Origin of the sequence: Sphingoaurantiacus capsulatus, from assembly GCF_042648405.1 — a bacterium.
Taxonomy (GTDB): Bacteria; Pseudomonadota; Alphaproteobacteria; order Sphingomonadales; family Sphingomonadaceae; genus Sphingoaurantiacus; species Sphingoaurantiacus capsulatus.
Genome location: NZ_JBHRXV010000011.1, coordinates 1 through 56,624 on the forward strand (window position 1 = coordinate 1; position 56,624 = coordinate 56,624).

General features: G+C 67.5%; 50 protein-coding genes and 2 tRNA genes (1 of these 52 running past the window's edge). 24 read left to right on the forward strand and 28 right to left on the reverse strand.

Features of this window, described 5'->3' with window-relative positions; all coding sequences use genetic code 11:
• Positions 1-432 precede the first annotated feature (432 nt).
• Positions 433-1,224, reverse strand: coding sequence for an IclR family transcriptional regulator domain-containing protein (locus ACFOMD_RS12120; RefSeq protein ID WP_380861714.1), 792 nt, complete (start codon positions 1,222-1,224; stop codon positions 433-435).
• 9 nt (positions 1,225-1,233) lie between these two features.
• The gene (locus tag ACFOMD_RS12125; RefSeq protein ID WP_380863431.1) at positions 1,234-2,688 is read right to left on the reverse strand and encodes an NAD-dependent succinate-semialdehyde dehydrogenase; all 1,455 of its coding nucleotides are present in this window, start codon (positions 2,686-2,688) and stop codon (positions 1,234-1,236) included.
• A gap of 205 nt (positions 2,689-2,893) precedes the next feature.
• Here ACFOMD_RS12125 and ACFOMD_RS12130 point away from each other — a divergent pair, with 205 nt between their 5' ends.
• The gene (locus ACFOMD_RS12130) at positions 2,894-4,288 is read left to right on the forward strand and encodes an aminotransferase (protein WP_380861716.1); all 1,395 of its coding nucleotides are present in this window, start codon (positions 2,894-2,896) and stop codon (positions 4,286-4,288) included.
• A 61-nt stretch (positions 4,289-4,349) separates the two neighbouring features.
• Here ACFOMD_RS12130 and gcvPB read toward each other — a convergent pair whose 3' ends face one another.
• Positions 4,350-5,894: an aminomethyl-transferring glycine dehydrogenase subunit GcvPB gene (gene gcvPB / locus ACFOMD_RS12135; protein WP_380861718.1), complete on the reverse strand. Its 1,545-nt coding sequence runs from the start codon at positions 5,892-5,894 to the stop codon at positions 4,350-4,352.
• Positions 5,891-7,294 carry an aminomethyl-transferring glycine dehydrogenase subunit GcvPA gene (gene gcvPA / locus ACFOMD_RS12140; RefSeq protein ID WP_380861720.1) on the reverse strand — a complete coding sequence of 468 codons (1,404 nt, stop codon included), beginning with the start codon at positions 7,292-7,294 and terminating at the stop codon, positions 5,891-5,893. The genes gcvPB and gcvPA overlap by 4 nt, the downstream gene beginning before the upstream one ends.
• Positions 7,295-7,491: 197 nt before the next feature.
• On the opposite strand from gcvPA, the gene ACFOMD_RS12145 reads away from it, so the two are divergent.
• The 3 genes from ACFOMD_RS12145 to ACFOMD_RS12155 are packed head-to-tail and all read left to right on the forward strand — an operon-like array spanning position 7,492 to position 9,953.
• Complete coding sequence (locus ACFOMD_RS12145; RefSeq protein WP_380861722.1) at positions 7,492-8,562, forward strand: ATP-NAD kinase family protein; 1,071 nt, start codon at positions 7,492-7,494, stop codon at positions 8,560-8,562.
• 21 nt (positions 8,563-8,583) lie between these two features.
• Positions 8,584-9,300, forward strand: coding sequence for a CoA transferase subunit A (locus ACFOMD_RS12150; RefSeq protein WP_380861724.1), 717 nt, complete (start codon positions 8,584-8,586; stop codon positions 9,298-9,300).
• Positions 9,300-9,953 (forward strand): 3-oxoacid CoA-transferase subunit B, encoded by a 654-nt coding sequence (locus tag ACFOMD_RS12155; protein ID WP_380861726.1) that lies wholly within the window; start codon positions 9,300-9,302, stop codon positions 9,951-9,953. Before ACFOMD_RS12150 ends, ACFOMD_RS12155 begins: the two co-directional genes overlap by 1 nt.
• Positions 9,954-9,971: 18 nt before the next feature.
• Here the strand turns inward: ACFOMD_RS12155 and ACFOMD_RS12160 are convergent, their stop codons facing one another.
• Positions 9,972-11,471, reverse strand: coding sequence for a serine hydrolase domain-containing protein (locus tag ACFOMD_RS12160; RefSeq protein WP_380861728.1), 1,500 nt, complete (start codon positions 11,469-11,471; stop codon positions 9,972-9,974).
• A 29-nt stretch (positions 11,472-11,500) separates the two neighbouring features.
• Positions 11,501-11,935: a hypothetical protein gene (locus ACFOMD_RS12165; RefSeq protein WP_380861730.1), complete on the reverse strand. Its 435-nt coding sequence runs from the start codon at positions 11,933-11,935 to the stop codon at positions 11,501-11,503.
• Positions 11,936-12,116: 181 nt separating this feature from the next.
• On the opposite strand from ACFOMD_RS12165, the gene ACFOMD_RS12170 reads away from it, so the two are divergent.
• Positions 12,117-13,025 carry a hypothetical protein gene (locus ACFOMD_RS12170; protein WP_380861732.1) on the forward strand — a complete coding sequence of 303 codons (909 nt, stop codon included), beginning with the start codon at positions 12,117-12,119 and terminating at the stop codon, positions 13,023-13,025.
• Here ACFOMD_RS12170 and ACFOMD_RS12175 read toward each other — a convergent pair.
• Genes ACFOMD_RS12175 through ACFOMD_RS12185 form a run of 3 tightly spaced genes read right to left on the reverse strand, consistent with a single transcriptional unit; the run spans position 12,991 to position 14,574 of the window.
• A complete protein-coding gene (locus tag ACFOMD_RS12175) occupies positions 12,991-13,404 on the reverse strand; it encodes a DUF1761 domain-containing protein (RefSeq protein WP_380861734.1) in 414 nt (137 codons plus the stop codon). The two genes, ACFOMD_RS12170 and ACFOMD_RS12175, sit on opposite strands and share 35 nt — an antisense overlap.
• Before the next feature lies 1 nt (position 13,405).
• On the reverse strand, positions 13,406-13,984 hold the full coding sequence (locus ACFOMD_RS12180; protein ID WP_380861736.1) for an SRPBCC family protein: 579 nt from the start codon (positions 13,982-13,984) through the stop codon (positions 13,406-13,408).
• Complete coding sequence (locus ACFOMD_RS12185) at positions 13,972-14,574, reverse strand: TetR/AcrR family transcriptional regulator (RefSeq protein WP_380861738.1); 603 nt, start codon at positions 14,572-14,574, stop codon at positions 13,972-13,974. Before ACFOMD_RS12185 ends, ACFOMD_RS12180 begins: the two co-directional genes overlap by 13 nt.
• A gap of 347 nt (positions 14,575-14,921) precedes the next feature.
• Between ACFOMD_RS12185 and ACFOMD_RS12190 the strand changes: the two genes are divergently transcribed.
• Complete coding sequence (locus tag ACFOMD_RS12190; RefSeq protein WP_380861740.1) at positions 14,922-18,236, forward strand: PAS domain-containing protein; 3,315 nt, start codon at positions 14,922-14,924, stop codon at positions 18,234-18,236.
• Between the two features lie 205 nt (positions 18,237-18,441).
• Here the strand turns inward: ACFOMD_RS12190 and ACFOMD_RS12195 are convergent.
• The 5 genes from ACFOMD_RS12195 to lepA form a co-directional block, all read right to left on the reverse strand.
• A tRNA-Ser gene (locus ACFOMD_RS12195) sits at positions 18,442-18,532 on the reverse strand.
• A 53-nt stretch (positions 18,533-18,585) separates the two neighbouring features.
• Positions 18,586-18,930 (reverse strand): TFIIB-type zinc ribbon-containing protein, encoded by a 345-nt coding sequence (locus ACFOMD_RS12200; RefSeq protein WP_380861742.1) that lies wholly within the window; start codon positions 18,928-18,930, stop codon positions 18,586-18,588.
• Between the two features lie 68 nt (positions 18,931-18,998).
• Positions 18,999-19,349, reverse strand: coding sequence for a DUF4870 family protein (locus tag ACFOMD_RS12205; RefSeq protein ID WP_380861744.1), 351 nt, complete (start codon positions 19,347-19,349; stop codon positions 18,999-19,001).
• Positions 19,350-19,403: 54 nt separating this feature from the next.
• Positions 19,404-20,132: an Npun_F0296 family exosortase-dependent surface protein gene (locus ACFOMD_RS12210; RefSeq protein ID WP_380861746.1), complete on the reverse strand. Its 729-nt coding sequence runs from the start codon at positions 20,130-20,132 to the stop codon at positions 19,404-19,406.
• A gap of 278 nt (positions 20,133-20,410) precedes the next feature.
• On the reverse strand, positions 20,411-22,219 hold the full coding sequence (lepA, locus tag ACFOMD_RS12215) for a translation elongation factor 4 (protein ID WP_380861748.1): 1,809 nt from the start codon (positions 22,217-22,219) through the stop codon (positions 20,411-20,413).
• 28 nt (positions 22,220-22,247) lie between these two features.
• Here lepA and ACFOMD_RS12220 point away from each other — a divergent pair, with 28 nt between their 5' ends.
• From ACFOMD_RS12220 to ACFOMD_RS12230, 3 genes are all read left to right on the forward strand, one after another.
• Positions 22,248-22,580: a hypothetical protein gene (locus ACFOMD_RS12220; protein ID WP_380861750.1), complete on the forward strand. Its 333-nt coding sequence runs from the start codon at positions 22,248-22,250 to the stop codon at positions 22,578-22,580.
• A gap of 31 nt (positions 22,581-22,611) precedes the next feature.
• A complete protein-coding gene (locus tag ACFOMD_RS12225) occupies positions 22,612-23,919 on the forward strand; it encodes an FAD-dependent oxidoreductase (RefSeq protein WP_380861752.1) in 1,308 nt (435 codons plus the stop codon).
• A 66-nt stretch (positions 23,920-23,985) separates the two neighbouring features.
• A tRNA-Pro gene (locus ACFOMD_RS12230) sits at positions 23,986-24,062 on the forward strand.
• A 267-nt stretch (positions 24,063-24,329) separates the two neighbouring features.
• Here the strand turns inward: ACFOMD_RS12230 and ACFOMD_RS12235 are convergent.
• Genes ACFOMD_RS12235 through ACFOMD_RS12250 form a run of 4 tightly spaced genes read right to left on the reverse strand, consistent with a single transcriptional unit; the run spans position 24,330 to position 29,906 of the window.
• A complete protein-coding gene (locus ACFOMD_RS12235; RefSeq protein WP_380861754.1) occupies positions 24,330-25,613 on the reverse strand; it encodes a DUF3526 domain-containing protein in 1,284 nt (427 codons plus the stop codon).
• Positions 25,613-27,049, reverse strand: coding sequence for an ABC transporter permease (locus ACFOMD_RS12240; protein WP_380861756.1), 1,437 nt, complete (start codon positions 27,047-27,049; stop codon positions 25,613-25,615). Before ACFOMD_RS12240 ends, ACFOMD_RS12235 begins: the two co-directional genes overlap by 1 nt.
• Positions 27,046-27,783 carry an ABC transporter ATP-binding protein gene (locus tag ACFOMD_RS12245; RefSeq protein WP_380861758.1) on the reverse strand — a complete coding sequence of 246 codons (738 nt, stop codon included), beginning with the start codon at positions 27,781-27,783 and terminating at the stop codon, positions 27,046-27,048. The genes ACFOMD_RS12240 and ACFOMD_RS12245 overlap by 4 nt, the downstream gene beginning before the upstream one ends.
• Before the next feature lie 23 nt (positions 27,784-27,806).
• A complete protein-coding gene (locus ACFOMD_RS12250) occupies positions 27,807-29,906 on the reverse strand; it encodes a TonB-dependent siderophore receptor (protein ID WP_380861760.1) in 2,100 nt (699 codons plus the stop codon).
• Positions 29,907-30,187: 281 nt separating this feature from the next.
• On the opposite strand from ACFOMD_RS12250, the gene ACFOMD_RS12255 reads away from it, so the two are divergent.
• Entirely contained in the window at positions 30,188-31,120 is a 933-nt protein-coding gene (locus ACFOMD_RS12255) for a sensor domain-containing diguanylate cyclase (protein ID WP_380861762.1), read from the forward strand.
• Here the strand turns inward: ACFOMD_RS12255 and rutA are convergent.
• The 4 genes from rutA to rutB are packed head-to-tail and all read right to left on the reverse strand — an operon-like array spanning position 31,101 to position 34,103.
• Positions 31,101-32,180, reverse strand: a complete 1,080-nt coding sequence (gene rutA / locus ACFOMD_RS12260) for a pyrimidine utilization protein A (protein ID WP_380861764.1) — start codon at positions 32,178-32,180, stop codon at positions 31,101-31,103. The two genes, ACFOMD_RS12255 and rutA, sit on opposite strands and share 20 nt — an antisense overlap.
• A gap of 4 nt (positions 32,181-32,184) precedes the next feature.
• Positions 32,185-32,970: a pyrimidine utilization protein D gene (rutD, locus tag ACFOMD_RS12265; RefSeq protein WP_380861766.1), complete on the reverse strand. Its 786-nt coding sequence runs from the start codon at positions 32,968-32,970 to the stop codon at positions 32,185-32,187.
• 2 nt (positions 32,971-32,972) lie between these two features.
• The gene (gene rutC, locus ACFOMD_RS12270; RefSeq protein WP_380861768.1) at positions 32,973-33,359 is read right to left on the reverse strand and encodes a pyrimidine utilization protein C; all 387 of its coding nucleotides are present in this window, start codon (positions 33,357-33,359) and stop codon (positions 32,973-32,975) included.
• 9 nt (positions 33,360-33,368) lie between these two features.
• Positions 33,369-34,103 (reverse strand): pyrimidine utilization protein B, encoded by a 735-nt coding sequence (rutB, locus tag ACFOMD_RS12275; protein ID WP_380861770.1) that lies wholly within the window; start codon positions 34,101-34,103, stop codon positions 33,369-33,371.
• A 136-nt stretch (positions 34,104-34,239) separates the two neighbouring features.
• Here rutB and ACFOMD_RS12280 point away from each other — a divergent pair, with 136 nt between their 5' ends.
• From ACFOMD_RS12280 to ACFOMD_RS12300, 5 genes are all read left to right on the forward strand, one after another.
• Positions 34,240-35,244: an acyltransferase family protein gene (locus tag ACFOMD_RS12280; protein WP_380863433.1), complete on the forward strand. Its 1,005-nt coding sequence runs from the start codon at positions 34,240-34,242 to the stop codon at positions 35,242-35,244.
• A 117-nt stretch (positions 35,245-35,361) separates the two neighbouring features.
• On the forward strand, positions 35,362-37,425 hold the full coding sequence (locus ACFOMD_RS12285; protein WP_380861772.1) for an amidohydrolase family protein: 2,064 nt from the start codon (positions 35,362-35,364) through the stop codon (positions 37,423-37,425).
• 21 nt (positions 37,426-37,446) lie between these two features.
• On the forward strand, positions 37,447-37,899 hold the full coding sequence (locus tag ACFOMD_RS12290) for a c-type cytochrome (protein WP_380861775.1): 453 nt from the start codon (positions 37,447-37,449) through the stop codon (positions 37,897-37,899).
• 3 nt (positions 37,900-37,902) lie between these two features.
• On the forward strand, positions 37,903-38,580 hold the full coding sequence (locus tag ACFOMD_RS12295; RefSeq protein ID WP_380861777.1) for a cytochrome b/b6 domain-containing protein: 678 nt from the start codon (positions 37,903-37,905) through the stop codon (positions 38,578-38,580).
• Between the two features lie 117 nt (positions 38,581-38,697).
• A complete protein-coding gene (locus ACFOMD_RS12300; RefSeq protein WP_380861779.1) occupies positions 38,698-38,841 on the forward strand; it encodes a hypothetical protein in 144 nt (47 codons plus the stop codon).
• Here the strand turns inward: ACFOMD_RS12300 and ACFOMD_RS12305 are convergent.
• Positions 38,835-39,806: an alpha/beta fold hydrolase gene (locus ACFOMD_RS12305; RefSeq protein WP_380861781.1), complete on the reverse strand. Its 972-nt coding sequence runs from the start codon at positions 39,804-39,806 to the stop codon at positions 38,835-38,837. The genes ACFOMD_RS12300 and ACFOMD_RS12305 overlap by 7 nt on opposite strands.
• A complete protein-coding gene (locus ACFOMD_RS12310) occupies positions 39,807-41,186 on the reverse strand; it encodes a cytochrome P450 (RefSeq protein ID WP_380861783.1) in 1,380 nt (459 codons plus the stop codon). It lies immediately after the preceding gene.
• Between the two features lie 227 nt (positions 41,187-41,413).
• Between ACFOMD_RS12310 and ACFOMD_RS12315 the strand changes: the two genes are divergently transcribed.
• Positions 41,414-42,226 (forward strand): S8 family serine peptidase, encoded by an 813-nt coding sequence (locus tag ACFOMD_RS12315; protein WP_380861785.1) that lies wholly within the window; start codon positions 41,414-41,416, stop codon positions 42,224-42,226.
• Between the two features lie 41 nt (positions 42,227-42,267).
• Here the strand turns inward: ACFOMD_RS12315 and ACFOMD_RS12320 are convergent, their stop codons facing one another.
• The 4 genes from ACFOMD_RS12320 to ACFOMD_RS12335 all read right to left on the reverse strand — a co-directional run bounded on the left by ACFOMD_RS12320 (position 42,268) and on the right by ACFOMD_RS12335 (position 48,842).
• The gene (locus ACFOMD_RS12320; protein ID WP_380861787.1) at positions 42,268-43,293 is read right to left on the reverse strand and encodes a GGDEF domain-containing protein; all 1,026 of its coding nucleotides are present in this window, start codon (positions 43,291-43,293) and stop codon (positions 42,268-42,270) included.
• 155 nt (positions 43,294-43,448) lie between these two features.
• Positions 43,449-44,996 (reverse strand): DEAD/DEAH box helicase, encoded by a 1,548-nt coding sequence (locus tag ACFOMD_RS12325; RefSeq protein WP_380863435.1) that lies wholly within the window; start codon positions 44,994-44,996, stop codon positions 43,449-43,451.
• A 176-nt stretch (positions 44,997-45,172) separates the two neighbouring features.
• A complete protein-coding gene (locus ACFOMD_RS12330) occupies positions 45,173-48,208 on the reverse strand; it encodes a TonB-dependent receptor (protein ID WP_380861789.1) in 3,036 nt (1,011 codons plus the stop codon).
• 211 nt (positions 48,209-48,419) lie between these two features.
• On the reverse strand, positions 48,420-48,842 hold the full coding sequence (locus tag ACFOMD_RS12335) for a hypothetical protein (protein ID WP_380861791.1): 423 nt from the start codon (positions 48,840-48,842) through the stop codon (positions 48,420-48,422).
• Positions 48,843-48,929: 87 nt separating this feature from the next.
• On the opposite strand from ACFOMD_RS12335, the gene ACFOMD_RS12340 reads away from it, so the two are divergent.
• From ACFOMD_RS12340 to ACFOMD_RS12375, 8 genes are all read left to right on the forward strand, one after another.
• The gene (locus tag ACFOMD_RS12340) at positions 48,930-50,333 is read left to right on the forward strand and encodes an FAD-binding oxidoreductase (RefSeq protein ID WP_380861793.1); all 1,404 of its coding nucleotides are present in this window, start codon (positions 48,930-48,932) and stop codon (positions 50,331-50,333) included.
• Between the two features lie 124 nt (positions 50,334-50,457).
• The gene (locus tag ACFOMD_RS12345) at positions 50,458-51,207 is read left to right on the forward strand and encodes a SapC family protein (RefSeq protein ID WP_380861795.1); all 750 of its coding nucleotides are present in this window, start codon (positions 50,458-50,460) and stop codon (positions 51,205-51,207) included.
• A gap of 146 nt (positions 51,208-51,353) precedes the next feature.
• Positions 51,354-53,432, forward strand: coding sequence for a TonB-dependent receptor (locus ACFOMD_RS12350; RefSeq protein ID WP_380861797.1), 2,079 nt, complete (start codon positions 51,354-51,356; stop codon positions 53,430-53,432).
• A gap of 94 nt (positions 53,433-53,526) precedes the next feature.
• Positions 53,527-53,664, forward strand: coding sequence for an aa3-type cytochrome c oxidase subunit IV (locus ACFOMD_RS12355; RefSeq protein WP_380861799.1), 138 nt, complete (start codon positions 53,527-53,529; stop codon positions 53,662-53,664).
• 21 nt (positions 53,665-53,685) lie between these two features.
• Complete coding sequence (locus tag ACFOMD_RS12360) at positions 53,686-54,813, forward strand: Re/Si-specific NAD(P)(+) transhydrogenase subunit alpha (protein WP_380861801.1); 1,128 nt, start codon at positions 53,686-53,688, stop codon at positions 54,811-54,813.
• Between the two features lie 56 nt (positions 54,814-54,869).
• A complete protein-coding gene (locus tag ACFOMD_RS12365; RefSeq protein WP_380863437.1) occupies positions 54,870-55,319 on the forward strand; it encodes an endonuclease domain-containing protein in 450 nt (149 codons plus the stop codon).
• Positions 55,320-55,322: 3 nt separating this feature from the next.
• Positions 55,323-55,604, forward strand: coding sequence for an NAD(P) transhydrogenase subunit alpha (locus ACFOMD_RS12370; protein ID WP_380861803.1), 282 nt, complete (start codon positions 55,323-55,325; stop codon positions 55,602-55,604).
• A gap of 137 nt (positions 55,605-55,741) precedes the next feature.
• Positions 55,742-56,624: the 5' portion of an NAD(P)(+) transhydrogenase (Re/Si-specific) subunit beta gene (locus ACFOMD_RS12375; protein ID WP_380861805.1), read on the forward strand. The gene runs 542 nt beyond the window's last position; only the first 883 of its 1,425 coding nucleotides appear in the window; the start codon lies at positions 55,742-55,744; its stop codon lies beyond the right edge, outside the window.

Here is a 56,624-nt window from a genome sequence, read left to right on the forward strand (position 1 = left end):
CAGAGACCTTGAATCAACAACCAACAAACCGCGCAACCTTATTGGGTACGGAGCCTAGCCGACTGCCAACACTAATTGATCGTCATCCCCGCGAAGGCGGGGATTCATACTCCGAAGCGTCGGCGGTAATGGGTCTCCGCCTGCGCGGGGATGACGGCTGGGGGGAAGAGTAGCGGCGGCGGATCTGCCGCTGACCCTGCGCCCTGCGCCCTGCGCCCTGCACCCTGCGCCCTGCACCACCACCCACGCCACACCCACGTCCGTCATACCGGCGAAAGCCGGTATCCAGACCGACCGCCGACTGGATACCGGCTTTCGCCGGTATGACGGGCAGGGGGTAGGCGGCAGGGGGGAAGGGCAGGTTCGAACAAACGAGAAAGGGCGCCGGAGACATCTCCCCGACGCCCTTCGTCATTCCGTCTGCGCGGCCGCTTACAGCCCGGCGGTGATCTTCTGCGCTGCCGTCATCAGCTCGGGCAGGATCTTCTTCTGCATGTCCTCGATCGTCGTGCGCGACGACGGGCAGCAGACGTTCAAGGCGGCGATGACCTTGCCGTCGCTGGTCTTGATCGGCACCGAGATCGAGCCGAGGCCGACCTCCAGCTCCTGGTCGACGATGCTGTAGTTGGCGATGCGCACGTCCTCGATCATCGACCGCAGCTTCACCTTCGACGTGATGGTGTTGGCGGTCAGCTTCTCGAGCTTCACCCGGTCGAGGTAGCGCAGCAGATTGTCCTGCGGCTCGCTGGCGAGCAGCACGCGGCCCGTCGAGACGGCGTGCGCCGGCGCGCGGCTGCCGACGGTGATGCTGACGTTGATCAGGCGGTCGGAGGTAGCGCGGGCGATATAGATGACGTCCTCGCCAGCGAGGACGGCGGCGAACACCGATTCCTGCAAGGTCTTGGCGAGATCGTTCATCACTGGCTGGATAACGTCGAGCATCGACATCGACGACAGCGCCGAATAGCCGAGTTCGAGCACCTTGGGCTTCAGGTAGAAGAGCTTGTCGTCCTTCTCCGCATAGCCTTCGCGCACCAGGGTCAGCAGGAAGCGGCGCACCGTGGCGCGCGTCATGCCGGTGGTGCGGGCGATCTCGGACAGGGTCATCTTCGGGCGCGTCTTGGTGAAGGCGCAGATGACCTCCAGGCCGCGGGCCAGCGAATTCACATAGTCGCGATCGCTGATCTCGCTGGCTTCGCCGTCGATGGTTTCGATGTCGCTCATTCCCCCCCCTTAAAGGCCGCTGATACCTGCGATACACATATATTTGATCTCAAGGAACTCATCGATTCCATGGCGCGACCCCTCGCGCCCGATGCCCGATGCCTTCATGCCCCCGAACGGCGCGCCTTCATAAGAAGTTGCACCGGTGTTGACCCCGATCACACCGAACTCCAGCGCCTCGCCGAAGCGCCAGATGCGGGCGTTGTCCTTGGTGAAGAAATAGGCGGCGAGGCCGAATTCGGTGTCGTTGGCGTGCCTGATCGCCTCCGCCTCGGTCTCGAAGCGGAACACCGGCGCCACCGGCCCGAACGTCTCGTCGCGCGCGATCAGCATGTCCTGCGTCGCGTCCTTCAAAATGGTGGGCTGGAAGAAGCTGCCGCCCAGCGCGTGGCGCCCGCCGCCGGTGACGACGCTGGCGCCCTTCGACAGCGCGTCGGCGATATGCTCCTCGCACTTGGCGACCGCGGCCCCGTCGATCAGCGGTCCCTGCTCGACGCCCTCGGCGAAGCCGTCGCCGACCTTCATCGCCTCGACCGCCTTGGTCAGCGCGGCGAGATAGCGATCATAGACGCCCGACTGCACATAGATGCGGTTCGCGCAGACGCAGGTCTGGCCCATGTTGCGGAATTTGGTCGCGATGGTGCCGGCGACCGCCGCCTCGATGTCGGCGTCGTCGAACACCACCACCGGCGCGTTGCCGCCGAGCTCGAGCGCCACCTTCTTGATGGTGCCCGCCGCTTTCGCCATCAGGTCGCGGCCGACCTCGGTCGATCCGGTGAAGGTGACCTTGCGCACCTTGGCGCTGCTCACCAGCTCGTCGCCGACGGCGCCCGCAGCGCCGGGCACCACGTTGAACACGCCCGCCGGCAGCCCGGCCCGCTGCGCCAGCTCGCCCAGCGCCAGCGCCGACAGCGGCGTCGCGCTCGCGGGCTTCAGCACCATCGTGCAGCCGGCAGCCAGCGCCGGGGCGGCTTTGCGCGGAATCATCGCCATCGGGAAATTCCACGGCGTGATCGCCGCGACGACGCCGATCGGCTGCTTCAGCACCGCGAGGCGGCGGTCGCGCGCATAGCTCGGCAGCAGCTCGCCATAGATGCGCTTCGCCTCCTCGGCGTAAAATTCGAAGAAGGCGGCGCCGTAGAGAATCTCACCGCGCGCCTCGGCGAGCGGCTTGCCCTGCTCGGCGGTCAGGATGCGCGCCAGATCCTCGACATTCTCGACGATCAGATCGTGCCAGCGCCGGATGATCGTCGCGCGCTCCTTGGCGGTGCGGTCGCGCCATTCGGGGAAGGCGGCTTCGGCGGCGTCGATCGCCGCGGCGGCCTCGGCCTTGCCGCCCTTCGGCACGCTTACCAGCACATCGCCGGTCGAAGGATTGGTAACGTCGAAGCCTGAAAGGCCGGCCGGTTTCACCCATTCGCCGCCGATGAACAATGCATCCTTCAGCAAGCTCGCGTCACTCAGCTTCACATCCCGCTCCTTCAAATCACATACTCGACATTATCGCACAAAAGGGCGCATAGCGAACAAAATATCGTGCAGCGATTCGGGGAAAGGCGCGTCAGCGCCGGGTGCGACTTGCTGTGCGATAGGTGAAATGCTTAAGTCAAGCATGCGAACATAAGTTCGCAAATTCGAACAAGGGTGGAGAGCGGGAATGAGCGGGAGCATGGCGGCGGCAGCGGATCTGGCGGAGATCGATCGGCGCTATTCCTTCCACCCTTTCACCGCGCTCGCCGACCATGAGCGCGACGGCCCGTCGATGGTGATCACCGGCGGCAAGGGCTCGACGCTCACCGACGCGTCGGGGCGCGATTACATCGACGCGATGGCGGGCCTCTGGTGCGTCAACGTCGGCTATGGCCGCACCGAACTGGCCGACGCGATGCGCGACCAGGCGGCACAGCTCTCCTACTGCCACGCCTTCTCGTCGATGAGCAGCGACAAGCCGGCGCTGCTCGCCGAAAAGCTGATCGGCATGGCGCCGGTGCCGATGTCGAAAGTGTTCTTCGGCAACTCGGGCTCGGACGCCAACGACACCCAGGTGAAGCTGGTCTGGTATTACAACAACGCGCGCGGCAAGCCGGGGAAGAAGAAGATCATCGCCCGCCAGCGCGGCTACCACGGCGTCACCGTGATGTCGGGCGGCATGACCGGCCTTCCCGGCCTCCACGCCGGCTTCGACCTGCCGCTGCCGTTCGTGAAGCACGTCATGGCGCCGCGCAAACTGTGGGAAGGTCACGGCCTCAGCGACGCCGAGTTCGTCGCCAAGCTGGTCGATGATCTCGAGCAGACGATCGCGCGCGAAGGCGCCGACACCATCGGCGCGATGATCGCCGAGCCGCTGATGGGCGCGGGCGGCGTGCTCGCCCCGCCGCCGGGCTATTACCCGGCGATCCAGGCGGTGCTGCGCCGCCACGATATCCTGCTGATCGCCGACGAGGTAATCTGCGGCTTCGGGCGCCTCGGCGACATGTTCGGCACCACGACGATGGGCATGGAGCCGGACCTGATCACCGTCGCCAAGGGGCTGACCTCGGCCTATTTCCCGCTCTCCGCCTGCATCGTCTCGGAGAAGGTGTGGCGCGTCATCGCCGATGAGGGCAGCAAGGCCTATGGCGCCTTCGGCCACGGCTACACCTACAGCAGCCACCCGGTCGGCGCCGCCGCCGCGCTCGCCAACCTCCAGCTCATCGAAGAGGAGCAGATGCTCGGCAAGGTGCGCTCGACCGGCGCGCACCTGCAGGCGAAGCTCCGCGAGGCGTTCGCCGATCATCCGCTGGTCGGCGAAGTGCGCGGCCAGGCACTGATCGGCGCGGTCGAGTTCGTGAAATCGAAGGACGGCGGCCCGGTCGGCTTCGACCCGGCGCTCAAGGTCGCGCCGCGCATCGTCAAGGGCGCGCTCGCCCGCGGCGTCATCGGCCGCGCGCTGCCCAACGCCGACAGCGTCGCCTTCTCGCCGCCGTTCATCATTACCGAGGCGGAAGTCGAGAAGGCGGTCGGCGCGTTCCGCGATGCCGCCGACGAAGTGCTGGGCGAACTGCGCCGCGACGGCCAGTTCTAACCTTCGCAGAGGTCAAAGAGGGCGGAGGCGGTCACCCGGGGGGTGGCCGCCTCCTGCTTTTTCAGCGCTTGCCCGTCTTGCGCAGATGCGCCCGCCACGTCGTCGCCCAGCGGTCGGGGTCGTCGAGATTGTCGGCGGTGAGCTTCGCCACCACCTGGTTGTGTGGCGCCGACTTGACCATCTCGGGGTCGCTGCGCGCTTCCTCGCAGACCTTGCGCAGCACCTCGATCCAATAATCGATATCCTCCTTCGACCACATCTCGCCGGCTTCGGGCGTGAAGGGGTGGGGGATGAACCAGGGTTCGTGCGCCATCCAGAAGGCGTCGACGCCATAGTCGGCCATGCGGTTCTGCACATCGGCGATGCCGACGCCCGTCTCCTCGAACAGCTCGCCGAGGCTGAAGCGCGTCATCTCCATCCGCCAGCCTTCAAGGTCGGGATGCGACCGCGTCACACCCGGAATCTTCAGCAGCTCGCGCTCCATATAATTGTTGAGCAGCACCGAGGTGTCCGACGCTTCATGGAGGCCCTCGGCGCCCATCGAGCGCACCCAGCCATAGGCCTTCATCACCTGGTGGATGTTGCCCCAATATTCGCGGACCTTGCCGATCGACAGCGGCCCGCCTTCATCGACGGTGAAGCGGTCGCCGGCCTTCCGCACGAGCGGGCCGGGCAGGAAGGGGATCAGCTTCTCGGTGCAGCCATAGGCGCCGACCGCCGGCCCGCCGCCGCCCTTCGGCACGCCGAAGGTCTTGTGCAGCATGAACATGCAGGCATCGAAGCCGAGCTCCCGCGCGCGAATCTTGCTCATCACGCCGTTGAAATTGGCGTGGTCGTAGAAGCAGAGGCCGCCCGCCTTGTGGACGATGTCCACCCACTCTTTGATCTCGGGGTTGTAGATGCCCATGTCGTCGGGGTTGTTGATCATCAGCGCGGCGGTGCGGTCGGAGACGGCGGCGCGCAGCGCGTCGAGCGAGGGGTAGCCCTTCTCGTCGAGCATCAGTGTCACGACCTCGAAGCCCGCGGTCGCCGAGGTCGCCGGGTTGCACGGGTGCGATTGGATCGAGGTGATGATCTGGTTGCGCTGCCCGCCTTCGCCGCGCGAGGCGTGATAGGCGCGGGTGATGCAGGCCTGCGTGTAGGCGGCATCGGCGCCGCCGGCCGCCTGGAAGGTGAACTGGTCCATCCCCGAGAGCACGCGCAACGCCTCGTCGAGACCGTACACGAACTCGAGCAGTCCCTGCATCGTATCGGGATGCTGGTCCGGGTGCATCTCCGCGACTTCATCGCGCGCGGCGAGCCGCTCGTGGAGGCGCGGGTTGTACTTCATCGTGCAGGTGCCGAAGAGGCTGATGCCGACCATGCCGAGCGTCTGCTGCGACAGGTGAAGATAGTGGCGCAGCACATCGGGCTCGGACATTTCCGGCAGCACCGGCAGTTCGGCGCGGCGAAGGGCGGCGGGCAGCAGCGACGCGGCATCGCCGACCTTCGCGGCGACCGATTTCTCCGTCACCGGGAACAGCTGGCCACGCCGACCGGGCGCGCCCATTTCCATCACCAAAGGCTCGTCCCAGACGGGGGCCTGATAGCGGCGCAGCTTGGTCATCGGGCACACACCTCGCGAAGGGTGGCGGCCAGCCGGTCGAGGTCGGCGGCGCTGTGGATTTCGGTGACGCAGTAGAGCGTCGACTGGCCGAGGTCGGGGAAGGCGCGGCTGAGGTCGAGCCCGCCGAAGATGCCCCGCGCCCGCAGCCGCTCGTTGATCGTCGCCACGGTCAGCCCGGTGCCGCTGAAATCGACGACGAACTCCTTGAAGAAGCCGCCGTCGTGGCGAACCGTCACCCCGTCGATCTCGCCGATCAGCGCGGCGGCGTAGTGCGCGCGCTGGACGATCAGTTCGCCCAGCTCGCGGAAGCCCTGCGGCCCGAGCAACGCCATATAGACCGCGCTCGAAATCGCCCAGAGGTAGGTGGAGTTGCCCGTCCAGTCCTTGCCCTCTTCGCGCGAGCCATAGCTGCTCTGGTGCATGAGGGTCATGCCGAACGAGCGCTCGCCCTTGATCGTCGTCGCGATGCTGTTGAGCAGCGTCGGATATTCATGCGCGTAGCGCGGCTCGTCGCGGCTGGCGATGAAGCCGCCGAGGCCACCGCCGCCCGACATGTGGATGCCGAGCGGCTGGATCGAGCCGACCGCGATGTCGGCGCCATAGCTCGACGGCGGCGCCAGCACGCCGAGGCTGATCGGGTCGACGCCGACGATCGTCTCCGCCCCCGCGGCCCGCGCGGCGGCGGCGATCTCGGCGGCGCCGGTCTCGATCTGGCCGAGGTAGTTCGGGTTCTCGAAATAGACGGCGGCGGTGCGCTCGCTCAGCAGCGCGCCGAGCGCGCCGAGATCCAAGACGCCGTTCGCGTCGCTCTTCACGTCGACCAGCCGGATCGCCTTGTCGGGATCGGCGGCGGCGCAATAATTCTCGATCACCGCGCGGCGCTGCGGGTCCAGATGCTGCGGCACCAGCACTTCGCGGCGGCCGGTCAGCCGCGCCGCCATGCGGATGGCGTGGCCGACCGCGCAGCCCCAGCTGTAGACCGGCAGGCCGACCATCTCGAAGCCGACCAGCTCGCCGAGCTGCGAGGTGAACTCGAACCACGCCTGGTTGCGGCCGAAGTCCGACGAGGGCGTGCCCCACACCGGCGTCAGAAACTCGCTGCGCCCGACGATCTCGTCGCAGACGGCGGGCACATAATGCTGCCAGCAGCCGCCGCCGAGGAAGGAGAGATTGTCGGCGCAGCTCTGGTTGCGCGACAGGATCGCCGTCATGTGCCGCGACAGCTCGACCTCGGAATTGAGCGCCGGTGGCAGGGCGAGCGCCTCGCGGAACCGGTGGCTCTCAGGTATCTGGCCGAACAGCTCCTCGGCCAAGGCGACGCCGAGCGTGTCGAGCAGTTCCGCCTTCAGGCCGGGGGCCGAGTTGGGCATGTAGGGGTGCGCGCGCACGCCGCTGTCCATTCTATCCTCCCGCTGTGATCCGGGCCGGGAGGAACCGCGCCGAATCAACGATCGTTTGTCAACATAACGCACAAATGCGCGTCCTGCGAACACGGTTGTTGAGTGCGACGACGGGTCGGGGCATGATCGAATCACATCCGCAGGGCGGCGCATCCGGCGCTCGCCCTGCGAACATTTGATGCGGATGCGTGAGAGCAATGCGGCTGGGATTGATCGTCAATCCGATCGCGGGGATCGGCGGGCGGCTGGCGCTGAAGGGCAGCGACGGCGACCTCGCCGCACGCGCGCTCGCCGCCGATGCCGTACCGCTCGCCGCCACCCGCGCCGCGCAGGCGCTGGCCGCGATCGGCGCGCCGGTTGAACTGCTCACTGCCGGTGGCGCGATGGGCGAAGCGCTCGGCGGCACCGTCGTCTATCGGCCTTGCGAAACCTCCAGCGCTGACGACACACAGGCAGCCGCGCGCGCGATGTTAGAGGCCGGCATCGACCTGCTGCTGTTCGCCGGCGGCGACGGCACCGCGCGTGACGTGATGGCGGCCGTCGGCGAGAGCGTGCCTGTTCTCGGCATCCCCGCGGGCGTAAAGATGCACTCGGCAGTCTTCGCCACCAGCCCCCGCGCCGCTGGCGCCCTCATCGCCGACCTCACACGGCGCGGGCGCATCGACACCGTCGCCGCCGACGTGCTCGACCGCCCGGCACCGGATGCGCCGCCAATCCTCTACGGCGTGCTGCGCACCCCCGCCGATGCGCTCCGCCTGCAACCCGCCAAGGCCAGCCCGCCCGCCGATGACGCCGCGGCGATCGAGGCCGCGTGTCGGCAGGTCGCCCGCGAACTTGCCGAACCCGGCGTGGTCGGCGTCATCGGCCCCGGCTCGACGATGCGGCGGCTGAAGGCATTGCTCGGCTTCGACGGCTCCCTGCTCGGCGTCGATATCGTCGACGGCGGCAGTCTGGTCGCCGCCGACGCCGACGAACGCACCATCCTGTCCGCCATCGCCGGCCGCGACGCACGGCTTGCCCTCGGCGTCGTCGGCGGGCAGGGGTTCCTGCTCGGGCGCGGCAATCAACAGATCAGCCCGGCGGTGGTGCGAAACATCGGCCGCGCGAACATTCGCGTGGTCGCGGGAATGGAGAAGCTGGTGGCGCTGCCGGGCAACCGCCTGCTGGTCGACAGCGGCGAGCCCGAGCTGGACGCGCTGCTCGCGGGATATTTGCCGGTTCGCACCAATGGCGGGCGACTGGCGATGACGAAGGTGGCGGCTGCCTGAGCGGCCGACGACGAAGGAGGAATGAAGGCGGTGAGCAAGATCTACCAGAGCCCGGAGGCGGCGCTCGACGGGCTGCTGTTCGACGGGATGTCGATCATGTCAGGCGGCTTCGGCCTGTCCGGCAATCCGGAGAGCCTGATCCCGGTGGTCCGCGCCTCGGGCGTAAAGGGGCTGACCGTCATCTCCAACAACGCCGGCGCCGACGGCTTCGGCCTGTGGATGCTGCTGGAGACGCGGCAGATCGCCAAGATGATCAGCAGCTATGTCGGTGAGAACAAGCTGTTCGAGCAGCAATATCTCTCGGGCGAACTCGAGCTTGAGCTCAACCCGCAGGGCACGCTCGCCGAGCGTATCCGCGCCGGCGGCGCCGGCATCCCGGCCTTCTACACCCCGACCGGCGTCGGCACCGTCGTCGCAGAGGGCAAGCCCACCGCCGAGTTCGACGGCCGCACCTATGTCATGGAGCGCTGGCTGCGCGCCGACGTGTCGATCGTGAAGGCGTGGAAGGCGGACCCGGAGGGCAACCTCATGTTCCGCAAGACCGCGCGCAACTTCAATCCGGTGATGGCCACCGCAGGCAAGGTCACCGTCGTCGAGGTCGAGGAGATCTTCGAGGCCGGGACGTTCGACGCGGACTGCATCCACACGCCGGGCATCTATGTCGACCGCATCGTGAAGTGCACCATCAACGAAAAGCGGATCGAGAAGCTGACCGTCCGCGAGCGGGAGAGCGCATAATGGCCCAAGATACCAAAGGCTGGAACCGCGACGAGATGGCGGCGCGCGCCGCCCGAGAGCTGCAGGACGGCTTCTACGTCAACCTCGGCATCGGCATCCCGACCCTGGTGGCGAACCACATCCCGGCTGGGGTGAAGGTCACGCTCCAGTCGGAGAACGGCATGCTCGGCATGGGGCCGTTCCCCTATCCGGACGAAGCCGATCCGGACCTGATCAACGCCGGCAAGCAGACGATCACCCAGTTGCCGACGTCGAGCTTCTTTAGTTCGGCGGACAGCTTCGCGATGATCCGCGGCGGCCACATCGACCTCACCGTCCTCGGCGCGATGGAAGTCGCCGAGAACGGCGACATCGCCAACTGGACCATCCCGGGCAAGATGGTGAAGGGCATGGGCGGCGCCATGGATCTCGTCGCCGGCGTCAAGCGCGTCGTCGTCGTGATGGACCACGCCAACAAGCATGGCGAATCGAAGGTGCTGAAGCGCTGCGCCCTGCCGCTGACCGGCGCAGGCGTCGTCGACCTGATCATCACCGACCTCGCCGTCTTCACCTGCGACAAGACGGGCGGCACCGGGCTGAAGTTGGTCGAGCTGGCGCCGGGCGTCACGCTCGATGAAGTGAAGTCGAAGACCGAGGCGAATTTCGCCAGCTAAGCGGGCTGCGTGCCGCCGTCACGTCGACGGCGGCACCGCCTGCATCAATAGCCCGAGCGACCGCCGGACATTTTCGCGCGCCACGCGCTCGCCGGCGTAGCGGCCGAGGCGCACCACGACGAGGTCGTGCGAGGGGATGATGATCGTCCACTGGCCGCCGGCGCCCGCCATGTAATAGGTGTCCTCGGGCGTTGGGAACGTCTTGTCGCCGTTCACCCAGAACAGCCCGCCATAGATCGGCCGCTGGTCCGCCGCCCACGCCGGCGCCACCGTGCCGACGAACTTCGCAAAGCCCTCCGGCAGGAGGCGCTCGCCGTTCCACACGCCGTCCTGCAGGTAGAGCTGCCCCAGCCGCGCCCAGTCGCGCGCGGTCATCAGCTCGGCGCCCTGCGTGAGGAACTGGCCGTGCGTGTCGGTCTCCAGCACCGCGCTGCGGATGCCGAGCTTGTCGAACAGCGCGCGTTGCGGGAAGCTCAGATAATCCTGCCCAAGCTTCTCGGCGCCGAGCTTCACCAGATAGTTGGTCAGCACCGGATCGGTGTTGCGGTAGCGCCCGATCGTGCCCGGCTTCCATTGCAGCGGCCGCGTCGCCGCCCACTGAAAGGCGTTGGGGCCGGTGTAATAATACCAGTGATCGGGATAGCGCCCGTCATAGGCGTACTCCGGGTCCTGCTCGGCACGGATGCGCAGTCCGCTCGACATCTGCAATATGTCGCGGATGCGGATCGCCTGCCGCGGGTCGCCGGGCGTCTGCCACTCGGGGAAGGGCGCCGGCTGGTCGAGCGTATAGACGCCCTGCTGCATCTGAACGCCGAGCAGGGTCGCGGCGACGCTCTTGCCCATCGACCAGCCTTCGAGCGGCGTATTGGCATCCGCTTGCGGCCCATAGCGCTCGGCGACGATACGGCCCTTCCAGGTGACGACATAGGCCTGCGTCAGCGCATCGTCGGGCGCGAAGGCGGTGTCGACCGCGGCCTTCAGCTTGGCGGCGTCGAGCCCGGCGGGGAGGGGGCTGGTGTCCGGCTTGTCGCCCATCGGCCAGGGCGTGGTGGTCGCCGGCGGCAGCGTCTTGGCGATCGCCTTCGGCGTGAAGCGGAAGCCCGTGTCGCCTTCCGAGATCGGCACGCAGCCCTGGTCGCCCGCCAGCCGCGCGATGCGGGTGACGCCGGCTTTCGTCGTGACCCGCACCTCCTTCTTCGCGCGGTCGATCACCGGTTCGCCCGCCTTCATGCGGTGCGCGACGGCGGCGAGCGCGTTGCTGTCACCGAGCGTCCCTTGCGCGAACGCCGGGTCCATGCCGCTGATGAACACCGCCGAGCACATCAGCTTGGCATAGCCGGCGGTGAAATGGCTTAAGGGATCGCCCGGCGCCGGCGTCCACGTCCCGGGCAGCTCGGCGGCGCGGGCCCGCGCCAGCATCGCCTCGCGCCGCGCGGCGGCATCGCCCGTCTGGGCCACCGCCGGCAGCGCCAGCCCGAGCGCCAGCAGCGACGCCATTCCCCACCGACCGATCCGCATGCCGCTCGTCCTCCCGCTTGTGCCGTCGTTCAGAAGCCCGTGATCGTCACACCCTCGCGCTCGTTGTCCCACAGCATCGCGATGATCTGCCAATGCCCGTCGCCGTTGCGGAACAGCTGGATGCTATTGATGCCACGCCGCTCGGGGTTCTTGTCGTCGGGCGACTTGCGCGCCTCATAGGCGCTCCAGACATGCGCGATGTTGCCGAACACGTCGATCTTGCGCGCGATCTCGACCTCGAAGAAGTCATTGGCGGCGAAGAAAGGCGTGGTGTCGGCGGCATATTGCGCCGGCGCCATCGCCTTCATCTCAGGCGTGCCGTCGGCGCCGATCCAGGTGCGGATCTGCCGGCTGTCGGGATGGAAGGCATTCGCCTGCCGCGACCAGTCGCGCGGCCCGGCAGGGCCGGAGATCATGTCGTACATCTCGTCGATCACCGCGCCGATGTCAGTCCGGTCCACCATCCTCGATCTCCTCCCATTCGATGGGTAGGAGATAGGATAGTGCTAAAGGCAATGTCAATCGATCGATCGATCGAGATTTGCGATGCGCTGGACGTGGCTTGGGCGGATACCCCCAAACACCTGATTGACCGCACTTTCCCTGCTGTGAGACGCTTCGGCTTCAAAGGGGAGCGCCGCGAACATGCAACGTCATTATCGCGCAGGATTGGCAGCCGTCGCCTTGTTGGCGCTTACCGCCGCGCAGACGCCGCCGCCCGAGCCCGAGGATATCATCGTCGAAGGCGAGCGCCTGACTCCGGCGCAGGCGCGCGAGCGCGCCATCGCTTATGTCGAGCACACCGGCATCAGCCACAACAAGGAGTCCGTCGCCCGCTTCGTCGATCCGGTCTGCCCCAAGGTGATCGGTGTGGCTCCCGACATCGCCGCCCGCGTCGATGCCAAGGTGCGCGCCATCGCCACGGCGGCCGGCGCCCGCACCGGCAAGGCCGGCTGCAAACCCAACCTCGCGGTCAACTTCGTCGGCGACGGCGACCGCTTCATGCGCACCGTCTCGGCGCGCGACCGGCGGCAGCTCGCCAAGCTGTCAGTCGCCGAGCAGGCGGCGATGTTCGGCAGCGGCGCGCCGATCCGCTGGTGGTATTCGACCGAAACGCGCGGTCGCGACGGTGGTCGCCCCACCGATCTGGCGCCCGCCGGCCTCATCATTGAGGGCATGCCCAATCCGGCGCTGCCGGCCGACGGCGGCGAGGGCCGAGCGTTGTCGCAATATGGCTCCAGCCTCGTCAGCACACAGGTCGCCCGCGCGCTGCGTACCGCCAGTGTCGTCGTCGACACCATCAAGGCCGATGGCGCGACACTCGATGCCGTCGCCGCTTATGCCGCGCTGGTCGCGCTCGCCGAGATGAAACCGCGGGCGCAGCCGCTCCCCGGCTCGATCCTCGGCCTGTTCGGCACCACGCCGCCGCGCGACCTGACCCGGATGGACAGCGCCTTCCTGCGCGAACTCTACAGCCTGCCGCTCGACCGCAAGAGCGGGCTGCAGCGCGGCCGGATCGTCAGGGCACTGGAGTCCACTGCAGCGCGCCGATGATCGCGCCAAAGGTGGTGAACTGGACGGCGTGATACCCGCCGTTGATCAGCCAGAGTTTCAGGCTGCGACGCTCGAACAGATAGTTGATGCCGAAGGACGCCGCGACCCAGGCGATCCCCGCCGCCGCACCGGCCGCCGTCGCCTGCGCCACCGTCATCGCAGTGCCGATGAACATCGCGAACACCGCCCCGGCGATCAGGCCGAGGAGGAAGGTGAGGCCGAAGCGCGTGGCCATACTGCCCGAGGCAAGTACATCATCCGACAGCCCCGTCTCACGTTGCCACGCCCGCCCGAACAGCAAGGGCGAATACCAGAGGCCGCCGATCAGCAGGGTCGCCACGCCACACAACAGCACCGCCAGCCAGCTCACCTCAGGCATGTCACTTCTCCTTGGCAACCGCGCCCCGCGCCGCCCAGTCGATCGGGCCGGTGACGAAGCGCGCGTGAAGCTGTTCGAGCGAGCTGCGATTGCCCTCGCGGAAGAAGCCGATCAGCGCATCGCCCGCCGGTCCCGCCGGATAGCCGCGCCCCTCCAGCCGCACCCGCGTGGTCCGGGCATCGACCGGGGTCAGCAGGAAGCGGCTGGTGACTTGCAGATAGGCGTCGGCGTGCGGGAAGCCTTTCGGCGTCCGCGTGGTGCGAAAGGCGGCAAGGGTGGGGGATGTCCGCGCGATCCATTGCTGCTCGATCGACGCGTCGGGGCCGGGCGCATAGCCGGTCTCGAAGCGGCCATCGGGCAGTTCGCGCGCCAGCGGCACCGCCCAGGTCCGCCAGCCCTCGGCAGTCGACACCGCCGTCCAGACGTCGGCGATCGGGGCGGGGACGACGACTTCGTGGACGAGCATCCGCACGCCGTCGCTCGCGATCGGCGTGCTGACATCGATCGGCGGCGCGGCCGCGGCAGTGAGGGGGGCGGGCAGGGCGGCGATCATCAGGGCGGCAGCGATCAGGCGGCGCATGCGATCTTCTCCAGCGCGTCGAAATGGGCGCGAAGCTGCGCCACCGACCGGTCGAAATAGGCGACATCGCGATAGGTGCGCGCCTGCATCACCGCGCCCTCCATCACCGTCAGCACGAACTCGGCGAGCGCCGCGCGGTCAGTGCCCGTCGGCAGCCGCTCGCCCGCCACGTCGAGGCAGCGTTCGATCGCCGCCGCCCAGCCGGTGAAATTCTCGGCGAGCAGGCGGCGCACCCCTTCATCGGGCTCGTGCAGTTCCAGCGCGATGCTGCCGATCGGGCAGCCATAGGTGCAGTCGGTCTCGAGGATCAGGCCGCGATAGCGATCGAGCAGCGCGAACACCCGCTCCACCGGATCGTCGACCCCCTCCCACGCCGGCGCCAGCAGCATCGGCCCGATGCCGTCGCGATACTGCTCCAGCACCGCCACCAGCAGATCCTGCTTGCCGGGGAAGAAATGATAGAGGCTGCCGCTGTTGACCTGGGTGCGGCTGAGGATGTCGGCGATCGAGGTCGAGTTGTACCCCTTCAGCCAGAACAGCTCCATCGCCGCCTCGACGATCCGCTCGCGGGTGAGTCGTTGCGCTTGCATGAGGCGCAGTTGATTGAACGTTCAACCAAGAGTCAAGTCACGGTGTTTCGCGCAGGGTACGCCCGGCGGATCGGTGAGGGGAGGTTGGCGATGGTAGGAGGGCCAAGGTCTGGCGGTCGGCGTGCCACGCCCGATGAACGAGCGAGATTAGGGGCGTCGCCGTCCGCTGGCTTGCACCGCCGGAAGTGCCGTCGCTGCCCGAACATCCTTGCTACCGGCGGATGTCTTTTGAAGGATGAAGTTAAACTGAATGCGTGAAGTGACGGCAGCGTCACGGTCGGCTAAAGCTGGACGATGATTTTGACGACAACACTGCCGCCGCTACGGCGCGTGACCGGGAGAGGAGAATGCCCGTCACCCCGCTAGGCGAGCGCGGCACGGTGTTCCTCGCCGGCGGTGGCGAGATGGGCGCGCTCATGCGCGCGCACGATTGGGCGCGGTCCCCGCTCGGCCCGCCGGAAACGTGGCCCGCCGCGCTGCGCACGGCGATCGGCCTGATGCTCGGCGCGCGCCAGCCGGTCTATGTCGCCTGGGGTGCTGAACTGACATCGTTCTACAACGATGGTTACCTGCCCATCGTGGGCGCCAAACATCCGGGTCTGGGCAAGCCGTTCGTCGATCTGTGGGCCGAAATCTGGGAGCAATTCCGTCCAATCGTCGAAGCGACGATGGCGGGCGACGCGCAGCATTTCGTCGACTTGCCGATCCCGCTGGCCGGCCGCCCCGGCCTGCCGATGGGTTATTTCACCTTCTCCTACACCGCCCTGCGCGACGAGAAGGGCGATATCGCTGGCTTCTACTGCGCCGCGACCGAGACCACCGACAAGGTCTTGGCCGAGCGTCGCCAGGCGTTCCTGCTCGAACTCGGCGACCGCCTGCATACGCTGGGCGACGCCGGCGCGATCATGCAGGCGGCCGCGGAGGCGCTTGGCCGCCACATTGGCGCGGATCGCGCTGGCTACGCCGAGGTGGCCGCCGACGACGAAACCTTCGTCGTGGAACGCGACTGGGCGGGCGGCGGCATGGCCAGCTTCGCCGGGCGGCATCGCCTGGATGACTTTGGTTCGGACCTTATCGCGGCTTTCCGGGCGGGCCAAACAGTGGCGTTCGAGGACGTGCTCAACGAACCGTTGACGGCGGGCGCGGACGTGGCGCAGGCGTTCGAGACGATCACAATGCGCGCGGCCGTCACTGTGCCGCTGGTCAAGAACGGGCGGTTCTCGGCCGCGTTATACGTTCATGCCCGGTTGCCCCGGCGGTGGGCCGCGGAGGACGAGGCGCTCGTCCGTTACGTCGCAGAGCGTACCTGGGCGGCCGTGGAGCGGGCGCGGGCCGAGGCGGAGTTGCGCGAGAGCGAGGCCCGTTTCCGCGCACTGGCCACGGTGGGATCCTCGTCGATCTATCGCATGGGCCCGGACTGGGGCGAGATGCGCCACCTCGACGGTGCAGGATTCCTTGCCGATACGGAGGCGTCAACGACCGATTGGATCGGGACCTACATTCCGGCGGGCGAGCAGCCGAAGGTGGGCGAAGCGATCGATCGGGCGATCCGCGCCAAGGGGGTGTTCGAGTTGGAGCACCGCATCAGGCGCGCTGACGGCACGATCGGATGGACGCTCTCACGCGCGGTCCCGCTGTTGAACGAGGTTGGCGAGATCACGGAGTGGCTCGGCGCGGCCAGCGACGTGACCGAACGCGTCAAGGCGGACCAGAGCTTCAACCGCTTGTTCCAGGCCTCCCCGGCGCCGTTCCTGGTGCTCGCGCCCGACGCGCCGCGTTTCACGATCATGGAGGTGAACGACGCGTACCTTGCGGCTACCATGACGACGCGGGAGAGCATCGTCGGGCGCGGGGTGTTCGAGGCGTTCCCGGACAACCCCGACGATCCGACCATTGAGGGGGTGAGCACCTTGCGCGCCTCACTGGAGCGGGTCTTGGCCACGCGCCAACCCGATACGCTGCCAGACCTCAAATACGACATCGCCAAACCGACTGGCGGTTTCGAGGAGCGATATTGGAGTCCGGTCAATACCGCTGTCCTTGACGACCACGGCGAAGTGGAAGCCATCATCCACAACGCGAACGACGTGACCGACGAACGCCGCGTGGGCGGGGCGTTGCGCGCGAGCGAGGCGCGCCTGCGCGAGCTCAACGAAACCCTGGAGCAGCGCGTCGCCGAGCGCTCGGCCGAGCGCGACCGCCTGTGGAATCTCTCTCAGGACATGCTCGCCAGGGCCGACTACAGCGGCATGATGTCGGCGGTCAGCCCCGCCTGGACCCACGTCCTGGGCTGGAGCGAAACCGAGTTGCTCACCCGCGAGTACGCCACCTTCATGCACCCTGACGATGTGCCTCCGACCTTGGAGGTGATCGCGCACATGGCCGAGACCCATCAACCCACGCGCTTCGAGAATCGGATCGCCACGCGCGACGGCGGCTGGAAGCCCATCGAGTGGACCGTCGCCCCGGAGCCCGACGGTGTGAACTTCATCGCGGTCGGGCGTGACCTCAGTCTCGCTAAAGCGCGCGAGGCCGAGCTCGAACTCGCCCAGGAGGCCCTGCGGCAGTCGCAGAAAATGGAAGCGATGGGCAGCCTCACCGGCGGCGTCGCGCATGATTTCAACAATCTTCTGACGCCGATCGTCGGCTCCCTCGACATGCTTCAGCGCAAGGGGTTTGGAGGCGAGCGCGAGCAACGCCTGATCGCCGGCGCGATCCAATCGGCCGACCGCGCCAAGACGCTGGTCCAGCGTCTGCTCGCCTTCGCGCGCCGCCAGCCGTTGCAAGCCACGGCAGTCGACCTGTCGCCCCTCGTCCGCGGCATGGCCGATCTCATCTCGAGCACGACCGGACCCCAGATCAAGGTGATGGTCGACGCCCCCGAAGGTTTGCCGCCGGCGAAAGCCGATCCGAACCAGCTTGAGATGGCGATCCTGAACCTCGCCGTGAACGCGCGCGACGCCATGCCGGAGGGTGGCACCTTGCGTATCTCGGTCGATGCCGAGACGGTCGGACGACAGCATCGGGCGGACATCACGCCCGGACGGTATCTGCGGTTGTCCGTCGCCGACACCGGCGAAGGCATGGACGAGACGACCCTGAAACGCGCGGTCGAGCCGTTTTTCTCGACCAAAGGAATCGGCAAGGGAACGGGGCTGGGGTTGTCGATGGTCCACGGTCTCGCGTCCCAGCTTGGTGGCGCACTGACGATTCACAGCACCCGCGGGGTCGGAACCAACATCGAACTCTGGCTGCCTCAGAGCGCTGAGCCGACGGCAGCTGTTGAGCCGACGGCCGACGCGCCGCTCGTCGCGAGGGGGAGTGGCACGGCGCTGCTCGTCGATGACGAGGACCTCGTGCGGTTGAGCACGGCCGACATGCTGATCGAGTTGGGCTATGCAGTGGTCGAGGCGTCATCGGCCGAAGAGGCGCTCAAGCTGATCGATCGCGGCTTGCAACCGGACCTGCTCGTCACCGATCACCTCATGCCCGGAATGTCAGGCACGGAGCTCGCTCGAACGCTGCAACACATGCAACCGCGCGCCAAGGTGATCATCGTGTCTGGCTACGCCGAGGCAGAGGGCGTCGCACCTGACCTCCCCCGGCTCACGAAGCCGTTCCGGAATGCCGACCTAGCGGCGAGCCTGGCAGGGCTCAGCTAAACATCCGTGCACAACGAGTGACGAGCGAGCAGATTGCAATCGTGGCCACTGCCGAATGAACAGCGGCTTTCAGGATCGGCGCCAACCGGCCGGAACGGCGAAATTTGGCGTGCAAAGCTGCCGCATGAGAGCGCGTCCGCCGCGTTGGCGTAGAGTCGGCGGTCCAACGATTTGAGGCGGCGGTGCACGGCGTTCCACGGCGGGATGGCGGAACGGGAGGGATTCGAACCCTCGAAGAGCTATTAACCCTTACACACTTTCCAGGCGTGCGCCTTCAACCACTCGGCCACCGTTCCGTGCGCGCCGGATTTAGGCGTTGGCGCGCACGGGGTCTAGTCCTGACGGTGCCTTAGTCGAAAAGCTCTTCCAGAAACGACTTCCGCCGCTTCTTGTAACCGCCGTGATAATTGCGGTCGTCGTAGCCATACTTCGGCTGCGGCGCGTAGCCTTGCTGCGGATAGCCCTGCTGCGGCGGATAGTTTGGCTGCGGCGGCGCGGGCGGCGCCTGCGGCTGCTGCGGAGCCGGCGCTTCGGCCGCGCTGCGCTCGAGGATCTTGTCGAGCTCGCCGCGGTCGAGCCAGACGCCGCGGCATTGCGGGCAATAGTCGATCTCGACGCCTTGGCGGTCGCTCATCGCGAGCCCGACCTTGCAGACCGGGCAGAGCATGGCGGAAACGGTGGCGGCGTCGCGCATCGGATATCCTCTTTCGTTACGGCTTCGTCTTGCCGCGCGACATGGGGCGCCCGTGCTTGTGCTTCAAGCTACCAGAGCCAGGTGCCGGGGTTGGGCAGGCTGGAATGACGCTGGGCTGCGGCGAGTGACACGATCGCGCGGATGAGCACCCACAACGGGATCACCAGCAGGATCAGGAACCCGACGCCGATCAGCGCGGTGCACACGCCGATCACGCCGTAGAGCAGCGCCAGCCAGAAGGTGCGGATGTGATAGCGATAATGGCTCGGCTCCCACGCCGCCTGCGCGTCGTCGCGCCACACATAGGCGAGGATCAGCGCAAGCAGGGTCGGCAGCGCGGTCAGCACGCCGACGAGGTAGAGCAGGCTGACGATCGTCGGCCGGTTGAGGTCGAAGCCCGAGGACGGCTGATCGCTCATGCAAAAACTCCCGTGCCGGTGGTCCGGAGCGGGAGCCTAGGGGCGCGAGGCCCATCAGCGCAAATGCAATCTCCAGCCGCGACGACCGTGACGGCCGCGACGACGGCCGGCGGCAGCGAGGCCGACACCGAGCGCGAGCAGGCCGATGGTGCCGGGCTCCGGCACATCGACTTCGCCCGCCGCATAGCGGCCGACGGTGAAGTTGTCGGCCTCGACGCCGGGGCCGCTCAGCTGGATGCGGTCGAAGCCGCCGCCGACGCTGAAGAAGTTCACGAACGCATAGGGCTCGCCGCAGTTGGCGCCCTGGTTCGGGCCCGAGGGCATGCAGTGATAGAGGCCAAGGTCCTGCACGCCGTCGAACACCGTCGAGGCGTCGTAGCTCGCGAGCTGCTCGTTGCCCCGGAAGAAGGTGACGAGGTTGCCGGTGTTGAGCGCCGACAGCCAGAAGCCGAAATAGGTCACTTCGGTGTCGAGCGAGACGGTGATCGGCGGCGAGCCGGTGAAGGCATAATGCGTGCCGTTGGCGCCGCCGTAGATGTCGGCGTTGTTGACCTGCACGTTCATGATCGTGCCGCCGACCATGCCGTTGCCGCCGAAGTCGGTCTGGAAACTCTGGTAGCCGGTCGGGCGGCTGTCGAAGGTCTCGACGCCGACGAAGTCGAAGTTGACCGTCGTGTTGAGCACGCCCGGCGCCTCATAGGTGCGCACGAAGGTCGTCGTCGCGCTCGCCGACGTTGCGGTAAGCAGCGCGGCAGCGGCGAACAGGACGGTCTTGAAGCGCATTGCGGTAACCCCGAAAGATCAGTTGAGCGCAACTTAGCAACGCCTGTGCCAACAGGTTAAGCTGTTGGAATCGTTACGGGTGAATTGTTAGATACTGTAGGGCTGTAAAGGATTCCGGCAGTCGTTTGAAGATAGGCGGAATTTGGGCCAGCGCCGCGGGCAAAGCCCGCGGCGTCGGTCGTGTCGGCGGAACTTGCCGCCGCACGCCGGCCGGCCTTTCGCCGTCTTCGCCGTAGCTAACGAACGCGAGGCGTTCGCTTCGCTTCGGCGATGCGGCTTCAGGCGTCATCCCCCATCCTAAGCGCGGCAATAAACGCCTCCTGCGGAATATCCACGCTGCCATACTGCCGCATCCGCTTCTTCCCCTCTTTCTGCTTGTCGAGGAGCTTGCGTTTGCGGCTGGCGTCGCCGCCGTAGCATTTCGCGGTGACGTCCTTGCGCAGCGCGGCGATGGTCTCGCGGGCGATGACCTTGCCGCCGATCGCCGCCTGGATCGGGATCTTGAACAGGTGGCGGGGGATGAGGTCCTTCATCCGCTCGCACATGTGGCGGCCGCGCGCCTCCGACTGGCTGCGGTGGACGATCATCGACAGCGCGTCGACGACCTCGCTGTTTACCATGATCGTCATCTTGACGAGGTCGCCCTCGCGGTGGCCGATCTGGTGATAGTCGAAGCTGGCGTAGCCGCGGCTGATCGACTTCAGCCGGTCGTAGAAGTCGAACACCACCTCGTTCAGCGGCAGCTCGTAGGTCACCTGCGCGCGCCCGGCGACATAGGTGAGGTTCTTCTGGATGCCGCGGCGGTCCTGGCACAGCTTCAGGATCGAGCCGAGATATTCGTCGGGGACGAAGATCACCGCTTCGATCCACGGCTCCTCGATCGTCTCGATCTGCATCGGATCGGGCATGTCGGCCGGATTGTGCAGCTCGCGCGTGGTGCCGTCGCGCATGTGGATGTTGTAGACGACGCTCGGCGCGGTGGTGATCAGGTCGAGGTCGTACTCGCGGGTCAGCCGCTCCTGGATGATCTCCAGATGCAGCAGCCCGAGGAAGCCGCAGCGGAAACCGAAGCCCAAGGCCGCCGACGATTCCATCTCGAAGGAGAAGCTGGCGTCGTTGAGGCGCAGCTTGCCGAGCGAGTCGCGCAGTTTCTCGAAGTCGGCGGCGTCGGTCGGGAACAGGCCGCAGAACACCACCGGCTGCACTTCCTTGAAGCCGGCGAGCGGCTGCGCGGTCGGGCGCCGGGAGTCGGTAATGGTGTCGCCGACGTTGGTCTGCGCGACCTCCTTGATCTGCGCGGTGATGAAGCCGACTTCGCCCGGGCCGAGATCGCCGACGATCTCGATCTTCGGGCGGAACACGCCGACCCGGTCGACGAGATGCTGCGTTCCCGCCTGCATCATCGTGATCTGCTGGCCCTTCTTCAGCACGCCGTCGATCACGCGCACCAGAATGACGACGCCGAGATAGGGGTCGTACCAGCTGTCGACGAGCATCGCCTTCAGCGGCGCGTCGCGGTCGCCCTTCGGCGAGGGGATATATTTGACGATCGCCTCGAGCACGTCGCCGATGCCGAGGCCCGACTTGGCGCTGGCGAGCACGGCGTTCGAGGTGTCGAGGCCGATGACTTCCTCAATCTGCGCCTTCACCCGCTCGGGCTCGGCGGCGGGCAGGTCGACCTTGTTGATCACCGGCACGATCTCATGGTCATGCTCGATCGACTGGTAGACGTTCGCCAGCGTCTGCGCCTCGACGCCCTGGCTGGCGTCAACCACCAGCAGCGCGCCCTCGCAGGCGGCAAGGCTGCGCGACACTTCATAGGCGAAGTCGACGTGGCCCGGCGTGTCCATCAGGTTGAGCACATAGTCGAGGCCGTCGGACGCCTTGTAGTCGAGGCGGACGGTCTGCGACTTGATGGTGATGCCGCGCTCGCGCTCGATGTCCATGTTGTCGAGGACCTGTTCGGTCATCTCGCGCGCCTGCAGCCCGCCCGTCTGCTGGATGAGGCGGTCGGCAAGCGTCGACTTGCCATGATCGATGTGCGCGATGATCGAAAAGTTGCGAATGCGCGTGATGTCGGCGGTCATGGGCGAAGGGCAATAGCAGCCGCCGCGCTTGACGCAAGCGAACCCGCCGTCGCAGCATGTCGGGGACATGCTCGGTAACCGCCCCAAACTCTATCTCGCTGCCCTCATCGGCCTCGGCATTTTCGGCGGCATCGTCGCGATCGACATCGTGCGTCCCGGCATTCTCACCGCGGAAGTGGCGCTCGGCGCCTCGTTGGGATTGGCGCTGTCCGGCCTCGCGGTGATCGCGACCCGGCCGCGCGGCAAGAAGCGCGTGGCGCCGCACGAGGCGCAACCGAAGGACTTCACGTCGGTTCTCGAAGAACGGCGCAAGCTGACCGAACACTCGGCGGACAAGTCGAAGCAGTTACCGCCGGAGTAGGGCTCGGACGCTTTCAGGGGAGGAAGCTCGCATGCTGAACGTCGCCATCATCGGCTCGGGGCCGGCCGGCTACTATACGGCGGAGGGGCTGCTGAAGAGCTTCGGTGGCGATGTCTGCATCGACATCATCGACCGGCTGCCGACTCCCTTCGGGCTGATCCGCGCCGGCGTCGCCCCCGATCACCAGTCGATCAAGGCGGTGTCGCGCCGCTACGAGACGACCTCCTTGTCCGAACATGTCCGCTTCGTCGGCAACCTCTCGGTGGGCGACGGCGTCACCATCGAGGAACTGCTGAAGCTCTACCACGCCGTCGTCATCGCCACCGGCGCCCCCGCCGACCGCAAATTGGGTGTGCCCGGCGAAGATTTGCCCGGCGTCGTCGGCTCGGCGGCGTTCGTCGGCTGGTACAATGGCCACCCCGACTTTGCCGATCTCGCCCCGCCGCTCGATGCCGAGTCGGTGGCGGTGGTCGGCAACGGCAACGTCGCCCTCGACGTCGCCCGCATCCTCGCCAAGACACAAGAGGAGCTGTCGGGCTCGGACATCGCCGCCCATGCTGCCGCCGCGCTCAAGGGCTCGAAAATCCGCGACATCCACATCATCGGCCGCCGCGGCCCGCACCAGGTCGGCTTCACCCCCAAGGAGCTGGGCGAGATGGGCGAACTGCAGCGCGCCTATCCGGTGGTCGACGCCGCCGATTTCCCGCCGCCCGTCGCCGACGCCTCGCTCGATCCCGGACTGCGCAAGGTCGTCGGCTTCCTGCGCGAATTCTCCGGCCGCGCGCCGCGCGAGGACGCGCCGGTGCGCGTGCATTTCCATTTCTTCGCCAAGCCCGTCGCCGTTGAGGGCGACGGCAAGGCCGAGAAGCTGGTGCTCGAACGCACCGCGCTCACGCAGGACGGGCAGGCGGTGGGCACCGGCGAGACCTACGACATCCCCGCCGGCATGGTCGTCCCCTGCATCGGCTACCGCACCAGCCCGATCCCCGGCGTGCCCTATGACGCGGCGCGCGGGCGCTTTTCCAATACCGAGGGGCGGATCGCGCCCGGCCTCTACTGCGTCGGCTGGGCGCGGCGCGGGCCGACCGGCACCATCGGCACCAACCGCCCCGACGGCTTCATGATCGCCGAGGAGATTTCGGCGGACGCGCCATCAGGCGACCGCGACGGCCCCGCCGGCCTCGACAAGCTGATCGCCGAACGCGACCTCTATGTCGTCACCTTCCGCGACTGGCAGAAGATCGACGCCGCCGAGATCGCCCGCGCCCGCACCGGCGCCCCGCGCGAGAAGTTCGTGCGCGTCGGCGAGATGCTCGAAGAGACGAAACGCTCATCTTGAAACAGATGCGAAACCGCCCTTGCGGCGCTGCACACCCCTCGTTATATGCCGTCGTCCGCTGCCGGGCGGGGAATAGCTCAGCCTGGTAGAGCACTGTCTTCGGGAGGCAGGGGCCGGAGGTTCGAATCCTCTTTCCCCGACCATCTTTCGGCAGCGGGTTGCGTGAACCGTAACAGGGGCGCGTGACAATTCTGGGGATCCCGGGCGGCAATTTGCTGCACCCCGGAATCAAAGAAGAGGCAGGTCAGAAATGACCTGCCTCTCTTGCTATCTGGCTCAGATAATTATTGCATCGGGCGTGTCGCCGTGTTCGGCGCGCCTAGGCCTCGCGGCCGTCGCTGATCTTGCAGAACACGCCGCCTTCATCGGGCAAGCGGTCGCTTGCCCGCGTGAGGTGCTGAATGATCCTGCTAGATGGCGGGGTTATCGGTTGGCGCGCAAACCGTGTCGTCGAACTTCGGGGCGAGATCAAAGTCCGCCTTCGCGAACGGCCGATCGCGAAAGAGATAGCCGTAGTAGAAGGTCCGCAGCCGCTTGTGGAAGCCGCGGATGCAATCCTGATAGGCGAGCTGCGCCGACAGATCGGTGCCGGCCAGCCGCATGAGCAGCGCCTGCACGCCGACCGACGGCAAGGCCCAGCCGAGCGCGCGGCCGGCGGCGTCGCGCGCCTCCAGCCCGTCGCGGTAGGCGCGGACCTGCGGCGCCACGCTTTCGTCGCCGTTTTGGTGGAACGCCAGATACCATTTGTAGTGGAACGCCGTGCCGAGCGGCGGCGAGTCCGCCCATTCCGGATGGTTGGCGAAGAAGCGGTCCATCGTGTCGCCGCGCGGAATGTCCCAGGCGCGGTTCACCGCCTCGCGCTGCGCCAGCGCAATCTCCGCGCCCTGATTGACGGGGATGGCCTGGTTGATGACGACGTTGGCGAGCGTCGGCACGATCAGCACGAGCACCAGCCACGACGCCGCCAGCGTGGCCGCATTGGCGACCGAGCTCCAGCGTGGTCGCCCGACCAGTGCGGCAAGCCCGATCCAGAACAGCAGATAGCCACCGACGAGCAGCAGCACGATCGCGAGCGTGGCAACCGGCACGCCCTCGATCAGCGCCGCCGCGGTGAACGGCACGCCCAGCATCAGCCAGAGCAAGGCGAGACGCAGCAGGGTCCGGCGGCGCCACAGCGCGCGTCCGCCGTTCGGCAGTGCCTCCAGCGCGCGCGCCCGGCCCGCCTCGCGCTCGCCCGAGGTCAGGTCGTGGAACAGCGCGATGACGAACAGCGGCGCCAGGAACACCAGCACGAACGCGAAGTCGAACCGCCCCGGCAGCGCCAGCTCGGGGTTGAAGGTGTCGCCGTCGTAGATCTGCGCCTCCAGCCCCAGCACGCGAACGCGCAGGATGTAGGGCGACACGTCGCGCATGCCGAGCGCGGCGAAGGCGAGCGGCGCTGGCGCGTCCCAGGTGGGGTGGAAGCTGTAGTAGGCGGCGCTGCCGGCGTCCTTGTCCTTGTCGATCCAGGCGGCGATGGCGCCGATGTCCTCGGCCTGCGCGGCCGGGATGGCGGCAATGGCGGCGCGCTGGCGGTCGACCTCGAGCATCCCGGCGGCCAGCGCGGCGATGGTCAGCAGGCCGAGCAGCGCCAGCGCCACGACAGTAAGGCGCTGGCGGAGCAGCAGACGCAGTTCATGCGCGAAGAGACTCATCAGCGAACTCCCAGGCGGCGGGCCGCCATCGCGAGAAGGGAAGCGGCCACCGCGAGCCAGGCGAGGATGATCGCCAGGCCGGGCAGGGCGCCGCGCGCGAGATCGGCGCCGGCGGGCGGGCGGAAGACGAAGTCGGGCATCGCGGTCCAATTGTCCGCGGCGACGCGCTTGCGGCGATCGGCGTCGGCATCCTTCGCGGTGTCGTCGGCATAGCTGACGTCGTCGGCCTGCAGCTTGTTGAGCCGCTGGACCAGGTCGAAGCGATAGGCCTCCGCCTGTTCGAGGAAGCGCCGGTGCCCGGCAAAGTCGGTGCCGGCCGCCGACATCGACAGCGACCGGATGGCGATCGCCGGGCTGGCCAGCGCCGCGACCTCGACCAGCGCGTTCTGCCGCGCCTGCGCCGCATAGCTTTCGCCGGCGTAGCGATCGAACAGCGAGGAGGTCAGCCGTTCACCCTCCATGCCGAGGATGCCCTTGTAGTTGACGGGCAGGTCTTCGACGCGGGTGACGCCATAGCGATCGAGCACCGACTGCTTGAACTGCGCGAAATGGGGATCGTCGGGGTTGTGGCTGTCGCCCATCTGGCGGAGGTCGCGGGCGATGGCGATGTCGGTCTGCAGCCGATTTTGCAGCGGCACGGCCGCGCTCGCCACATCGGGCGCGACGCGCGGCAGCAGCACGACCACCACCGCCCAGAGCGCCACCAGCGCCAGCAGCGCATCGCGGCTGCGCCGAACGAGCGTGGAGACGAGCAGGATGCCGACCACCCACAGCGCGAGATAGGCGAAATAGCCGATGGCGATGGCCAGCATCGGCAGGATCAGCGCGCCCGGCTGCCCCGCGATCAGTGCGAAGCCGATCATCGCCGGCAGGCCGGCCAGCACCGCCACGCCGGCCAGCGCCAGCAGCTTGCCGCTCACCACCTGCCGTCGGCCGACGCCCTGCAGCATCAGCAGGCGCAGCGTCCCGCGCTCGGTCTCGCGCGCGAGTGCGCCATAGCCGAGGAAGATCAGCAGCAGCGGCGCGACCACCTGCAAGACGAATGCGGGTGTGAGCTGGCCAAAGCGGACGAGCAGCGAACTCTGCCGGACATCGCCGAAATTCGCGGTGTTCTGCCGGTGCCCCTCGAGGAACATGCTGTTGCCCGTGAAGCCGTCGACGCCGGGGTCGAACGCGGCGAGCGGCCCCAGCGGGCGGAAGATGAAGGTGCCGTAGTGGACAACGCGGTGCGGGTGCCGGTCGGGCTGCGCGTCGAACGTGGCGTCGGCGGCCTGCGCGTGCCGGGCGCGCAGCTCGGCGATGGCGCGCTGATGCGACCAGCTGCTCGCCACCGCGACGAGCGTCAGCAGGACGAGGAGGACGAAGGCGATGACGGCGACGCGGTTGCGCATCATCAACCGCAGTTCGTCACGCGCGATGAGGAGGGTCGCCGTCATGCCGTCTGCCGCTCCCCACCTTCCTGGAAGCGCGCGTGCAGCGCCCGCACGTCGAACCGCTCGGCGCCGCTCGCCGCCACATCATCGGTGACGCGACCGCTTTCCAGAAACGCGATGCGATCGGCGACATCGGCGGCCGACAGCAGGTCGTGGGTGACCATCAGCACGGCGGTGCCGCGGCTGCGCACCTGCGCGACCAGCGCGTTGAAGTCGGCGGTTGCGCGCGGGTCGAGGCCCGAGGTCGGCTCGTCGAGCAGCAGCACCGGCACCTGACGCAGCAGCGCCACGGCGATCGCCACCTTCTGCCGCATGCCCTTCGAAAAGCCGCCGAGCCGCTGGTCCCAGGCGCGGTCCTGCAAGCCGGCCGCCGCGAAGGCGTCGGTGATGTCGGCGCGCCGATGCCGCTCGCCCGACAGCGCGAGCAGATATTCGGCATTCTCGACGGCGCTCAGATGCTCATAGAGGGCGACGTTCTCGGGCAAGTACGCGATGCGCCGCCGCGCGGTGTCCGGATCGCTCCCCGGATCGACGCCGCACACCGAGAGGGTACCCGACTGCGCGCGCACGAAGCCGAGGAGTGCGGCGAGCGTCGTCGACTTGCCCGCGCCGTTGCCGCCGAGCAGCGCGGTGAGGCTGCCCGCCGGCACCGCCAGCGACAGGCCGCGCAGGACGGGCTGGCTGCCATAGGCGAGCGCCACATCCTTGAGGAAGATCGGCGGAAGGTCTTGCGGCATCGGAATCTCCAGGTCGGTTGCGGTCAGACCCGCAGCTTGATCGTCGCGAGAACGGTGCGCGGTGCCCCGGGGGCGACCCACATCCGGGCGTAGGAATTGAGGTAGTAGGTCTCGTCGAAGAAGTTGTTCACCACGACCGAGGCCTCGACGTTTTCGGTAAGCGCGTAGGACGCGAACAGCCGCGCGATCGTGTAGGCCGGCAGGCGGAACGTCGTCCCCACCTCGCCAAGGCGCGAGCCGACGTGCAGCACGCCCGCCCCGAGGTTGAGACCGCGCCCCGCCACGTCGAAGTGACGCGACGCCTGCGCGCTCGCGGCGTGCTTCGGAACATTGAGCAGGCGGTCGCCCGGCCGGATCGGCACACCGTTGGCGTTGACGTTCCCCGAGGTCACTTCGGCGTCGAGGTAGGTGTAGGAAAAGAGCACATCGATCGCGCCCGGCGCCTTGCCGGCGAGGTCGATCTCAACCCCCTGGCTGCGCGCCTCGCCGACCGCGATGGCAAAGCCGGGGTTGGTCAGATCGCTGGTGAGAATATTGGCCTTGCGCAGCCGGAAGAGCGACGCCGTGCCCGTCACCCCGGCCGCGCTCAATTTGGTGCCGATCTCGACCGATCGCGATGCCTCCGGATCGAACGTCTCGCCCGTCACGCTCGCGCCGGTATTGGCCCTGAACCCCTCGCCATAGGCGGCATAGAGGCTGACCGGCTCCGACACATGCCAGACGATGCCGGCCTGCGGGCTGACGCGGGTGTCCGACTGCGGGCTGAACGCCCCGGTCAGGCGGTTGCGGATCGACTGCGAGAACTCGTCGTAGCGCGCGCCGATCCGCGCTTCGATCCGGTCGCTGATATGGATCTGGTCCTGCACATACACGCCCCAGGCCTTCTGCCTGATCGTGCGATCGTTGGTCCGGGCCAGCGTCGGCGTCGGGAACCGGCCGTAGACGGGATTGAAGATGTCGATCTCCAGCCCCTGCCGGGCGGTCGGCATCGTCGAGAGCAGCGGGGCGCGATAGGCGAGCACCAGCAGATCGGTGTCGAACGCGTCGCGGTCGGCGCCAACGACCACATGATGTTCGCCGCCGAGCCCCTCGAAGCGGCCGCTCAGCTCGCCGCGGAACACCCGGTGATCGCCATCATAGTCACGAAAGCGAATTTCGCGCGTCAGTGACCGGCCATCGACGAACAGCCGCTGGCGCGACGCCGCCAGCTCCGCGTCCGCCGAACTGCCCTTCAGCTCGGTATCGCGAAGCCCGACACCGAGCAGCAGGCTCCAGTCGTCGGTGAAATCATGCTGGAGCTGAAACTGGTGGCCCACCGCCGTGGTGACATTGGGCCCCAGCCCGGGCTCGCCCAGAAAGCGGCTTCTCGGAACGACCTCGAGATTGTTGCCGATCGCGAAGACGCCGCGGTCGAGCGGGATTTCCTGCCGCGTAGCCTCGAGTTCGTAAACAAGGCTGGTGCGCTCGCCGAACCGCAGCAGGATCGAGGGGAAGACGCCGTAACGTTCGGTCTCGATGGTGTCGCGGAAACTGTCCGTAGCCTCGTAGAAGCCGACGAGGCGAACCGCGACCGCGTCGGAGGCGGCGACGTTCAGGTCCGCCTCCAGCCGCCGGAAGTCGAAGCTGCCGTAGGTCGCCTCGAACTTGCCGGCCATCAAGTTCGTCGGCCGCTTGGTGACGAGGTTGATGCTGCCGCCGGGCTCGCCGCGCCCGAACAGGGCGGCGTTCGGTCCCTTGAGGATCTCGATCCGCTCGGTGCCGGCCACGTCGCGAGGGCCGGCAAAGCCGCGCCCGGCGTTGAAGCCGTTGACCAGATAGCCGCTCGGATTGTTCTCGTCGCCGACAAGCCCGCGGATGGCGAAGCTCTCCCACAAGCCGCCGAAGTTGTTCTGGCGCGCAACCGAAGCGGAGAGATCCAGCGCGTCGGCCATTCGTGTGATCTGCAATTGCTCCAGTCGCTCCTCGGTCAGGAGGATGATCGACTGCGGAATGTCCTCGATGGGGACGAGGCCGCGGTAGGCCTGGCGCTGGCCGGTAACGACGATGTCTTCATCGGTGGGGGCGCTGGCCTCCTGTGCGACGGCTCCGCTCGAAGCCCACGCCAGTCCTGCTGCTAAAGGCACCCAACCGGCCGACCGCCCGAGCATTGTCTATCCCCCACGAATCAATATTCCGCTCAATTGATGATATGGTATAACATGTCAAACAAATGTTCTGAGGCGGCGGGGAGCTGGCGACTTTCTCAAGCGGCTTTTGTTCAGAGCCAGCCGCTTTACCCGAGCCGCGGCCCGCTTTTTCGTTTCCAACGGGCGCCAGTCTGGACCAAAGGGGTGCAAAGGGCCCCCTTTTCCATTTATCGCATCTGGCGGTATTCTGAGAACGGGTACGTGGGGAAGGATCGGCGTTGGGGTCGGGTGGATTAGGCGATCAGTTTGAGGCGCTTCGCCTCCTGATGGACAACAGCAGCGACGTGTTCGGGCGGATCACGCCGGAAATGACCTTCAGCTTCATGTCGCCCTCGATCGAGCGCATGCTCGGCTGGACCGCCGACGAGCTGATCGGCAAGGCAGTGCTCGATCTCGTCTACCCGGAAGATCATGCCGAGATCGCCGCCTCGACCGCGCTGGTCGTGGCTGGCAAGGGCCACAGCACCAGCGTCACCATCCGCGCGGTGAAGAAGGACGGCTCGCTCTTGTGGGTCGAGGTCAATGCGCGGGCGATCAACAATAATCTCGCCGATCGCGTCATCGTCATCCGCGACGTCACCGAGCGAAAGGCGCTCGAGGAGCAGCTGAAGGCGATGGCGATGAAGGACGGGCTGACCGGCCTTTCCAACCGCCGCGCCTTCGACGAGACTCTGGTCCGCGAGTGGGACCGCACCGTGCGCGACCGCGGCCAGATGTCGGTGCTGATGCTCGACGTCGACCATTTCAAATCCTTCAACGACAGCTACGGCCACCAGGTCGGCGACGACTGCCTGCGCGCCGTCGCCGCCGCGCTCACCCGGCTGCCGCTTGAGGAGGGCGACATGATTTCGCGCTACGGCGGCGAAGAGATCGCGATCATCCTCGCGCGCGCCGACAGCCACCACGCTGGCGCTGTCGCCGCCACCGCGCGCGCCATGGTCGAGGGCCTCGGCATTCCGCACAAGGCGTCGTCAGTGTCCGGCGGCGTCGTCACCGTCAGCATCGGCCTGGCGACCGCGATGGCGCGGCTGGGCGGCTCGGCGGAAATGCCCAACGCGCTGCTTGTCGCCGCCGACCGCGCGCTTTACGACGCCAAGAACGGCGGCCGGAACTGTGTCAGGGAAGCCTTGGTCATCGCGGCGACGGACTGACACTTTTACGGCTCTTCATCAGCGGCTGGATGCGCGTGCCGAACGCCTCCACCCCTTCGATGAAATCGTCGAAGGTCAGCAGCACGCCGCCGGTCCCCGGCACCGTCGCCATCTCATCGAGCATCGCCGCGACCTTCTCATAGGAGCCGACCAGCGTTCCCATGTTGAGGTTCACCGCCGATTCCTTGTCGGCGAGCTGGCGGACGTTGGTCGTCGACGAGGTCTTGTCGGCCGCCCCCTGTTCGCCGAGCCAGGCGACCGCGTCCTGATCGACACCGTCGCGATAGTGCATCCACTTCGTATAGGCCTCGCCGTCGGTCTCGGCGGCGATCACCATCACCAGCACGAACACCGACACGTCGCGCCCGGTCTTGTCGGTCGCCGCCTTCAGCCGGGCGTTGTTGAAGGCGAAGGCGGTCGGCGTGTTGACGCCCTTGCCGAGGCAGAAGGCGTAGTCGGCGTATTTGGCGGAGAAGGCGAGCCCGTCATCCGAGCTGCCGGCGCAGATGATCTTCATGTCGTTTTCGGGGACCGGGCGGACGCGGCAGTCGTCCATCTGGTAGAATTCGCCCTTGAAGTCGGAGACGCCGGTCGCCCACAGCTCGCGCAGGATGTGGGCATATTCGGCCAGCATGTCGTAGCGGCGGCGGAAATGCTCGTCGCCCGGCCACAGCCCCATCTGGCTATACTCGGGCCGCTGCCAGCCGGTGATGAGGTTGAGGCCGAAGCGGCCATGGCTGATCGAATCGATGGTGTTGCACATCCGCGCCGCGAAGGCGGGCGGGATCACCAAGGTGGGGCAGGTGGCGTAGATCTTGATATGGTTCGTGACGGCGGCGAGCCCCGCCATCAGCGTGAAGCTTTCCAGCCCATATTCCCAGAACTCCGTCTTGCCGCCGAAGCCGCGCAGCTTGATCATCGAGAGCAGGAAATCGAGCCCGTAATACTCGGCGCGCTGGGCGATCTGCTTGTTGAGGTCGAAGCTCGGCATGTACTGCGGCGAGTTCTCCGAGATCAGCCAGCCATTGTTGTTGATGGGCACGAAGACGCCGACTTGCATGGCTTCAGCTCCTTAGCCAATCGAGGACGATATGGTCGAAGTCGTCCTGCTTGGTGACGTTGCAGGCGTGGCCGCCCCATTGCATCGAGGCGAGCGTCGCGTTCGGCATGCCGGCGGCCAGCCGGTGCGAGCAGGGGGCGGGGACCAGCATGTCGTCCTCGGCGGCGAGCGCCAGCACCGGGATGCCGATCTCGCCCAGCCGATCGTCGATATCGAACGCCCGCAGCGCCGCAATCCGCGCCTCAAGCATCGAGACCGCCTGGAAATGCGCGACATGGCCGACCGCCTCGGCGTCGAGCCGATCACTGTTCTCGGAAATCCACGCGGCGGGAAACAGGAAGATCGGCTGCGCGCGCACATAGGCCTCGACGCCGCTGTCGCGCAGCAGTGCCAGCCTTACGTCGAAGCAGCGCGCGAAATGCGCATCCGGCTTCGACCAGCCGTTGACCACGATCAGCTTGCCGAGCCGCTCTGGCGCCCGCAACGCCAGTGACAGCCCCATCACGCCGCCGGCGGCATGGCCCATGACATGCGCCCGCTCGATGCCCAGCCCGTCCATCAGCGCGAGGATATCGTCGGCCATCGCATCGACATCGGCGGGCGGCGCGCTGTCGCGCTCGCTCTTGCCCGTGCCGCGGTGGTCATAGGCAATGACGCGATAACGCGCGGCCAGCGCCGGAATGTTGGGCGCCCAATAGCCGCCGCTGCCGCCAAGCCCGGCGGACAGGATCAGCGCGTCACCGTCGGCGGGGCCGTATGTCGCGTAGAAGAGGCCCCCGACGGTCGGCATCGTCAGCCGGCGAGGTGTGCGACGCTGGCGATCTCGACGAGGCTGTCGGGCCGCACCAGCCCGCAGACGATGCAGTAGCGCGCCGGCTTGTCGCCCGGAAAATACTCGGCGTAGACCTTGTTCATCGCCGCATAGTCGGCCCAGTCCTTCAGGAAGATATGGTTGAAGGCGACATCGGCCATCGTCGCGCCGGCGGCTTCCAAGGTGGTCTTGATAACCTCGAGCACATGCCGTGTCTGCGCCTCGGCATCGCCGACATGAAGCACCGTGCCGCCTTCGCCTAGCGCCAGGGTGCCCGAGACATAGACGGTGTTTCCCGCCTTCGCGCCCGCCGAGAAGGGGGCGATCGGGGTCGGGAACTGCGGCGGATTGATCGCGGTGAACGGCATGTCGGCTCCTCAGGATTCCGGCAACTGGCTGAACGCCGCCGTGAAGTCGGCGACACTCGACACCCAGCCAAAGAATTTCTCGATATTGTAGACGGCGGCCTGCTGGACGAAGTCAGGCCCGGCCTGGTGCGTCGCGTCCTCCAGCATCACCCCGAAATATTCGAGGTGGAAGGCGTCGCGCAGTGTCGATTCCACACAGACGTTGGTGGCGATGCCGACGAACACGATGTTGCGGATGCCGCGCGCCCTGAGCACGCTGTCGAGCTGCGAGTTGAAGAAGCCCGAATAGCGGGTCTTGTGCAGGCGGATGTCGCCCGGCTGCGGCGCCAGCGCCTCGACCAGCTCATAGTCCCAGCCGCCGCGCGCCAGCAGCGTGCCGGCCAGCTCGGGGCGCTTGCGCATCGTCTTCAGCGCGTTCGACTTGAAATGATTGGGCGATCCTGGCCCGCCCGCCTCGACATAGTCGGCGTCCCAGCCGTTCTGGAAATAGATCACCGGCAACCCGGCGGCGCGCGCCACCGTCAGCACCTCGGCAATCTTGTCGATCGCGCCCTTGGCGCCCGCGATGTCGAAGCCGGCGAGATCGAGATAGCCGCCCGGCGACGCATAGGCGTTCTGCATGTCGACGACGAGAATGGCGGTCTGCTCGGCGGCGAGGCGCAGCGACTCCGGCCGCGCGCGCAGGGTGACGACACGCGCGCCGTTCGCCGCTCCGGCCGGTTCGATCAGCGCGTCACCGTCCAAACCCGCTTCCCCTGCTGCACCCGCGAAGACTGGACCAGCGCGCAAAGGGGTGCAAGGGCGGCCACCGTCAGCGGCGGGTCGGTTGACGCGTTGCGCCGCGACGTGTCTTTGTGGCCGCGATGGGGGCGGGGGCGTGATGAGCGATGTGCCAAAGCTGCTGGCCAGCCTGCAGGTCGGGCGGGCAATCGCGGCGGTGGCGGTGCTGCTGTGCCACGCGGAGCAGTTTACCCGGCAATTCACCGAGGTGCCGCCGTGGCTGCATTTGCCGCTGTCCTACGGCTATCTCGGCGTCGACTTCTTCTTCGCCCTGTCCGGCTTCATCATCTACTTCGCCAACCATGACGAAGCCGGCCATGCCGGTTGGGCGGCGCGCTACAGCGGGAGCCGCCTGACGCGCATCTTCGCGCCGTATCTGCCGATCGGCGTGATGCTCGGCGTGGCCTATACGCTGCAGCCGCAGCTCGCGGCGGGCTACGACTGGAACTGGTTCTCGACCCTCACGCTGCTGCCGAGCGGCGGTTCGCCCTCGCTCGGGGTCGCATGGACGCTGCAGCACGAGATTTTGTTCTACGCGATCATGCTGGTGCTGATCGCAGCGCGGCGGGTGTTGATCGGCTGCCTGATCTGGCTCGGCGCCATCGGCATCGCCGAGGTCGCCGGCACGCCGGTCATCGGGCTGTCGCTGATCGACGTTGAATTTATCGGCGGCATCGCCGCGGCGTGGCTGTTCATTCGGCGGCCGCGCGGGTCCGTTTGGCCGTCTGCCATGCTCGGCGCCGGTCTCTGTCTTGCGGGCGGATTTCTCGGCTTCCCGGAAGCCCGCGTCCTGCTCGGCCTCGGGCTGGCCTCGCTCATTCTGGCGACGGCGCGGCTGGAGGTGGCCGGCGGATGGCGGGTTCCGCAGGGCGTGCTGCTGCTCGGCGAGGCCTCCTATGCCATTTATCTCGTGCATGTGCCGGTCCTGCGCTTTGCGGCCCGCGTCGCCGGCCCGGCGCTCACCTGGGAGCTGCTGCTGCCGCTGCTGATCGCGATCGGCGTGCTGGCGGGTCTCGCCTATCACCTGGGCTTTGAGCGGCCGGCGCTGCGGCAGGTGCGCCGTCTGCTGCGCCGCGAACCGGCCGCCGCGGCACCGCGAAATTAGGGCGCGCCGGCTACACTTGGTCGCGACCTTTCGCAGCTTCGTCAGAGTCTTCTTGCGCCGTCTCCGAAACGATTGCAGCCTTGGCCCAGCTCATCGGGTCGAGGGGAAACTTTCCGTATGAAGATCAAGCTCATCACGATGGCGGCCGCCGTCGCGCTCGCGGCGCCGCTGCTGGCGCATGATTTCCAGGAGGCGACCACCGCGCCAGCGCGGGCCGCCGCCGTCGCCGAGGCCGATCTCGCCAAGCCGCCGGCGAGCGGCGCCCAGACCTTCGTCATCACCTCGACGGGCGGCACCCACGGCAAGGCGGTGCGCTGGGCGGCCCCTGACGGCAGCCGCTGGTCGCGCGAGAGCCTGCTGCTGCGCGGCTTCAAGACTGAGATCGACCAGCGCACTAAATTGGCCGCCGACGGCAGCATTTCCGAGTTGGCGATCCGCGGCACCACGCCGAGCGGCGACGCGGCCGAGAAGTTCGCGGGCGGCGCCTACGAGAGTCCGGTCGACAAGGGCAGGGTCGAGGGCGCCGGCGCCTTCTACGTCCCATACGGCGGCCTCATGGAGCCGACCTTGCTGCTCGCCGAGGCGCTGTACCGCGCGCCGGGCAAGACGCTGGCGCTGGCGCCGTCGGGCCGCGCCACCCTGGTCCCGCTCACCACGCTCGAGGTCAGCAACGGCAAGGCGAAGAAGAAGCTCACCGCTTATTCGATCGACGGCCTGTCGATCGCGCCGACGCCCGTCTGGTTCGAGGGCGACCGGCTGTTCGGCGTCGCCGGCTTCCTCAACTTCTTCCCCGACGGCTGGGCGAGCGTCGCGACGCAGCTCAGCCAGGCGCAGGACGCCGCCATCGCCGAGCAGGCGCCGGCGCTGCTCGCGAAAATCGCCCCGAAGGTCGCCGGGCCGGTCGTGTTCAACAACGTCCGCATGTACGACGCCGACGCCGGCCGCTTCCGCGACGGCATGACCGTCGTCGCCGAGGGCGGCAAGATCACCAACATCGTCGAGGCGAACGAGCCGATCCGGCTGGTCAACGCCAAGGTCATCGACGGCAGCGGCAAGACGCTCGTTCCCGGCCTGTGGGACGCACACCAGCATTATGGCTTCGACGCGTCGGGCCCGCTGCTGCTGTCGACCGGCGTCACCAGCGTCCGCGACCCCGGCAACCGCCCCGAGGAATCGATCGCCCGCAAGGCGCGCATCGACAACGGGCAATTGCTCGGGCCGCGCATCATCCCGGTGATGCTCATCGACGGCGTCGGCCCGATGGCGGCCCAGATGGCGGTCAACGCCACCGACGAGGCCAGCGCGCTCGCCGCGGTCAAGAAGGCGAAGGACATGGGCTTCACCGGCGTGAAGCTCTACGGCTCGCTCGATCCGAAACTGGTGCCGGTGATCGCCGGCGAGGCGAAAAAGCTTGGCCTGCGCGTGCAGGGCCATGTGCCGCGCACCATGCGGCCTCTGGATGCCGTGCGCGCCGGCTATGACGAGCTGACTCACATCAACTTCGTGATGATGCAGGCGATGCCCGACGCGGTGATCGAGGAATCGAACGGCCTGCAGCGCTTCTACGGCCCCGGCCGCTACGCCGCCGATGTCGACCTCAACGGCACACCGATGCGCGCCTATATCAACGAGCTGGCGCAGCGAAAGACCGTGGTCGACCCGACGCTCGCCATCTTCGAAGGCGGCTTCACCGCCGATACCGGCGAAATCCAGGCGATGTACAAGCCCTACGACGGCCTGCTGCCGCCGGTGATCGGCCGCGCGCTCAAAGGCGGCAGCTTCGCGCCCACCGCCGAGGTGTCGCGCGAGCAGATGCGCGCCAGCTACGCCAAGCTGCAGCAGCTGGTGGTCGCGCTCTACCGCGCCGGCGTGCCGATCGTCGCCGGTACCGACGGCGCCGGCATCGAGCTGATCCGCGACCTCGAACTCTATGTCGACGGCGGCCTCACGCCGGCCGAGGCGCTGGCGACCGCGACGATCATCCCGTCGCGGGTGTTCGGCGTTGACGACGAACGTGGCTCGATCGCGATCGGCAAGCTGTCCGACCTCGTGCTGGTCGACGGCGACCCCAGCCGGAGGATCGGCGATCTTCGCTACGTAGATACGGTGCTGCTCGGCGACCGGCTGATGAAGGGCGACGCGCTGCGCACCGCCGCCGGCATCTCGGGACGACCGAAGTAAAAACAAAGGAGAGACGGGGACATGAAGACCAAGCTCATCATCGGCCTGGCTGCCGCCGGCCTCGCCGGCGCGGCGCTCGCGCAGACCGGCGCCGCCGATACCATCAAGGCGCGGCAGGCGGGCATGAAAGTCGTCGGCGCGTCCTTCAAGGGCGTCATGGACCAGTCGCGCGGCACGCCCGACGCCGCCGTCGTCAAGAAGCACGCCGCCGCGCTGGTCGCCCAGTCGGCGAAGATCAACGGCTGGTTCGGCCCCGGCACCGCCACCGCGCCCGGCGTCAAGACCAGCGCGCTGCCGACGGTCTGGAGCAACAGCGCGGGATTCCGCAAGGCCGCCGTCAACTATGACACGCAGGCAAAGAAGCTGCTCGCGCTGGCCAACGCCGGCGACGTGGCGGGCATTCCCGCGCAGGCGCGGGCGCTCGGCGGCACCTGCAAGGGCTGCCACGACGACTTCAAGGCGAAGGGCGACTGACCGGTGCCCGGCGTCGGCAACCCCACCCGCGTCCGCCTGTGGGACATCCCCACGCGTATCGTCCACTGGTCGCTGGCGGTGCTGGTGCCCTTCGCCTGGTGGTCGGCCGAGCAGCATGACATGGAGCGGCACCGCGCCGCCGGCTATGTCATCCTCGGCCTGCTGATCTTCCGCCTGATCTGGGGCTTCATCGGCAGCTCGACGGCGCGCTTCTCGGGCTTCGTGCGCGGGCCCGCCAAAGTCCTCTCCTATGCCCGCGGCAAGGGCGACGACGCGGCGCCGGGCCACAATCCGCTCGGCGGCTGGAGCGTGATCGCGATGATCCTGCTGCTGCTGACGCAGGTCGGACTCGGCCTATTCGCTTCGGACACCGACGGCCTCGAATCCGGGCCGCTGTCCTACATGGTCAGCTTCGAGACGGCGACGACGCTCGCCGACCGGCACGAGACGATGTTCAACGTGCTGGCGGCGATCATCGCGCTGCACATCGCGGCGGTGCTCTTCTACCTGTTCGTCCGCCGCGACAACCTCATCACCCCGATGATCGGCGGCGCGCGTATCTATGACGTCGCCCCGGCCGTGCCGCCGACGATGGCCTCGCTCGGCCGCGCCGCGGTCGCCGCGCTGGCCGCCGCGGGCATCGCCTGGTGGGTGTCGCAGGGGCTGCCGCTGCCCGCCTGACGATAATCACCCATATGGGTGAAGCCATCTCCGTTCCGCCCCCGTATCTTTGGCCGTGAGGGGCCGAAAGGGGGGCTCAATGCAATTTCGTCGATCTCCGGCCCGGTGCCGGTTGCCATGAAGATGCCGATACGGATCGGGCTGACGCTCGCGGGGCTGTTCCTCGCGATTGGCGGCTCGCTGCTGTTCGGGCTTCACCCGATCGTCGCGCTGGCGATCCTGTTCGGTGGGGCCTCGCCGTTGCTGTTCGCCGGTCAGTAGAAGGGGCCGAGCTCGCCAAGGAACGCCTGCAGGTCGCCGACCGAACGGAACGGCGCCTCCTCCATCGGGATATGCCCGATGTCCTCGTAGATCACCGCGCGGCTGTTCGGGATGTACTCATCGAACACCGTTGCCGCCTGCGCTGGCACCAGCCTGTCCTCCCGCCCCCACATCACCAGCGTCGGGGCGCCGATCTTGCCGAGCACATCGGGCGTCGCCGTCTCGCGCGGCGTTCCGAAGCGGATGCCGGTGGCGCGCCGGTTGCCCGGATAGCGCAGCAGCTCCCAATAGCGGTCGACGACGGTCGGCGTGACGCTGTCCTGCACCGATACCGACTGGCGCAGCGATTTCTCGACCATCGAGCGCGGCGTGATCTGGCGCATCAGCTGGTTGACCCCCGGCGTTCGCGCGAGGCGGAAGCCGATCGGCTGGCTTGGCTCGGCCTCGGGCGGCAACGGCGCGCCGCTGGCGTCGACCAGCACGAGCCCTGCGACCCGCTCGGGATGCTTCAGCGCATAGTTCCAGGCGATCCAGCCGCCCATCGAATTGCCGGCGATGACGAAGCGGTCCAGCTTGCGGTTCTTCGCCACGGCCTCGACGACCTCGGTGAAGCAGGCGGCGGTGTAGCAGTCCCGCGGGTGCGGGCCGGTCAGGCCGTGGCCGGGATGATCGAAGCTGATGACGCGGTGCGTGGCTTTGAGCTGCTGCACCCACGGCTCCCAGGTGTGTAGCGAGGCGTTGGAGCCGTGCAGCAGCATCACCACCGACCCGAGCACCGGCCCCTCGTCGCGGACATGCACGGTCAGCCCCGGCATCACCTCGACGAACTCGGACTCCGCGTTCGCGTACTTCGCGCGCAGCTCGTCGACCGGCAGGTCAGGCGTGCGCAGCCACAGCAAGGCGACGGCGAGCAGCGCGACGATCGCGCCGACGACCCACGGCCAGCGCCGCCGCCGCGCCGCCATCTACAGGCGCTCCAGCCGCACCGGCAGGCCGTCCTTGGGCTTCGGCATCGGGAACATCTGGAAATCGCCCTGATAGCCCGGCGCCAGCGTCACGCGATGACCTTTAAGCAGCTCGAAGAAGAAGGCCTTCGCCTGCATGTAGGCGAAGTGGAGGCCGAGACACATGTGCGCGCCGCCGCCGAACGGCACCCAGGCATATTTGTGCCGGCCCTTCGACGCTTCGGCGGTGAAGCGCATCGGGTCGAACCGGTCGGGATCGGGCCAGACGTCGGGCAGGCGGTGCGTCAGCATTGGGTTGACGCCCACCGGCGTGCCCGCCGGGATATGATGGTTGCGGAACACGAAGTCCTTCACCGCGCGGCGCGGGATGCCCGGCACCGGCGCCAGCAGGCGCATCGCTTCCTTGAACGCCATCTCGGTGCGCTCCAGTTCGCCCAGCCGCTCATGGGCGATCGGGCCGGGGCCGTAGGCGGTGATCTCCTCGCGCACCCAATCCTGCCACTCGGGGTTGGCGGCGAGATAATAGACGGTGGAGGTCAGTGACGAGGTCAGCGTGTCGTGCGCCGCCATCATCAGGAAGTTCATATGGTCGATGACTTCCTGGTCGCTCAGCAGCTCGCCGTTCTCGTCGCGGGCGTTGCAGAACTGGGTAAAGAAGTCGTCGCCCTCGCGGCCGCGGCGGTTGGGGATTTCGCGCGCGAAGAACTCGCACATGAACTTGCGGCCCTTCACGCCGCGCCACATCGCCGTGCCGGGGATCGGGCGGCGGATGATGCCCACCGACGCCTGTACCATGTCGACAAAGGACTGGTTGATCTTGTCCGCTTCCGGCCCCCACTCGATGCCGAGGAAGGAGGTGGCGGCGAGATCGAGCGTCAGCGCCTTGATCGCCGGATAGAATTTGAACTCGCCCGGCCAAGCCGCGATGCCGCGCGCGATGCCCTCGTTGAGCGCGCCGAGATAGTGGCGCATCGGCTCGGGCTTGAAGGCGACGCCCAGGGTCTTCCTGTGGCTGCGATGCTCGGGATCGTCCATCAGCATCAGCCCGCGCGGGAAGAGGCGGTCGAGCACCGGGTTCCAGCCCTGCTCGGAGGAGAAGATGCGTTCCTTGTTGAACAGCACCAGCTCATTGGCTTCCGGCCCGATCAGGGTCACGCCCCAGCCGCCGAAGTCGCCGCGCCGGAACACCGATCCATAGGTCTCGTAATGGTGGCGCGTGTGCGCCAGCGGGTCCTTCAGGAATTTGATCGTGTGCGCGAACGGGTAGGGCGGCTTCTGCTGCCCGGGGATGTGCGTCAGATCCTCGAAGCGCGGCACGGGCAGGCGGTTGAAGCGGTCGGCAGGCGTTTCGAAGCTCTGCGGCGGCACGGGAGCATTCATGATGCGACGGCCCTCTATAGTGGCGCCGCGCAAGGGGCGGCGAAAGTACGGAGCCATGATACGCACTCGGCTTTCGAGTGCAACTTGAATCGGCTCCGACCTCGCTTTTGCGATTGGTTCCGCCAGCGCGGCGTCGCGTCGCACTTCGGTTCGTCGCAACGCCTCTTTAACTCTGGCCGAGGTTATTGTTAGGGTAGGTTAATTCAGTCGGTCGGGGGGCCGGGGGCATGCGTAAATTCCTTGCGTTCGTTGCAGCTGCGGCCGCGGTGCTGACCGCGGGTCCGTCGATCGCCCGGCCGCTGGTCGCCGTGATCGACAGCGGGGTCGCCCGCACCGCCGAACTCGCCGATGTCGTGATCGCCGAATATGATGTCGCCTCGGCCGCCGCGCCGCGCGCCGAATTCCAGCCGCGCTACGATCACGGCACGATGGTCGCCACGATCATCCACCGCGAAACCAAGGGCGCCGCGGACATCATCTCCTTCCGCATGGACGATCCGAACGGTTGTCCGCCGAGCTTTGCGCCGCCCTGCCAATTCTCGCCGCACCCGGTGGCCGCCGCGATCCGCAAGGCGACCGAGCTGAACGTCGACGTCATCAACATCTCGCTGGCGCTGCAGGAGCATCCGGTCATCGTCGAGGCGGTGCGCGAAGCCGCCGCCAGGGGCGTGATGGTGGTGATGGCCGCCGGCAACAACGGCAACGACCGCCCGTCGAACCGCAACGCGGCGCTCGCCGGCGGTACCCATGCCGTTCTCGTCGGCGCGGTCGACAAGGCCGGGCTGCCCTGGTCGGGCACCAACCGTCCCGAGGCGGCATCGGCCGGCTATGAATATGTCTGGCGCCTTGGCGTCATGGTGCCGACCCGCAGCGCCGCCGGCGCGGCGGTTGCCGGCACCGGCACCTCCTTCGCCGCCCCGATCGAGGCGGCCCACCGGCTGATGGCGATGGAAGCGGCGCGCACCGCGACGGCGGTGGCGGGCGGTTCGTCGAGCCCGGTGCTGGCGATCGGCGGCGCGCTCGGCGGTACCCGCCGCTAACAGGAGCGCCGGCACCCGCCGCTAGGCGCTATCGCTGGCCGCTAAGCGGCGGCTTCTTCCAACTCGAGCTCGGTGCAGACGCGGTTGCGCCCCATTTCCTTCGCCCGATAGAGCGCCGCGTCGGCGCGCTCGATCAGTTGGTCGAGCGTATCGGTCCAGCGCAGCTGCGCGATCCCGAGCGACATGGTGATCGATCCGATGTCGCGTGACGACTGGCGGGTGCGCACCGTGCGGCTGGCGATGAAGTCGCGGAACTGCTCGGCAATGTCCTCGGCGGCCTCGAGCGCCTTGCCCGGCAGCACGACGACGAACTCCTCGCCGCCATAGCGCGCGGCATAGCCGGTGCCGTGGCACATCTGCTCGAAGCTCTGGCCGACCAGGCGCAGCACCTCGTCACCGAGGCGGTGCCCCCACGTATCGTTGAACCGCTTGAAATGGTCGATGTCGCCGAACAGCAGCGACAGCGGCTTGCGGTCGGCCAGCGCGCGCGCCGCCTGTGCCTCCAGATAGGCGTTGAACGCCTTGCGGTTGGGCAGGCCGGTCAACGTGTCGGTGCGGCTCTCCGACCGTTCGCGCTCCAGATCCTCGCGCAGCTTGGCGATCTCGCCCACCGACAGCATCAATTCGGATTCGAGACGCTCGGTCTTCTCGATCATCGCGGCGGTGGCGTTGACCATCTCGGTCAGCAGTGCCCGCTGCATCTCCGGATCGTGCGCGCTGGCGAGCGTTGCCTGGCCGTCGCGCAGCGCTTCGGTGAAGGTGCGCGTGTCGCCCTCGGTCTGCACGACGTAGACCGCCATGCGATTGAGCTGCGACTGCGTCTGGTCGAGCAGTTTCACGACATTGTCGTCGAGGGCGCGGCCATAGAGTTCGCGGCGGATGAGGTCCATCGATCGCGCCGAGACGCGGCCGGCGTTGCGGCGCACGGTATCGACCGCCTCGACCAGCTGCGCATCGGCGCCGGTCACATAGCGATACCAGAATTCATAATTGGCGGGGGAGGGCGCGATGCCCCCGTCGAGCATCAACACCCTGATCCGCTCGACGATCTCCGCTGGCTTATCCATTTCCGCCAATCGCCCACCGGTGCGGGCCTTGAGTCACTGAAGACGCAAACGCAGGAATGGACGGCCGGGTGCGTGAAGCACCTCAGCCTTGTCCCCTCGATGACCGTTCTAGCGGCGGAAAGATTAACAAAGCGCGAAGGCCGCGCCGCGTCGGATCAGTCGCGCGTCGACTGCCGCAGGAAGGCAGGAATGGCGTCGTCGGAGCCGAAGCCCGGCCCGATCGCCGGCTCGTCGCGTTCGCGATAGTCGCGGCGCGGGCCACGATCGCGATCCCGATCCCGGCCGCCCCGCTCGTCGCGGCGCGGGCGTTCGTCGTGGCGGGGTTCGTCACGGCGTGCTTCGTCGCGGCGCGGCTCGTCCCGGCGGGGCTCAGCGCGACGCGGCTCGCGCGGCGCCTCTTCACGCGCGGCGACACGCTCTTCGCGCGGCGATTCCTCTGCCTGCTCCTTCGCGACAGGCGCCGCTTCGGCGGCTTCCTCGCGCGGCGCGGCGCCCCGGCGCGATCCGCCCCGGCGGCGTGCGCTGCGCGGCGCGGTCTCGGGAGCTGCCGCTTCGGCCTCGGCGGGCGCTTCCGCCGCGGGGGTCGGCGCGGTCTTGCCGGCGCGCGGAATCTTCTGGCCGATCAGCTTCTCGATCTCGGCGAGATTCTCGGCGTCTTCCGACGTGACCAGCGTGACCGCAGTGCCGGTGCGGCCGGCGCGGCCCGTGCGGCCGATGCGGTGGACATAGTCCTCGGCATGGTGCGGCGTATCGAAGTTGAAGACGTGGCTGACGCCCTTGATGTCGAGGCCGCGGGCGGCGACGTCGGAGGCAACGAGGATGTTGATCTCGTCCTTCTTGAAACGCTCAAGCGTCGCCATGCGCTCGGGCTGCTCCATGTCGCCGTGGATCTGCCCGACGCGAAAACCCGATCGCTTCAGGCTGTCGGCCAGCTCCTTCACCTCGCGCTTGCGGTTGCAGAACACGATCGCCGACTGGACGGCCTCGTCGCCGAGCAGCTTGCGCAAGGTCTCGCGCTTGCCGCGCGACGTGGTTTCGACCAGCGACTGGGTGATCGACGCGTTGGTCGACGCCGGGCGCGCCACCTCGATGACGCGCGGCTCGCGCATGAAGCGGTCGGCGAGCTTCTTGATCGGCGGCGGCATCGTCGCCGAGAACAGCAAAGTCTGCCGGTTCGGGTTGATCTTGCTGCAGATCTTCTCGACGTCTGGGATGAAGCCCATGTCGAGCATGCGGTCGGCCTCGTCGATGACGAGGATATCGACGCCCGACAGCAGGATCTTGCCGCGCTCGAACTGGTCCATCAGCCGGCCCGGGGTCGCGATCAGCACGTCGACGCCCTTGGCCAGCGCCTTGTCCTGATCGCCGAAGCCGACGCCGCCGATGAGCAGCGCCATCGTTAGCTTGTGATATTTGCCGTATTTGACGAAATTCTCGGCGACCTGATCGGCGAGCTCGCGGGTCGGCGCGATGATGAGCGACCGCGGCATGCGCGCGCGCGACCGGCCGCTGGCCAGAATGTCGATCATCGGCAGCACGAAGGACGCCGTCTTGCCGGTACCGGTCTGCGCGACGCCGATGATATCGCGCCCCATCAGGACGTGCGGGATCGCCTGCCGCTGGATCGGCGTCGGGTCGTTGTAACCGCTGTCGGTAACCGCGCGCAGCAGTTCGTCGGACAGGTGCAGGTCGGCGAAGCTCAAAATCTCATATTCCTGCTGGAGGCTCGCAACCGGCGAAGCGCGCCCGCGCTTGCGCATCTGTGGGCGGAAAAGTCAAGGAAACAGCGTGTTCCCTGCGCCGAAAGGGAAGGGGGCAAACGAAAGGGGCGGACCCGAAGGCCCGCCCCCAAACGCCCGTTTCGCGTGAGCGAAACGGCTTAGAAGCGCACGCCGGCCGCGATGCCGTAGCGGCGCGGATCGAGCGTGAAGATGTTGGTGTAGAGGCCCGACGACTGGTCGGTCACGTACAGACCGGTCGTCGCGCTGTTGTCGGTCAGGTTCTGGACGAACCCGCGGACGAACCACTTGTCGTCCGGGCCGTTCAGCTGCACCTGCGCATTGACCTGGGTGTAGCTGTTGATGCGGTTGATCGAGCCGTTGAAGATGCTGCCATAGCTGTCACCCGTGAAGGTGAGGTCAGCGCGCGGCACCAGCGTCATGCCGTTCCCGAAGTCGATGGTGTACTGCGCACCCGCCGAGACCTTGTAGTTCGGCGCCTGCGGCAGCGCGTTGCCGCGCAGGTTCACCTCGACACCGGCCGGCAGCACGGTCACGCCGCCGACGGCCGCGCCGACGGTGGCTGCCGTCGCCTGCAGCACCGCGCAGGAGCTGAAGGCGCCGCGGGCGGTCAGGCCGCTGTTCGCCGGGAAGGCGGTCGTGCCCTGGAGCGGTGCGGTCTGCGGGTTGGCGGCGGTACGCGGGGTCGGGAAGGTGGTCAGCGTGCTGTTGTTGAGCAGCGTGTTGACCGTGTTCACGAAGGTGTTGGCCGAGCCGGCACCCGCGGTGTTCGGGATGACGGCGCAGTTCGCGCCGTTGGTGATGTCCTTGATGATCACCGCATCCGAACGGCCGCCCGACGGATCGCGCGGGTTCGACAGGAACTTGTCGGCGGCGACCTTGGTGTGGAGGTAGCTGAAGTTGATGTTGAACAGCCACTCGGGGCTCGGGTTGAGGATCGACTCGATCTCGAGGCCGTAGATGTCGGCATCGACGTTGTCGTTCACCGAGGTGCGGGCGACGATGCGGCTGAGCTGCAGGTCCTTGTACTTATAGTAGAAGGCCGTGGCGTTCAGGCGCAGCGTGCCGTCGAGAAAGGTGTTCTTCGAACCGACCTCGAACGCGTCGATGAATTCCGGCGCGAAGGTGTCCGGCACCGCGAAGATCGGCTGCAGCGGCGGGTTGATGCCGCCCGACTTGTAGCCGCGCGAGTAGCTTGCATAGAGCAGGCTGTCGTCGCTGAGCTTGAAGTCGAGAACGGCGCGACCGGTAAACTCGTCGAAGCTGCTCTTGCGGACCTGGAAGGCCTCGCAGCCCGCCCGGGTGCCGATGCCGCCCGCCACGTTGCTGCCGGCGCCCGCGCAGGCCGTCGCCGGGTCGGCATCGAAGCCGCCTGCCCGCGGCGAGTCGAAGGCGTTGGTCGCGGTGAAGGGGACGAGGAAGCTGGCGAGCGTCGAGCGCGCGACCACCGTCTTCTTGTCGTTGTTGTAGCGAAGGCCGGCGGTGAACTTCACCCGGTCGTTGAACTCGTAATAGGCCTCGCCGAAGATGCCGTAGGACTTCAGGCCGAAGTCGTCGGTGTTGTTCCGGAAGAACGGCGTGCCGAGGTATGACGGCGGCTGGGCCGAGCCGAGCGCGGTGAAGGTGCCGAGCAGGCCCGTCACATAGTCGATGCCGAACGAGTTGACGTAGTAGCTGTTCTCGCTGAGGTCGGCGTCGGCATAGATGCCGCCGAGCAGGAAGTTGAACGCGCCGTCATAGTCGGACGAGAAGATCGCCTCGACCGACCAGTCCTTGTTCTTCTGGTTCGAACGGTCGAAGTCCTGCGGCGTCGCCGAGCAGACCTTGTAGCCGCCGAACGAGCCGGTGCCGGTCTCTTCCGCGGCCGAGGTGCAGAGCTGGCCCGCCGGACCCCCCGGGATGATCGCCTGCGCGATCGGGGTGAAATAGGCGGCGGGAAGGCCCGGAATGCCGCCCGCGGCAGCGCCGGCCAGCGTCGCCAGTGCGGTGGCGTAACTGGCGCGGTTCTGCACGGAGAGGTTGTAGTCCTGCGACGAGTCGACCCGCGCTTCGTGATAGAAACCGGTCAACTGCAGCTTATACTGGTCGCCGAGGTCCTGCTCGATGCGCAGCTGATACTGCTGCTCGTCGGTGAAATAGGTCGGCGTATGGTCGGTGTTGACCTGGCGCTTGCTGGCCGGGTTGACCGCCGTGGCATAGGGGTCCGGGCCATAGAGGCTGCCGAGGCCGAACAGCGTCGGCGCCGGGATGCCGTTCGCCGACAGGAACTCGCGCGAGCCGAGCGTGCCGACGAAGCTGGCGTTGCCGTTGGTGACGCCGTTCTCGAGGCGGCCGGGCAAGCAGCCGAGGATACCGGTCGGGTCGCGCTGGCAGAGTTGCTTCTGGATGCGGAGGCGGTTGTCGTCCTCGCGGAAATAATAGGCCATCAGGTCGACGGTGGTGGTGTCGCTCGGCTGCCAGCGCAGCGAACCGCGCACCGCATACATGTCGCGGCCGTCGAGATCGTCGCCGTTGAAGACGTTCTCGGTGAAGCCGTCGCGCTTCAGGTAGAAGCCGGCGACGCGCGCGGCGAAGGTCTCGCCGAGCGGGATATTGACCGCGCCCTTCACCTTCATCGAGTTGAAATTGCCATACTCACCCTCGGCCTGGACCGAAAAGGCGTCCATGCGCGGCTTCGCCGTCACGAAGTTGACCACGCCCGAGGTGGCGTTGCGGCCGAACAGCGTGCCCTGCGGGCCGCGAAGCACCTCGACGCGCTCGAGATCGAAATATTCGGTTTCGAACAGGCGGGTGCCGAGCAGCGGCGTATCGTTGACGTGGATGGCGGTGGCGGAGTCGCAGGTCACGCCGACGCAGAGGTCGCCGACGCCGCGGATGGTGAAGCTCGATCCGGTGAAGTTGCCCTTGGTGAAGGTCACGTTGGGCAAGGTCAGCTGAAGGTCCGACGAATTTTCGATCTGCTGGCGCTCGAGCGTTTCGGCGCTGAACGCGGTCACCGCGATCGGCACGTCCTGCAGCGATTCCGCCTGGCGCTGGGCGGTGACGACGATTTCCTCGATGCCCTGGTCGTCGACCGCGGCACTTTGGGCGAACGCCGGGCCGGCGATGAGCATGGCCAGCGCGGACGCGCTGGTCGCGAGCGAAATACGCAGATTCTGCTTGATGATCGGCTTCATCCGATGATCCTCCCCAGTTGTCCCTGACTGCCGCCGCCCGGTTTTTATCGGGTCTGGTCGACAGGCTCGGCATCGGACGCACGAACGAACGTGCTCCCAATGCCGCTTAAGTGACATTTGAACAACGAGTGGGGTTACTTGTCCAGCAAGCTAGATAGGGGGCTAAAGCTTTTGAGAGGTTGGGGGTTCCACCGTCGCTTATTTGCAACGGTTATTCCCGTTTCTTGTCCGATTTGACCTTGGCGAGGGTGTCGATCGGGCATTGCGCACCCGATCGCGTCAGCACCGCGTCGCGACCGGCACAGAGGCGACCGGCCTGCGTCTGCCGGTAATAGAAGCCCTGATAGTAGGTGAGGGCGGGGCAGTCCTTCTTGAACCCCATGCGCCAGCGGTCGCCGCCGGTCAGCACCAGATCGATCGCGCGTTCGCCGGTGACGATCGCGCCGGCGATGCGCTCGCTTTCAATGCAGGCGCGCTTCGATTTCTTGGTGAAGATGGCGAACAGCCCGCCCTTGCGCTCCTTCACGCCGGGCGCCTCCGACTGCAGCGGCACCTTGCGAATGCGCGGCTCGTCCGCGAACGCGGGCCCGGCCAGCGCCATGCCGAGCATCAGGATCGTCAGCCGTCGGGACATCGCACCTTCTTGGTCATCCGCATTTGAACCAACGCTGAACCTTTGCGGCCTCGACGCGCCGCGGGTCAACGCCCTATCCTGACGGGCATGAACGCATTTCAGGCGATGAAGGACGCAGCCGGTCCCGGCGGCTGGATCGACGACCCGGCGCTGCTCGAGCCGCATCTGAACGACTGGCGCGGTCGCAAGCGCGGGCGGGCGGAGCTGCTGCTGCGCCCCGCGACGACCGATCAGCTCGCCGCCATCGTCCGCCTCGCCGCGCAGCACCGCATCGGCCTCGTGCCGCAGGGTGGCAACACCTCGCTCTGCGGCGCCAGCGTGCCCGAGCCCGAGGGCGGGGCGGTGATCGTCTCGACCACCCGCATGCGCCGCGTCCGCCAGGTCGATGCCGCCGATCATTCGCTGGTGGTCGAGGCCGGCGTCACCCTGTCGGAGGTCCACGCCGCCGCCGAAGCGGCCGACCGCATGTTCCCGCTGTCGCTGGGCGCCAAGGGTACCGCGACGGTCGGCGGGCTGATCTCGACCAACGCCGGCGGCGTGCAGGTGCTGCGCTATGGCACGATGCGCGCGCTGACGCTCGGGATCGAGGCGGTGCTGCCCGACGGCTCGGTGCTCGATCAGCTGTCGGCGCTGCGCAAGGACAACACCGGCTACGACGTGAAGCAGCTACTGATCGGCGCCGAAGGCACATTGGGCTTCGTCACCGCCGCCGCGCTGAAGCTGGTCGCGCGGCCGCGCGCCGTCGCCACCGCGCTTGCCGGGCTTGCCTCACCGGCCGCCGCGCTGGCGCTGCTCGACCGGTTGCGCGGCGCGGTCGGCGATCAGGTTGACAGTTTCGAACTGATGCCGCGTACCGGCTTCGACCTCGTGTTCGCGCAGATGCCCGAGGTCCGCGACCCGTTCGGCGCCGCCCATCCCTGGTACGCGCTGGTCGAGCTGACCTCGCCGCGCGACGGCGACCCGCTTGCCGAGGCGCTGGAGAGCGCGCTCGCCGCTGCGATCGAGGCGGGCGATGTCGCCGATGCCGTGTTCGCCGCCAGCGAAACGCAGCGTGCTGCGCTGTGGGCGTTGCGCGAAGGCATCCCGCCCGCCGAGCGCGCCGAAGGGCCGTCGGTCAAGCATGACGTGTCGGTGCCCGTCGCCCGCATGCCCGCCTTCATCGCCGAGGCGACGCCGGCCATCGAGCGCGGCTGGCCCGGCGCGCGCGTCCTCGCCTTCGGCCACCTCGGCGACGGCAACGTCCACTTCAACGCCCGCCCGCCGCTCGGCGTCGATTATGAGGTCTTCCGCGAGAACGGCCCGGCGATCACGCGGCTCGTCAACGACATCACCGTCGCTCACGGCGGCTCGATCTCCGCTGAACATGGCATCGGCACCTTGAAGCGCGACGAGTTGGTTCGCCTCGGCGATCCGGCGAAGCTCTCGGCGATGCGCGCCATCAAGGTGGCGCTCGATCCGCTGGGCATCATGAACCCCGGCAAGCTGCTCTGAGGCCCGCCGGCGACAGGCCGCGCGCCCGTGGCTTGCCCGAATCCGCATCGCCGCCTAAAGCGGGCGGCTTCACCGGGCCGGGGGGTCCGATGTCAAAAATTCTCAGACACGAGGTCCGTGTATCATGGCTTCCAATCCCGCGCCGATGCTGCCGCTGTTCTACAATTCGATCGCGCCGCTCTCTTCGCAGGCGCACGCCGGCTTCAAGGTCCGCCAGCGCACCGCCTATCCGGAAGCGGCGAAGACGCACGCCATTCCGCTGACGGTCGACGAGTTCGCCTCGGCGATGCGCCATTATCCGATCGTGTTCGGCTCGGGTCCGACCGCGGCGCCGCTGGCGCTGATGGGCCTGACCGACGGCGTCAACACCTTCGTCGACGCCGACGGCAACTGGGCGAAGGACGTCTACGTCCCGGCCTATGCCCGCCGCTACCCGTTCCTCCTCGCCAAGTTCAACGAGACCAGCGAAGAGCTGACCTTGTGCTTCGACGACAAGGCGGGTCTCGTCGAGGCGGGCGACTTCGACGGCTATGAACTGTTCGACGGCGAAGCGCCGAGCGAGCACACCAAGTCGGTGCTGGCCTTCTGCGAGCAGTTCGAGACCGCGGTCGCCCGCACCAAGCAGTTCATGGACGAGATCCAGGCGCTCGACCTGATCATCGACGGCGAAGTCTCGCTGCAGCAGGGCGACGGCCAGCCGTCGATCTACCGCGGCTTCCGCATGATCGGCGAGGACAAGCTGCGCGAGCTGCGCGGCGATCAGCTGCGCAAGCTGGTGCAGACCGGCATGATCGGCCTCGTCTACGCGCACCTGCTCAGCCTGCAGAACACCCGCGACATCTTCGCCAAGCAGATGGGCGTCGCTGCTGCGTAACGCGCTGGCGCAGAGCCGAAAACGCAAAGGGCTCGGCGGGTAACCGCCGGGCCCTTTTGCTCTGGACGCCCGAAATGGGTGTCACAGGTTTGACAAGTTATAACATCACATTTACGTGCCATCCCCGGAACAAGGAGATTTCGGGAATGCGCCTTCGCACGCTGCTGCTCGCCTCGGTCATCATGCTGCCGCTGCCGGCGTTCGCCGCGGAAGGCCAGCAGGTCGACGATCTGCACGAGGACGCGCCCGAGATCATCGTCACCGCGCCCTTCTCGCGTGACCGGCAGGACCTGCTGACCGGCACCTCGGTGCTGCGCGGCGAGCAGCTGGCGTCGGATATCCGCATGCAGATCGGCGACACGCTCGACGACCTGCCCGGCGTCTCCGCCACCTCCTTCGGCCCCGGCGCTTCGCGCCCCGTCCTTCGCGGCTTCCAGGGCGAGCGCGTGCGCGTGCTGACCGACGGCATTGGCTCGATCGACGTGTCGAACACCTCGGCCGACCACGCCGTCGCCATCGATCCGATCACCGCCGAGCGCGTCGAGGTGCTGCGCGGGCCGCAGTCGCTGCTGTTCGGCTCGTCGGCGATCGGCGGCGTCGTCAACATCATCGACCGCCGCATCCCGCGCCGCCTGCCGACCGACCATCCGCACGTCGACGCCATCGCCAGCTACGGCTCGGCGGCGGACGAGCGCAGCATCGCCGGCGGCTTCGACGTCGCGGCGGGCGGGCCAATCGTGCTCCATGCCGACGCCGGTTACCGCAAGTCGGGCGATCTCGACATCGGCGGCTATCTGCTCGCCCCCGAACTTCGCGAGCATGCGCTCGAGCACGCGGCCGAAGGCGAGGAGCATGCCGCCGAGCTGGCGGCGGCGCGTGGCACCTTGCCCAACTCGGCGGTGCGCACCACCACCGGCGGCGTCGGCGCCTCGGTCATCACCGATCGCGGCACCCTCGGCTTCTCGGTCGGTATCTATGACTCGCTCTACGGCATCCCCGATCGCCCCGACCTTCACGCGCATGAGGAGGAAGAGGGCGAGGAAGGCCATGATCACGGCGCCGTCCGCATCGATATGCGCCAGGTCCGCTACGACATGCGCGGCGAGCTCAATTTCGACAGCTCGCTGATCGAGACGGTGCGCCTGCGCCTCGGCGCCGCCGACTACAAGCATACCGAGCTGGAGGGCGACGAGGTCGGCACCCGCTTCTTCAACGAGGGCGTCGAGGGCCGGCTGGAGCTGGTCCAGCGCGAGCGCGACGGCTGGAAGGGCGCGGTCGGCGGCCAGTTCTTCCTCCGCGACCTGCGCGCCATCGGCGCCGAGGCCTTCGTGCCGGCCAACGAGACCGAGCAATACGGCCTGTTCGCGCTGCAGACGCTCGAACTGGGCGCGCTGACGCTCGAAGGCGCCGCGCGCTACGAGCATCAGTCGGTGTCGAGCAACGAGGCGGGCATCTCGCGCAGCTTCAACGCGCTGTCGGGCGCCGCCGGCGCCGCCTTCAAGCTCAGCGACGACTGGCGCCTCGGCGTGAACCTGTCGCGCACCGTCCGCGCGCCCTCGGCCGAGGAGCTGCTGTCGAACGGCGCGCACATTGCGACGCAATCGTTCGAGATCGGCGATCCGACCTTGCGGCAGGAAAAGAGCTGGGGCCTCGAAGGCTTCGTCCGCGCCGATGGCGAAAACTACAGCCTCGGCGCCAGCGTCTTCGCCACCCGCTTCGACAATTACATCTACGAAGCCGACGCCGGCATCGAGATCGACGAATTGCCGGTGTTCGAATACCGCCAGGACGACGCGCGCTACTTCGGCGTCGAGCTCGAAGGCTCGGTCACCGTCGCCCGCTTCGGTGACACCAGGATCGTCGCCGACGCCGTCGCCGACTATATCCGCGCCACGGTGAAGGACGTCGGCCCGGCGCCGCGCATCCCGCCGCGCCGCGTGCTCGTCGGCCTGGAGGCGCAGAGCACCTACATCGACAGCCGCATCGAGACCGAATGGGTCGACGACCAGAATCGCGTCGCCGATTTCGAAACGCCGACCGATGGTCATCAGGTGCTCAACGCCTCGGTGTCGTGGCGGCCGTTCGGTCGTGAGCGCTCGATCGCGCTGATGCTGTCGGCGAACAACATCCTCGACGCCGACGTGCGCCGCCACGCCTCCTTCCTCAAGGATTTCGCGCCCTTGGCCGGCCGCGACCTGCGCGCGACGCTGAAGGCGAGCTTCTAGAGGCGATAGCAAAGGAAAGGCAGTCAGCGGGTTCACAGCCCGCACTGCTTTGCTATGAAGGCCCCCGACTCAAAATATTCGGGAGAGGGCAGTCATGGCCGCCGATCACGCGCCGCAATCGATGAAGGACCACACCAAGACCTATGACGGCTTCCTCGCCGTCACCAAATGGTCGATCATCCTCCTCACCATCCTCCTGATCGGGCTCTTCGCCTTCGTCTTCGGCGAATAAGCGAAGCAAAGGGGGGATAGCATGAAGATCGCGGTGCTCCGGGAAACGCTGGACGGGGAACGCCGCGTTGCCGCCACCCCGGAATCGGTCAAGAAGTTCATCGCGCTCGGCGCCGATGTCGCCGTCGAGGCAGGCGCGGGCGGTTTCGCCGGCATCGCCGACGGTGATTTCACCGCCGCCGGCGCGACTGTCGCCGAACGTGGCGCGACGTTGAAGGGCGCCGACCTCGTGCTCGGCGTGCAGGGGCCCGACCCCGCGTCGCTCGCCGGCGCCGCCAAGGGCGCCAAACTTGCCGCGATCCTCGCCCCCTACGCCAACCGCGAGCGCGTCGCCGGCTATGCCAGCGCCGGCTTTGAGGCGCTGGCGATGGAATTCATGCCGCGCATCACCCGCGCGCAGTCGATGGACGTGCTGTCCTCGCAGTCGAACCTCTCGGGCTATAAGGCCGTCCTCGACGCCGCCGGCGAATATGGCCGCGCGCTGCCGATGATGATGACCGCAGCGGGGACGATTTCCGCCGCGCGCGTGTTCATCATGGGCGTCGGCGTCGCCGGCCTGCAGGCGATCGCCACCGCGCGCCGCCTCGGCGCCATCGTTTCGGCCACCGACGTGCGCGCCGCGACCAAGGAACAGATCGAATCCCTCGGCGCCAAGGCGATCTTCGTCGAGAATGTCAAAGGCATCGAGGGCGAGGGCACCGGCGGCTACGCCAGCGAGATGTCCGACGAGTACAAGGCGGCGCAGGCCGAGCTGGTCTCGGGCCACATCGCCAAGCAGGACATCGTCATCACCACCGCGCTGATCCCGGGCCGCCCGGCGCCGCGGCTGATCACCGACGCGCAGGTCGCGACGATGCGCGCCGGCTCGGTGATCGTCGATCTCGCGGTGGAGCAAGGCGGCAACGTCGAGGGCGCGGTCGCCGGCCAGGTGGTCGAGCGCCACGGCGTCAAGATCGTCGGCCACCGCAACGTGCCGAGCCGCCTCGCATCGGACGCCTCGGCGCTCTACGCGCGCAATCTCTACAACTTCATCTCGGCCTATTGGGACAAGGACGCCAAGGCGTTCGTGCTTCCGGCCGACGACGAAGTGACCAAGGGCGTGACGCTGACTCAGGGCGGTCAGGTCATTCACCCGGCGCTGCAAGGCTGAGCATGCTGTCCGGCCCGCCTTCGACGATTGGCTTTGCGCGCCACTTGCGGCGTCGCATGAGCCCGCCGGAGGTCGTGCTGTGGCAGCAGCTGCGCGGCCGCCCGCACGGCTTCAAGTTTCGGCGCCAGCATCCGGCAGGTCCGTTTGTGGCCGATTTTTTCTGCGCCGAGGCGAAATTGGCGGTCGAAGTGGACGGCAGCGGTCATGAAGCTGGCGACCAGCCGGCGCATGACGCGCGGCGCGACGCCTTCTTCGCCTCGCACGGGGTGAAGGTGTTGCGGATTTCGGCGCTGGATGTGATGCACGATATCGAAGCGGCGCTGCGGACGGTCATCTCCGAAGCGTCGGCGCGGTGCCCCCTCCACCATGCTCCGCATGGTCCCCCTCCCCCGGTGGGGGAGGATGAGGTCGGTGCCGCCGCGATCCTCCCCGGGACGGGGAGGGGGACCGCCGCAGGCGGTGGAGGGGTAGCGGCGCGAGCCGCCCGCATGCAGGCAAGGGGCTAACGAATGGACTTCATCTCGATCCTGTCGATCTTCGTGCTGGCCTGCTTCGTCGGCTATTACGTCGTCTGGTCGGTGACCCCGGCGCTGCACACGCCGCTAATGGCGGTCACCAACGCGATTTCGTCGGTGATCATCGTCGGCGCGCTGATCGCCAGCGCCGCGGCGGGCTCGCCGATCTCGAAATGGCTGGGGCTGCTGGCGGTGGTGCTGGCCAGCGTCAACATCTTCGGCGGCTTCGCGGTCACGCACCGCATGCTCGCCATGTACAAGAAGAAAGACCGCTAAGCGGTTCAATTCAGGACGTCATCCCCGCGAAGGCGGAGATTCAGTCCGATCGAAGAAATTGCCAGCTTTGCTGGCGCCATATGAAGGCTGCCGGGTTCCCGCCTTCGCGGGAATGACGGCAGGGGTAGCGGGGGAATATGGAGCACGCGCTGACTGAAACGCCGGCCTGGGTAGCGATCGCCTACCTCGTCTCGGGCGTCCTGTTCATTCTGGCGCTGCGCGGGCTGTCGAGCCCGGCGACCAGCCAGCGCGGCAACCGCTACGGCATGATCGGCATGGCGATCGCGGTGGGCACCACGCTTGCCATCCACGAGATCGCCAGCCTGCCCGAAATCCTCGGCGCCATCGCCATCGGCGGCATCATCGGCTTCGTGATCGCCAAGCGCATCGCCATGACCGCGATGCCGCAGCTCGTCGCCGCCTTCCACTCGCTCGTCGGCCTCGCCGCCGTGCTGGTCGGCGCGGCCGCCTATCTCAATCCCACCGCCTTCGGCATTGCCGATGCGGCGGGCGAGATCTTCCAGGTCAGCCGCATCGAGCTCGGCCTCGGCGTCGCCATCGGCGCCATCACCTTCTCGGGATCGGTGATCGCGTTCCTCAAGCTGAACGGCAACATGAGCGGCGCGCCGATCATGCTGCCCGGCCGCCACGTCATCAACCTCGGCACGCTGGCGCTGATCCTCGGCCTCATCGCCTATTTCCTTACCGACCAATCGCCCTGGGTGTTCTGGACGGTGACGGCGCTGTCGTTCGCCATCGGTTTCCTGCTGATCATCCCGATCGGCGGCGCCGACATGCCGGTCGTCGTGTCGATGCTGAACAGCTACTCGGGCTGGGCCGCCGCCGCGATGGGCTTCACCTTGCAGAACAGCGCGATGATCATCACCGGCGCACTGGTCGGCTCGTCGGGCGCGATCCTCAGCTACATCATGTGCCGCGCCATGAACCGCAGCTTCATCTCGGTGATCGCCGGCGGCTTCGGCTCCGATGCCGGCGCGGGCGCCGGCGCCGGCGGCCCGG

Coding starts and splice junctions, on each gene's coding strand:
- ACFOMD_RS12120 (WP_380861714.1), bottom strand. CDS start 1,224: ATGAGCGACATCGAAACCATCGACGGCGAAGCCAGCGAGATCAGCGAT.
- ACFOMD_RS12130 (WP_380861716.1), top strand. CDS start 2,894: ATGGCGGCGGCAGCGGATCTGGCGGAGATCGATCGGCGCTATTCCTTC.
- gcvPB (WP_380861718.1), bottom strand. CDS start 5,894: ATGACCAAGCTGCGCCGCTATCAGGCCCCCGTCTGGGACGAGCCTTTG.
- gcvPA (WP_380861720.1), bottom strand. CDS start 7,294: ATGGACAGCGGCGTGCGCGCGCACCCCTACATGCCCAACTCGGCCCCC.
- ACFOMD_RS12145 (WP_380861722.1), top strand. CDS start 7,492: ATGCGGCTGGGATTGATCGTCAATCCGATCGCGGGGATCGGCGGGCGG.
- ACFOMD_RS12150 (WP_380861724.1), top strand. CDS start 8,584: ATGAAGGCGGTGAGCAAGATCTACCAGAGCCCGGAGGCGGCGCTCGAC.
- ACFOMD_RS12155 (WP_380861726.1), top strand. CDS start 9,300: ATGGCCCAAGATACCAAAGGCTGGAACCGCGACGAGATGGCGGCGCGC.
- ACFOMD_RS12160 (WP_380861728.1), bottom strand. CDS start 11,471: ATGCGGATCGGTCGGTGGGGAATGGCGTCGCTGCTGGCGCTCGGGCTG.
- ACFOMD_RS12165 (WP_380861730.1), bottom strand. CDS start 11,935: ATGGTGGACCGGACTGACATCGGCGCGGTGATCGACGAGATGTACGAC.
- ACFOMD_RS12170 (WP_380861732.1), top strand. CDS start 12,117: ATGCAACGTCATTATCGCGCAGGATTGGCAGCCGTCGCCTTGTTGGCG.
- ACFOMD_RS12175 (WP_380861734.1), bottom strand. CDS start 13,404: ATGCCTGAGGTGAGCTGGCTGGCGGTGCTGTTGTGTGGCGTGGCGACC.
- ACFOMD_RS12180 (WP_380861736.1), bottom strand. CDS start 13,984: ATGCGCCGCCTGATCGCTGCCGCCCTGATGATCGCCGCCCTGCCCGCC.
- ACFOMD_RS12185 (WP_380861738.1), bottom strand. CDS start 14,574: ATGCAAGCGCAACGACTCACCCGCGAGCGGATCGTCGAGGCGGCGATG.
- ACFOMD_RS12190 (WP_380861740.1), top strand. CDS start 14,922: ATGCCCGTCACCCCGCTAGGCGAGCGCGGCACGGTGTTCCTCGCCGGC.
- ACFOMD_RS12200 (WP_380861742.1), bottom strand. CDS start 18,930: ATGCGCGACGCCGCCACCGTTTCCGCCATGCTCTGCCCGGTCTGCAAG.
- ACFOMD_RS12205 (WP_380861744.1), bottom strand. CDS start 19,349: ATGAGCGATCAGCCGTCCTCGGGCTTCGACCTCAACCGGCCGACGATC.
- ACFOMD_RS12210 (WP_380861746.1), bottom strand. CDS start 20,132: ATGCGCTTCAAGACCGTCCTGTTCGCCGCTGCCGCGCTGCTTACCGCA.
- lepA (WP_380861748.1), bottom strand. CDS start 22,219: ATGACCGCCGACATCACGCGCATTCGCAACTTTTCGATCATCGCGCAC.
- ACFOMD_RS12225 (WP_380861752.1), top strand. CDS start 22,612: ATGCTGAACGTCGCCATCATCGGCTCGGGGCCGGCCGGCTACTATACG.
- ACFOMD_RS12235 (WP_380861754.1), bottom strand. CDS start 25,613: ATGAGTCTCTTCGCGCATGAACTGCGTCTGCTGCTCCGCCAGCGCCTT.
- ACFOMD_RS12240 (WP_380861756.1), bottom strand. CDS start 27,049: ATGACGGCGACCCTCCTCATCGCGCGTGACGAACTGCGGTTGATGATG.
- ACFOMD_RS12245 (WP_380861758.1), bottom strand. CDS start 27,783: ATGCCGCAAGACCTTCCGCCGATCTTCCTCAAGGATGTGGCGCTCGCC.
- rutA (WP_380861764.1), bottom strand. CDS start 32,180: ATGCAAGTCGGCGTCTTCGTGCCCATCAACAACAATGGCTGGCTGATC.
- rutD (WP_380861766.1), bottom strand. CDS start 32,970: ATGCCGACCGTCGGGGGCCTCTTCTACGCGACATACGGCCCCGCCGAC.
- rutC (WP_380861768.1), bottom strand. CDS start 33,359: ATGCCGTTCACCGCGATCAATCCGCCGCAGTTCCCGACCCCGATCGCC.
- ACFOMD_RS12280 (WP_380863433.1), top strand. CDS start 34,240: ATGAGCGATGTGCCAAAGCTGCTGGCCAGCCTGCAGGTCGGGCGGGCA.
- ACFOMD_RS12285 (WP_380861772.1), top strand. CDS start 35,362: ATGAAGATCAAGCTCATCACGATGGCGGCCGCCGTCGCGCTCGCGGCG.
- ACFOMD_RS12290 (WP_380861775.1), top strand. CDS start 37,447: ATGAAGACCAAGCTCATCATCGGCCTGGCTGCCGCCGGCCTCGCCGGC.
- ACFOMD_RS12300 (WP_380861779.1), top strand. CDS start 38,698: ATGAAGATGCCGATACGGATCGGGCTGACGCTCGCGGGGCTGTTCCTC.
- ACFOMD_RS12305 (WP_380861781.1), bottom strand. CDS start 39,806: ATGGCGGCGCGGCGGCGGCGCTGGCCGTGGGTCGTCGGCGCGATCGTC.
- ACFOMD_RS12310 (WP_380861783.1), bottom strand. CDS start 41,186: ATGAATGCTCCCGTGCCGCCGCAGAGCTTCGAAACGCCTGCCGACCGC.
- ACFOMD_RS12315 (WP_380861785.1), top strand. CDS start 41,414: ATGCGTAAATTCCTTGCGTTCGTTGCAGCTGCGGCCGCGGTGCTGACC.
- ACFOMD_RS12320 (WP_380861787.1), bottom strand. CDS start 43,293: ATGGATAAGCCAGCGGAGATCGTCGAGCGGATCAGGGTGTTGATGCTC.
- ACFOMD_RS12330 (WP_380861789.1), bottom strand. CDS start 48,208: ATGAAGCCGATCATCAAGCAGAATCTGCGTATTTCGCTCGCGACCAGC.
- ACFOMD_RS12335 (WP_380861791.1), bottom strand. CDS start 48,842: ATGTCCCGACGGCTGACGATCCTGATGCTCGGCATGGCGCTGGCCGGG.
- ACFOMD_RS12340 (WP_380861793.1), top strand. CDS start 48,930: ATGAACGCATTTCAGGCGATGAAGGACGCAGCCGGTCCCGGCGGCTGG.
- ACFOMD_RS12345 (WP_380861795.1), top strand. CDS start 50,458: ATGGCTTCCAATCCCGCGCCGATGCTGCCGCTGTTCTACAATTCGATC.
- ACFOMD_RS12350 (WP_380861797.1), top strand. CDS start 51,354: ATGCGCCTTCGCACGCTGCTGCTCGCCTCGGTCATCATGCTGCCGCTG.
- ACFOMD_RS12355 (WP_380861799.1), top strand. CDS start 53,527: ATGGCCGCCGATCACGCGCCGCAATCGATGAAGGACCACACCAAGACC.
- ACFOMD_RS12360 (WP_380861801.1), top strand. CDS start 53,686: ATGAAGATCGCGGTGCTCCGGGAAACGCTGGACGGGGAACGCCGCGTT.
- ACFOMD_RS12365 (WP_380863437.1), top strand. CDS start 54,870: ATGAGCCCGCCGGAGGTCGTGCTGTGGCAGCAGCTGCGCGGCCGCCCG.
- ACFOMD_RS12370 (WP_380861803.1), top strand. CDS start 55,323: ATGGACTTCATCTCGATCCTGTCGATCTTCGTGCTGGCCTGCTTCGTC.